This is a genomic window from Corynebacterium sp. 11A (genome assembly GCF_008930935.1).
Classification (GTDB): Bacteria; Actinomycetota; Actinomycetes; order Mycobacteriales; family Mycobacteriaceae; genus Corynebacterium; species Corynebacterium megadyptis.
In genome coordinates this window covers 1-57,299 of sequence record NZ_PQMR01000006.1, presented here as the reverse complement: position 1 = coordinate 57,299, position 57,299 = coordinate 1, and the positions used below count along the sequence as shown (strand labels likewise).

Below are 57,299 nucleotides of genomic sequence, written 5' to 3'. Positions count from 1 at the left end.
CCTCGACGTATCCGCCTCGACCGCCGGCCGCGGCACCATGCTCGACGTGGTGCGCCGCACCGCGGATCAAGTGTTCATCCCACTCACCGTTGGCGGCGGGGTGCGCAGCGTGGAGGATGTGGACCAGCTGCTGCGCGCCGGGGCGGACAAGGTGAGCGTGAATACCGCCGCGATTGCTCGGCCCGAGCTGCTCACCGAATTGGCGGAAACCTTTGGGTCCCAATGCGTGGTCCTCAGCCTCGATGCCCGCCGCGTGCCCGCCGGGGGGACGCCGCAGCCGAGCGGGTTTGAGGTCACTACGCACGGCGGCACCCGTTCCGCCGAGATCGACGCTATCGAGTGGGCCCGCGAGGCGGAGCGCCGCGGGGTGGGGGAGATCCTGCTGAACTCCATGGATGGCGATGGCACCAAAGCCGGCTTCGACACCGAGCTGATTCGCCTCGTCCGCGATGCCGTGTCCGTGCCCGTGATTGCCTCCGGTGGCGCCGGTAGCGCCGAACATTTCCCGCCCGCCATTGAGGCCGGCGCCGATGCGGTGCTCGCGGCCAGTATTTTCCATTTCCAAGAAGTCAGCATTGCCTCCTGCAAACAGGCGCTTATCGACGCCAACCTGGAGGTGCGCACCAGCCGGGACGGCGGCGTCGCCCCAGCCGTGCAGCCCGATGCAGCCGAGGGAGACGATGATGCCGAGTAGTAATCCCGCCGATTATGAGCTGGACCCCGCCGTCGCCGCGCAGGTGCGCTTTAATGCCGATGGCCTGGTTCCCGTGGTGGTGCAGGAGGAACGCGGCGAGGAAGTATTGATGATGGCGTGGATGGACGCGCACGCGCTGGCCTATACCTTGGCCTCGCGTCGTGGCACCTACTATTCCCGCTCCCGCCAGGAGTACTGGATCAAGGGGCTGACCAGCGGGCACGTGCAAAAGGTGGTCTCGTTGGCCGCGGATTGCGATGGCGATACCCTCTTGATGCGCGTGCACCAGACCGGCGCAGCCTGCCACACCGGCAGCCGCACCTGCTTCGATGACCGTGAGCTCAGCTTCGGCTGCCCGCTCGAGGATACAGAAGGAGAACAGCAGTGAGCTCGCGCAGCACAGCCCAGCGCCGCGCCAAGTACTGGATGGCCTTGGGGGCGATTGCCCTGGGCGCCGTGGTGGCGTGGGTATCCACCCGCATGGTGTGGGTGAGCGTCGATAGCTTCGACGATAAATCCGGTGCAGCCTCCTTTGAGATTCTCGGCGCCACGTGGTCGACCGAGCTGGCCGCCATCGCCCTGCTTTTTCTCGCCTCGGTGGTAGCGGCGGCGGTCTTGCGTCCCCTCGTGCGCCGCGTGATTGGCGGCGTGGTGGCTGTGGCTGGGGTAGTCGGCGGCTATGCCCCGCTCAGCGTGCTGGGAGGTGAGCCTGATCCCTCGCGGGCGCGGGCGCTGCTGCTCGCAGACTCGAACGATGCGGGCGCCTCCGCGGCCGGCACCTCCCAGCAGGTGCAGACACTCACCGAGTGGGCCAGTATCCAAGCCGTTGATAGCTCCACCCTTGGTCCTGCATTAGCCCTGGTCGCCTGCGCCAGCGCGGTGTTTGGTGGCGTCTTGTTGCTGCTGCAGCCAGGGCAGGCGCGCGCGGCGTCGAATAAATACGAAAAGCGGGCGGCGCGGCGCGAGAAACTCGGCGAGGATCTGCGGGAATCCCCCGACTCCGGGCGCGTGATGTGGGATGCCCTCGATGAAGATATTGATCCCACCGAGGCCCCGGACACCTCCGTAGACGACAATGACGCAGGCAACACATCCACCTCTTAAGCCCTCTGCATAACTCCGTTTAGAGGGGCTGTGAGCTGCGAAAACAGGGCTAATTTAGGGATAGCCCGTGGCAGGCTATAGCCTAAAAGAGTTAATTGCAGGGCGGTGGTGCGATTCTTATACAGGCCACCACAGCCGCTGGGCACACTCTAAGGACACGGCATGGTTTCGGAGATCGAGCGCATTCTCGCTGGCGTCAGCGAGGACGTGAAGGCGCGCGAGCACCGCCTGCCCTTTAAAGAGATCAAAAGGCTCTCTTTCTCGGCACCGAAGCCGCGGGATGCCCGCGCCGCGCTCTCCCAACCGGGATGCTCCATTATTGCCGAGCTCAAGCGCGCCGTGCCCAATAAGGGCGAGCTCGCCGCCATTGAGCACCCCGCACTCTTGGCCCAGCTGTTTGAGCGCGAGGGGGCGCGCATCATTTCCTGTCAGACTGAGCGCCGCCGCTTCAACGGCGATCTGCGTGATGTGCGCGCGGTGAAACAAGCAGTCGATGTGCCGGTGATGGCCAAGGACTTCATTATTGATCCCTACCAGATCCACGAGGCCCGCTACTTCGGTGCAGACGTGGTGCCGTTGATTGCTGCCATCTTGGATCAGCATCGGCTCGAGGCGCTGCTCGATCGCATCGAATCCCTAGGCATGACCGCGTTGGTGGAGGTAAACACGCGCGAAGAAGCAAGCCGGGCGGTGCAGGCCGGGGCCACGCTCATCGGGGTGAACGCCCGTTCCATGGAAACCTTCGAGCTCAACCCCACGGCCTTTTCGGAGATCGCCCCTGGACTGCCCAGTGGGGTGGTGCGCATTGCCATGTCGGGCGTCGATACCCCGCAGCAGCTGATGACTTACGCCGGTTGGGGTGCGGATGCGGTGATCATCTCTACCTCCTTGGTCACCCATGAGGACCCAGCGGGGCTGTGTCGTAAACTGGTGGCAGCCGGGCAGCATCCGGCGTGTCCCTCCACCCGCTAGCAATTCACGAAGCGAGATCCCACACGGTGCTAGACCAGTTTATTTCCGCCGGAATTCCGTCTGCGCTTTTCTCGGGCGACCTCGGCCGCTTCAGCGCGGGGCTGACCCGCGCCATCCCCTCCCCGCCGCAGGGCGTATGGCAGCTCGGCCCTATTCCCGTCCGCGCCTATGCGCTCTGCATCATCGCCGGCATCGTGGCGGCGCTGCTGCTGACCAAAAAGCGCTATCAGGATCGCGGCGGTGATGGCGAGGTCGTCTACGATGCGGCGCTCGTGGCCGTGCCCAGCGGCATCATTGGCGGCCGAGTGTATCACGTGATCACCGATCACGATAAGTACTTCTGCGAGACCTGTTCTCCCATCGACGCGGTGAAAATCACCAATGGCGGACTGGGGATTTGGGGTGCGATCGCCCTCGGCACCATTGCCGTGGCGGTGTATTTCCGCATGAAGAAGATCCCGCTCGCCCCTTTTGCCGATGCCGTCGCCCCCGGCATCATCTTGGCCCAGGCCATCGGCCGCCTCGGCAATTGGTTCAACCAGGAGCTCTATGGCTATCCCACCGATGTGCCTTGGGCGCTGGAGATCTATGAGCGCGTCGACGCCAATGGCATGCTCGCGCCGGTCACGGGCCGCTCCACCGGCGAGGTGCTGGCCACCGTGCACCCGACGTTCCTCTACGAGCTGCTGTGGAACCTCATCATCTTCACCCTGTTGCTGTGGGCAGATAAGCGCTTCTCGCTGCGCGGCGGTCAGGTGTTCGCACTCTATGTAGCCGGTTATACCGCAGGCCGCTTCGTCATCGAGCTGATGCGCTCGGATGCGGCCACCCATATCTTTGGCCTGCGGGTCAATACTGTTGTCTCCGCTGTGGTGTTCCTCGCCGCGGTACTCATCTTCATCATGATGCGGGCGCGGCAGCGCCACCGCGACGCAGCGCAGACCCAGGTCGCTTCTGGGGAGTATCCACAGAGCACACTCTGAGGCGCCAGACTAGTCGCGCCGACTGTGCCCTGGCCCTGCGGCGATCGCGCGCTGACACCGCGCCGACCGAGAGCTCAGAGACCGCACTCACCACGTGGTGAGTGCGGTTTTGTGTATCGGTTATTGCCGCGTGCGGTGGCGTCACCAACGACGCTGTCGGTGCTGGTGCGCGCCAGTGTGATCAACTTCGCCAGACAGGGTGGCTGTGGCCACATCTCGCACACATCGGGGCGAGGTGAAGCCAGATCACAATGTGGTTTTGTGCCTGTTTGACCTGCATTTGTGTGGTTTTGTGGACGTTTCCGTGGATAAAACAACAGCGCGGTATGGGGTTCTGCGGGGCTGTTAGTGCGTCTTCCAGCGCTTTCTTCACTGCGGCGCGTGTAGCCGGATTGCGCTAGGAGCACTACAGTGGGAAGCGTGAATAGGAGAACGAAAATCGTATGTACCCTCGGTCCCGCAGTTGCTAGTGAGGAGGGCATTCTTGAGCTCGTCAAATCTGGCATGGACGTGGCTCGCCTGAATTTCTCGCACGGTGATCACTCCGACCATGAACAGAACTATCGCTGGGTTCGTGAGGCCACCGATAAGACTGGTCGCGCTGTCGGCATCCTCGCTGACCTGCAGGGCCCCAAGATCCGCCTCGGCCGTTTCATCGACGGCTCCACTATGTGGGAGACCGGCGAAACCGTCCGCATCACTGTGGACGATGTGCAGGGCACCCACGACCGCGTGTCCACCACCTACAAGAACCTGGCCAATGACGCCAAGCCGGGTGACCGCCTGCTGGTCGATGACGGCAAGGTCGGCCTCGTCTGCATCGAGGTCGATGGCAACGACGTTGTCTGCGAGGTCACCGAAGGTGGCCCAGTGTCCAACAACAAGGGTGTCTCCCTGCCCGGTATGGATATCTCCGTGCCGGCCCTGTCCGAGAAGGACATCAAGGACCTGCGCTTCGCACTCAACCTGGGCGTGGACTTCATCGCCCTGTCCTTCGTGCGCTCCCCGGCCGACGTCGAGCTGGTGCATAAGGTCATGGATGAGGAAGGCCGCCGCGTCCCCGTCATCGCCAAGCTGGAAAAGCCCGAGGCCGTTGACGCTCTCGAGTCCATCGTGCTGGCCTTCGACGCCATCATGGTTGCCCGTGGTGACCTCGGCGTGGAAGTGCCGCTGGAGGAGGTGCCGCTGGTTCAGAAGCGCGCCATCCAGATCGCACGCGAGAACGCTAAGCCGGTGATCGTGGCCACCCAGATGCTGGATTCCATGATCGAAAACTCCCGCCCGACCCGCGCCGAGGCCTCCGACGTGGCCAACGCCGTGCTGGATGGTGCGGATGCCGTGATGCTCTCCGGTGAAACCTCCGTTGGTGTGGATCCGCACAACGTGGTGCGCACCATGTCCCGCATCGTGCGGGTAGCGGAAAAGGACGGCGACGTGCCGCAGTTGACTCACGTTCCACGCACCAAGCGTGGCGTGATCACCTACTCGGCCCGCGATATTGCCCAGCGCCTAAACGCCAAGGCTCTGGTGGCCTTCACCACCTCTGGCGATACCGCGAAGCGCCTGGCTCGCCTGCGCTGCCCGCTGCCGCTGTTGGTATTCACCCCCGATCCGGCCGTGCGTTCGCAGCTGGCACTGTCTTGGGGTGCGGAGACCTTCCTGACCGAAACCGTCCACGACACCGATGAGATGATGGTGGCCGTCGACGAGGCTCTGCTGGCCATGAGCGAGTATGAACGCGATGACGTGATGGTGGTTGTTGCCGGTACTCCTCCCGGAATCCCCGGTAACACCAACATGATCCAGGTGCACCTGCTCGGTGATAACACCCGCTCCACTAAGCGTGAGAGCGAGAGCGACGCCACCCTGGTAGCGGAGACCCCCTCCACCGCCAGCAGCACCGGCACGACGAGCTCGACCTCGAAGTAGTCGGCGCCTGCCGTAAGTGTCCGCCTCGGCTGGCACTACGGCTGATGGCTGCGGATGATACCGCACTACATAACACAGACCACCGATCCTCTCCCATGACAGGAGTGGGGATCGGTGGTCTGTGGCGTCTGTGGCCCCGTCTCAGCAGGGACGGTGGCCGATGGTTTTACTTCCGCAGCTCGTGGGCGCGGTGTGCCGCCTCGGCGTCGGGGAGGTTCGCGGATTCCACCACGGCCTCCGAGCGCACCTCAGTGGGGTCGGAGGGAAGATTCTTCGGCAGATTCGCCTCGTCCGGGCGCTGGATGGTGGCCTCGGACTTATCGTCTACCAAGTAGGTGAGCACGGCGCACAGTGCGGCCTTGGTGGAGGCATCCACAGAAGGCTCATAATCCGGGAGGAAGTCGCCGGCGTGGTTGACCGGGATGTCCTCGATGTTGTCCTCGGCGAGAGCCTTATCCCACTGCTCGCGGGGAGTGATACCCACCAGCCAGAAGAAGTAGGGGGCGCCGAAGGCGCGGGGGATATTGGTGAAGTCCTCCGAGGCGGTCCAGCGTTTGGCGTCCACGCTCTCCTCGCCGAACACCTCGTCGAAGGTATAGCGCACGTGCGAATACACCACGGGGTCATTCTCGGTGAGTTCGCCGTGATTGGAGAAGCGGAACTCAGGGGCGCGCTCGCACCCAGATGCCTGGCACTCGCCGTGCACCACGCGCTTAATGGCCTGGTAGGTCTTGCGCTTGACCTCGTTGTCGTAGAAGCGGCAGTTGAGCACCAAGGTGGCTTCGCCGGGCACGGTGTTATTGGTGTGACCCGAAATCAAGGAGCCGACGGTGATCACAGCGAAGTCATTGGGGTTGATCTCGCGTCCGACGATGCCCTGGAGTCGCACCACGATCATCGCCGCCAAGTAGGTGGGGTCGATGGAGTTGTGCGGCATGGAACCGTGCGCGGACTTGCCGTAGAGCTTGATGGTGATGGTGTCGCATGCAGCAAGTGCCGCTCCGGGGCGGGACAGGATGCGGCCGGCGGGGCCGGCGATCACATGCTGGCCAAAGCACACATCTGGCTTCGGGATGATATCGGCGAGGCCATCATTGACCATCGCTGCCGCGCCCACCGAGATCTCCTCGGCTGGCTGGAAGAGTGCCACGAAGGTGCCGGACCAGCTATCGCGGGTGGAGTCCATGACGGCGCAGGCGCCGAGCAGGGCGGTGGTGTGCATGTCGTGCCCGCAGGCGTGCATGATCGGGGTTTCCACCCCAGACTCGCGCACCCGCGTGCGGGTGGAGGCGTAAATGGCGCCGGAGGTTTCCTTGACCGGCAGTGCATCGAAGTCTGCGCGGAACAGCGCGGTGGGGCCATCGCCATTGCGGAAAATAGCGACGATGCCGTGGCCACCGATGCCGGTGTGTACCTCGCAGTCGAAGTTGCGCAGGTGCGCGGCGATTTTCCGGGCGGTTTCCACCTCAAATCCGGAGAGCTCCGGATTGGCGTGCATGTCCTGGTAGAAGGCTTTCTGCCAGTCGAGTTTCACCCCGTGATTATCAATAATGTTCTTGATAGTCCGGCTCTTATCGCGCGCATGCGCCGAGGCGGCTGTGGTGTCATTCACGGGGGTACTAGGTTCCTTTCGCAGGTTGCGTGCACTGGGTGGTTTCGCCTCCTTTTCCTGAGCTCGCCGCCCGCCGCGGGAGGCGGTGCGGCAAGCAAAAAGCCCCTAGGGGGCAACTATAGGAAAAGAAGGTATAGTGCCATCAACCCTAGAGGCGCAGGCAGCGCGGCACAAGGGGGGTTATGCACCCCCTATGGCTTCTACACAGGCGATAGGGGGTGGGGTGGGAGCTGCGTGCGGGCGGAGAATGTGCCTGTTAGCTACGCTTCGCGCGGGCGAACCACAGTGCGGTTCCCGCTGCCCCCAGCACGCCGAGAGCGCCCAGCGCCCAGGCCGCGGCCGAGAGGCTGACCAGGCTGCCGATGAAGCCTGCGGCCGGGTAGGTAAGCAGGTAGCAGGCGTGGGACGCGCTGAATTGGGTGGCGAATACGGCGGTGCGGTTATCGACGGTGCTGTGGCGGCGCAGCAGCCGTGAACTCGGGGTGGCAATGAGCGCGGCGCTCGCGCCGAGCAGAGCCCAGAGCAGACACATCAGCCACCACGCGGCTGCACCGTGCAGAGCGAGTGCTACCGCAGCGAGGAGTAACGGGGCACTGATGGCGCCGAGAACCATGACTGTGGTGTCTACTGCGTAGTGCAGCAGCCGCGGCAGCACGATGGCAATGAACATCGAGCCGGCGCCAAAGAAAGCGAGCAAAATGCCCAGATCTGAATCCGGCCGCTGCAGCTTATCGCGCACCACCACCACGGTATTGATGATGACCATCGCCCCGACCGCAGCCACGGTGAGGTTCGACCATGCCACTCCGCGCAGTTCTGGGGTGCGCCGGAAGATGCGGGCTCCGGCGAGAGGGCGACGGACGATGGATTCGGTGTGGTCGATCTCGAGAGTGCGGCGGTACACCCCGATGTGGGTGCTGAGAATGAGCGCTGCGGAGCAGGCAAAGCCGACGATTGTGCCGAGGAAGAGAAGGTGATAGTTCATCACGGCTAGCAGCGCGGCGGCGAGAAGCGGCGAGAGCACCGATTCCAGATCGTAGGCCAGCCGAGACAGGGACAGTGCCTGCGTGTAGTCCTCTTCATCGGGCAGCACATCGGGGATGAGGGCCTGGAAGGTCGGAGTGAAGGTGGCCGAGGCGGCCTGCAGGATAAAGATGAGGATATAGATTTGCCACGTCTCGGTGACAAAGGGCAGGCCGCAGGCAATGAGGCCGCGTACCACATCCGCCGATACCAGCACCACCTTGGGATTCCATCCCGCGAGCAGCGTGGTGGCCACGGGGGAGAGCAGCACATAGGCAATAATCTTGATGCTCAGCGCGGTGCCCAGCACGCTGCCGGCCTGGCTGCCGGCGATATCGAAGGCGAGTAGGCCCAAGGCAACGGTGAGTAATCCCGTGCCCACGAGAGCAATAACTTGGGCCCCGAAAAGCTGAGCGTAACGGTGATTGCGAAGAACAGAAAGCATGCCGGTGCCTTTAAGTGTCGTGGGTATGGGTGTGGGAGAGCGCCTCGGCGCTCACGGCGTGCTCAGCCTGGTTCATGGCCTCGCTGATTAGCTGGATGGCGTGCTCATCGGTCAGCGAGTAGTAGACGCTGGTGCCTTGGTGGCGGGTGGTGACCATCCGCGCGAGGCGCATTTTGGCGAGATGCTGGGAGACGGTAGCGGGACGCTTGGCGACGGTGGCCGAAATCTCGTTCACGCTCATCTCTTCGGCTTTACCCAGGGTGAGGATGATGCGAATGCGCGTGGGGTCCGCGAGCAGTTTGAGCACTTCAGCGGCGGCAAGTTCCAAAGAGCCGCTCTCGGTGATGGCAGGTACGTGCACGTGATCACTCGGGGCGCGTTTAGGTGAACCATTCCTTAGCTTCTTATCTTCGTGCATATGAAGATAATAGGGTTGCCGCCGGTGGGTGGTCAAGAGTGTCGGGCGTACGCGTCTAGAGTGGTAGCTATGACTACTCTCACACTTCAGGCGCTACGCGCCGCTGGTATTGACATCACGAGTTATTCGGCCCCGCAGGATCGTTCCGCTTTTGTCCTCGTGGACGGGCAAAATGACTTCGTCGAAGGGGGCGCCCTCGGCGTGGAGGGCGGCGCCCACGCTCTGACGGCGACGGCGGAGTTCTGCGCCGCCCATGCCCGCAACTATGCGGTGTGCGCGGTCACGCGCGATTGGCACATCGATCCCGGAGCCCACTTTGCAGATGAGCCCGATTATGTCGAGAGCTGGCCGCGGCACTGCGTGGCCGGCACTACTGGAGCGGAGTTACATCCCCAGGCGCTGCGGGCGCTCGATAATGCTGCCGCGGCCGCCCCCGAGCAGATACGCATTGACGTCAGCAAAGGCGAATACACTGCGGCGTATTCAGGATTCGAAGGAGCCACCCCGCATGGCACCAGCCTCGCCGAGGCGCTGCGGGAACACGGGGTGACAACCCTCGATGTTGCCGGCATCGCCACGGACTATTGCGTGCGAGCCACTTGTCTCGATGGCCTTGCAGAGGGCTTCACCGTGCGGCTTCTCGTGCCTTTGACTGCTGGGGTGGCGGAGCAGAGCTCGCTGGAGGCGTTGCGTGAAATCCGCGCCCAGGGTGGCCAGCTACTGCTGGTCTAACCCCACCCAGACGAGCGGTTGGAGTCGAGGAGACTTAGTGCGCGGCGGCGAAGGCGCGCAGGATCTCCTTGTTGAAGGCGGGCAGGTCGGCGGGGGTGCGCGAGGAGATAAGTGCGCCATCGACACAGACCTCGCGATCAACCCAGGTGGCCCCCGCGTTGATGAGGTCGGTCTTCATCGAGTGATAGGAGGTGATGGTCCGGCCGCGCAGCACATCGGCGTCGCTGAGAATCCACCCACCGTGGCAGATCACGCCCACTGGTTTGCCGGCCTCCACTAGGTTCTTCACGAGTGCGACGGCGTGGGCATCGGTGCGGATGGTATCGGCGTTTTTGGTTCCGCCAGGCAAGAGCAGACAATCAAAATCAGCGGCATCCGCCATGTCGGTGGTGACATCCACCGATACGGTGGAGCCCTTCTTGCTCTCGATCTCACCGGCCTCGGTGGAGACCACGAGCGCCCGCCCACCGGCCTCGGTGATGGCGGCGATGGGGCTGGAGAGCTCATCATCATCAAAACCATGAGTGGCCACAACGGCGACGGTCACAGACTCTAGATCAGGCACGACGTACACGTCCTTTCACATTATTTTTCGGCTTTTTAGTGTGCGGCCCAGAATAGGGCGGGCCGTGCCGTTTGTGCCACCGTCGTCGCCGGGCGCGTGTCTTGAGGCACGCAGCGGCCAGCAGTGCAGCGCCTTGGGGGATAACGCAGTCAACCCGCGCGCAACGTCGAGAAGCACGCGGGTTGATGGGCCTGAGCACGAGGTCGGTGCTGGCTTATTTCTTTTCTAGCTTCAGCAGGATGTCATCGTCTGCCTTGGGATCAGCGCCGAGGAAGCCGGAGGTTTCATCGGGGTGCTTCATCAGCTGCACGCTGAAGTACACCAGCCCGCCCCAGATGACGAGGATGAACAGGGCCATCATGATGATTGCAGTACCGGTCATGATTAGTGCGCCTCCTTGGTGTCGGTGGTCTTGTGGAGGGTGGCCTCGGGGCCATCGTCGACGATGCCGCGGAAGCCGAGGGAATGATCGACATCCACACCGAAGTCCGAACCGGGCGGGCCATCGAGGGTCTGGTTGCCGCGCCACGGCAGGATGGTCAGCGCCATCGAACCGATGAAGATCACGCCGATCACGCCCCAGCCGTAGATCCCCAGCTGGGCGGGGGAGTAGCCCTCATAGGGCTCGGCAATCAGGGAGGTGATCTCCTGGAAGAGGATGATCGCCAGCACCACGGGGGTGATATTGGCGACGAAGATGCGCCAGGTGTTGCCCACGCGGAAGGAAGAGACGGCATTGAGGTGCAGTGCCAGCTCATCGGTGCGGTGCAGAATCCAGTCCACCACGATGATCGCGGCGATAGCGACGGCGACAATACCGATGTTGTTGGTGAACTTATCCACGATGTCAAGGGTGACCAGACCAGAGGTGGTGGGGAAGAAGATCATGGCGATCACAGCCATGGAGCCGCCCACCAGCAGCACAGCCTGCACGCGGGGAAGGTCGAACTTGTCCTGGAAGGCGCCGATGACCACCTCGAGCAGGGACTGCAGGGAGGTAATACCGGCGATCACGAGACAGGCGAAGAATACAACGCCGAAGACCGAGCCCCAGAGCCCGCCCATTTCCGAGATAACGGTGGGGAAGGCCACGAAGGCCAGGCCCGGGCCGGAGGAGGTGACCTCGTCCACGCCCACGCCCGCTTGGGTCGCCATGAATCCCAAGGTGGCGAATACGCCGATACCGGCCAGCACCTCGAAGGAGGAGTTAGCGAAGGCGGCCACCAGGCCGGTGCCGGTAAGGTTGGAGCGCGGCTTCAGGTAGGAGGAGTAGGTGAGCATGATGCCGAAGGCCACCGAGAGCGAGAAGAAGATCTGGCCATAGGCGGAGATCCACACCGTCGGGTTGCTCAGTGCCGACCAATCGGGTGTAAAGAAGGCGTTCAAGCCGGCGGCGGCGCCGGGCAGGGTGAGCGCGTAGATCACCATGCCGATGAACATCGCGGCCAGCACCGGGATCGCCCAGGTGGACAGGCGGCCAATGCCCTTATCCACGCCCAAAGCCAGCACGGCGAGGACCAGTACCCATACGACGGCGAGGACGATGGCGATCGGCCACACGAAGTTCAGGCTGTTGATGGAAGTGGCGTCAATCTGCAGGAAGTCGTTGAAGAAGTATTCCTCCGCATTATCGCCCCAGGACTTGCCGATGGAGCTAAACGCGTAGATGGCGGCCCACGCAATAATCACCGAGTAGTAGATGGTGATGAAGAAGGACACACCTACTTGGAACCAACCGACCGGCTCGGTCCAGGACTTCAGACGACGAAATGCCTTCGGTGCCGAGCCGCGGAAGCGGTGGCCAACGGCGAAGTCGAAGAACAGCAGCGGGATGCCCGCGGTAATCAAGGCGACGATATAGGGGATGAGGAAGGCGCCACCGCCGGACTGATAGGCAACATAGGGGAAGCGCCAGATGTTTCCTAGGCCCACAGCGGAGCCGATGGCAGCGAAGAGGAACGCCTGCCGCGAGGAGAATGTTTCGCGGCTCTGAGCGACCTCGGCGCTACCTGCGGTGCTCGTGGAGGTAGACATGTCTCGGTCTCTTTTCTACTGATTCCGATGCGCCGCAGTGTGCCGCGCACCTCACTCTCAAAGAAAGTTTCACATGGTGAGAAACTTGGTCTCACAATAACAGAGTCGGTACGGATATAAGAACAGCCTCTATAGAATTTCAGGGAAATCTAAGAAAAGCAGAGTGTCCCAGCTAGGAGGGCTGCCGAGGGGGTGTGGCTACACCCATCTGGGGGCGGTGGGCTTGCGAGGGATGTTGCTGCGCGCCGCGAATCTCGGGTCGCGGGAGCGAAGAGCAGAAAAATAGGGGCCGTATATAGTAATGCCCATCAATAAAGGCGTCGCAGTGGAGATTCACTCCAGTGCGGCGCCTGCGGAGATATACCCCGCCCAAGCTTTAGTGGTTGCGCTTCAGCGGCGAGAAGTGCACGGCCGTGGCCAGAATGCTGCCGATGATCGCACCGACCGCGAGCGAGTAGCCGGTATTAATCAACCAGCCGAGGAAGCTGTAGTGGCCGTGGGAGAGGGAATGCATTAGGTCCTCGGGGCCACGCCATCCCAGCTCGGCGACACCGTGGACGATAATATGCCCGCCGACCCAGAGCATGGCGAAGGTACCGATCACGCTAATCGCGGCCAGCACCTTCGGCATGGCGGCGACCAGTCCGCGGCCGAAGGCGGCGGCACCGGAGTTATCGGAGGAGGCGAGCTTAAGCCCCACATCATCCATCTTGACCAGGAGCGCCACCGCGCCATAGACCAGCGCGGTCAGGCCCATGGCCACCACCACGAGCACCGCGGTGCGCACCCCGAAGGTCAGGTGGGCCACCTGGTCGAGGGAGATCACCATGATCTCCGCGCTCAAAATGAGATCGGTGGCGATGGCGCTTTTCACCAGCTGGTCCTCATCCACGGACTTATTGGCGGAGGCGGGGGTTTGTTTGCCCTCCTCGCCGGTGGCTATCTCGACTACCTTTTCCATGCCTTCGAAGCAGAGAAAGGCACCGCCGACCATCAGGATCGGGTTGAGCAGCCAAGGCACCAGCCAGCTCAACAGCAGCGCCAGCGGCAAGATCACAATGAGCTTGTTAAAGAGCGATCCTCGGGCGATACGGAAAATCATGGGCAGCTCGCGCGAGGGGGAGACTCCGGCGACGAACTTCGGGGTCACAGCCGCATCATCGACCACCACGCCGGCGGCCTTGGTAGAAGTCTTGGCCGCGTGGACAGCCACATCGTCAATGTTTGCGGCGGCAGCCCGAGCGAGAAGGGAGACGTCGTCGAGAAGCGCTGCAAGCCCACCGGCCATGAGGAGGTCCTAACTAGATAGGGGGAAACGAGCGGTTGCTTAGGGTGCACTAGCCCCGCTAGTGTTGCAAGAGCCGTGTACCGGCGCCCGAACTCCGCACATTGTGCATGCACCAGCTTTGGCCTGTGCGTTTATCTTTGTGGGAGTCGCGCCGTTGCCTAAGCATACTAAATACTGACATTACCGCGGGTGCCCGCGCGCCATAGGCCGCGCTGGGGCTGAGAACACACCGTGTGAACCTGATCCGGGTAATTCCGGCGAGAGGGAGGGTACTTTTTCATGACATCATCAACCCAGCGCACCGCCTCGCGGTGGCGCGTCGTCGACATCGTGGTGGCCGCCGTATTGGGTGTGGCGACCGGTCTGATTTTCTGGATCTGGAATTCGGTGGGCTACGCCTGGTACACCGCCGCGGACGCGCTCACCCCTGGTTTGGGCGGTATCGCCGTGGGCGTGTGGCTGCTCGGCGGCGTTCTTGGCGGGCTTGTGATTCGCAAGCCCGGCGCCGCGATTTTCGTGGAGCTGCTCGCCGCCGCCGTCTCTGCCACCTTGGGTAGCCAGTGGGGGCCAGAAACCCTGTACTCCGGTCTGGCGCAGGGAATCGGCGCGGAGCTGATCTTCCTCATTTTTGCTTATCGACGCTTCACTCCCGTTGTGGCCATGCTGGCCGGTGCCGGCGCCGCAGTCGGGGCATTCCTGCTGGAGCTGGTGCTCAGCGCCAACTACGCCAAGTCGCTGCTTTTTAATATCACCTACCTTTCCACCCTGATCGTCTCCGGTCTCTTCCTCGCAGGTCTGCTCGGCTATGTGCTGGTGCGGGCGCTCGCAGCGGCTGGCGCCTTGGATCGTTTCGCGGTAGGCCGCGAACACCGCGCTGAAGTCTAAGCTGCCCGAACCGCATCCGCCGCAGTGCGTGGGTGCGTCGCCGCCCACGGCGAGTATCTCAAGGAAAGTGGCCCATGGTGAAGCACCCACACGGTCTGTCGCAGTTCAGCGACGCCGCTGCCCCTGTGCATGTGCGGGACTATTCCTGGCGGCACGGAGGACGAAAAAATCCCACGCTGCGCTCCATTAATCTGCAGATCGAGCAGGGTGAGCGGGTGCTCGTTTTAGGGCAGTCCGGAGCGGGCAAGTCCACGCTGCTGCACGCCATCGCCGGCGTGCTGGGCGGCGAGGATGAGGGCGATGAGCACGGCAGCATCACTGTTGCGGGGCGCTCGCCCGAGCAGGCCCGTGGCCTCGTGGGAATGGTGCTCCAAGACCCCGACTCGCAGGTCATTAGCTCGCGCGTGGGCGATGATGTTGCCTTTGGCTGCGAGAACCTCGGCGTGGAGCGCGCGGAGATCTGGCGGCGAGTACCCGAGGCACTCGAGCTGGTGGGTCTGCATCTGTCGCTGGATCATCCCACCGCGGAGCTTTCTGGCGGGCAGAAGCAGCGCCTCGCCTTGGCCGGGGTGATCGCGATGGGCGCGCGGGTGATTGTGCTCGACGAGCCCACCGCCAACCTCGATCCCACTGGGGTGCGCGAGGTCCGCGATGCGGTTATCGCCGTTGCCGAGCGCACCGGGGCGACACTCATCGTGGTGGAACACCGGGTAGACATCTGGCAGCAGTACCTCGATCGCACAGTGGTCGTGGGTGCTGCGGGCGATATCGCCGCCGATGGCCCCATCGACACTGTCATCGCCGAGCATGGTGCCGAACTGGCAGAGCAGGGAGTGTGGGTTCCCGGGGTGGAGCTTGATCTGCCCGCCGCCCACATCGTGCCGGTGAGCGCCGATGCGGCACTATCCGCCACGGATCTTATGGTGGGGTGGCAGAAGAACCAGCCGGTGGCGGGGCCGCTGAGTCTCAGCATTCCCGCCGGGCATTCCACCGTGATCACCGGCGATAATGGCGCCGGTAAATCGACGCTGGCGCTCAGCCTCGCCGGCCTGCTCCGGCCCGTGCGCGGGAGTGTGCGGGTGCACACACCGCAGCGCAGCGTCGATCCGCATCGCTTGCGCTCTGTCGCGTTGGCCCAAACCTTGGGCTATGTGTTTCAGGACCCCGAGCATCAATTTGTCGCCCGCACCGTGCGCGAGGAGTTGCTCGTGGGCCCGCGTGTGATTAGCGGCAATAAGCATCTGAAGGAGCATCCCCGAGTGGATGAGCTTTTAGAGCGGCTGCGGCTAGCCCACCTCGCCGAGGCCAATCCTTTTACTCTGTCCGGCGGACAAAAACGCCGCTTGTCTGTGGCGACGGCGCTGGTTGCCGCGCCGCAGGTCTTGCTGCTGGATGAGCCCACCTTTGGCCAAGACCGGCGCACCTTCACTGAATTGGTGTATCTGATCCGCGAGCTGGCCGATGAGGGCGTGGCGATCGCTTCCATCACGCACGATCAGCTCTTTATCGACGCGCTGGGGGATCACCGCATCCACCTGGATAAGCACGCGCCCGCACCCCACGCGGGGGAAGGGGCATCATGAGCGCGCGCGTGAACGTGCTCCGTGGCACCAATCCCGTCACCCGGCTGCTGGGGGTGCTCTTTCTTACGACACCACTGCTCATCAGCGTGGACTGGGTATCGGCCGGGGTGGCGCTGCTCTGCACCCTCGCGGTGACGCCGCTGTGCGGGATGTCCTGGCTTCAGCTGGCTCGCCGCGGCTGGCCGATTCTGGCTGTCACGCCCATTTCGGGTATCTCCATGGCCCTCTATGGCCGGCCTGAAGGTACCGAATATGCCAGTTTCCTCTTCGCCCACATCACGGACAACTCCCTCGAGCTGGCGCTGGCGATCATGCTGCGCGTGCTCGCCATCGGTCTGCCCGTGGTGCTCGTCTCTTACAAAGTCGATCCCACCGATTTCGGTGATGGGCTGGCCCAAGTGCTGAAACTGCCTGCCCGCTTCGTCATCGGTTCGGTGGCCGGCGTGCGTTTGATGAGTCTTTTCCAACGCGACTGGCGGGCCCTAGAGCGGGCGCGCCGCTCGCGCGGGCTCGGCGATCGCGGCCGCGTCACCCGCTTCTTCGGCCAGATCTTCGCCCTGCTCGTCCTAGCTCTGCGCCGCGGTTCCAAGCTCGCCACCGCCATGGAAGCCCGCGGTTTCGGCAGCGAGCACGAGCGCACCTGGGCGCGGGAATCGACCATGTCCGGCCGCGACTACGCAATCTTGCTCGCCTGTCTGGCCATTTCCTTTGTGGCGCTCGGGGTGTCCATCGCCAGCGGCGCTTTCCGTTTCCTCGGGGCTTAAGATGCCACGCACTGTGCTTATCGACGGCCGCTCTGGGGCGGGCAAAACCACCCTGTCGCGATGGTTGGCCGACTGTGGCGGCGCCCAGCTGGTGCACCTCGATGATCTCTACCCGGGCTGGAATGGGCTGGCCGCCGCCGGTGCGATCGTTGCCACCGATGTGTTGGCACCCATCGCGCCGGGGTACCACCGCTGGGACTGGGAGCAGGGGCGGGCAGGGCAGTGGCGGAGCCTTAAGGCCACCGCGCCACTGATTGTGGAAGGCTGCGGTGCCATCACCCCCGCCACTGTTGCGGCCGCCCGAGCGCGCGGTCCGGTGGCCACGATCTTCCTCGATCTCGACGCTGCCGAGCGCAAGCGGCGGGCGCTCGAGCGCGATCCGGGCTATGCGGCCTATTGGGATATGTGGGCGGCACAGGAGGATCGGCATATTCATTCCGTGCTGCCGTGGCAGGATGTGGACTTTTCCCGCGCACCCTAGCTAATTACCCCCGTGTGAGGGCGGTTTCTGGGGACCTATAGAAATATTTTCCGGCCCCCTACAAGGGGTGGAGGTTAAGGTAGCTAAGTTGTAACACACAGTTTGCTAAGAACTTTTCGTGTTTAGCTCTCAGGCAAACTAAGATGTGACGTGCCGCAAAGGCGATCGTCATAACCGATGACGTCACCATATGCATGACCTACCTCGAATGGGAGAACTAACGCCATGACGCTAAAGAAGTCGCTGGCCATCCTTGGCGCCGCGTCGCTCACACTGGGCCTCGCTGCGTGCTCGGATGATAATGGCTCTGGCGGGGGAAGCGGAGCTGATTACATCCGCGCCAACGGATCCGAGCCACAGAACCCACTGATTCCGGCTGACACCAATGAGACCGGTGGTGGCCGCATTATTGACCTCATTAACACCGGTCTCGTCTACTACGACACCGAGGGTGAAGTTCATAACGATCTCGCCGACTCCATCGAGTTGGAGGGCGATAAGACCTATCGCGTGAAGCTCAAGGAGGGCAAGAAGTTCTCCGACGGCACCGAGATCAAGGCCGAGAACTTTGTGAAGGCCTGGAACTACGCCATGGAGAACGAGCAGCTCTCCGCCTACTTCTTCGAGCCCATCATGGGCTATGAAGACGGCGCCTCCGAGATGGAGGGGCTGAAGGTAGAGGACGACTACACCTTCACCATTGAGCTGCAGCAGCCCGAGTCTGACTTCCCGCTGCGCCTTGGCTATTCCGCCTTCTTCCCGCTTCCCGACGTCGCCTTCGAGGACATGGACGCCTTCGGCGAGTCCCCAGTGGGTTCCGGTCCCTACAAGCTCGAAGAGTGGAACCACCAGCAGGACGCCCTCATCGTCCCGAACGAGTACTACGACGGTGAGCGTGCCGCGAAGAACGACGGCGTGCGCTTCACCTTCTACCCGCAGCAGGACGCCGCGTACGCCGATCTTCTCTCCGGCAACCTCGATGTCCTAGATGCCGTGCCGGATTCCGCCTTCTCCACCTATGAGGAAGAGCTCGGCGACCGCGCGGTGAATCAGCCCGCCGCCGTGTTCCAGTCCTTCACCATCCCGGAGAGCCTAGAGCACTTCAGCGGTGAGGAGGGAAAGCTGCGTCGTGAAGCCATCTCGATGGCGGTGAACCGCGATGAGATCACCGACAAGATCTTCCTCGGCACCCGCACCCCGGCGAAGGACTTCACCTCTCCGGTGATCGACGGCTATGACCCCGATCTCCAGGGCGAAGAGGTGCTGAACTTCAACCCAGACCGCGCCAAGGAGCTGTGGGCTGAGGCCGATGAGATCGCTCCCTTCGAGGGCACCTTCGAGATCGCCTATAACGCCGATGGTGGCCACCAGGCATGGGTGGATGCTACGGCCAACTCCCTGAAGAACGTGCTCGGCATCAACGCCCAGGGCAAGCCCTACCCGGACTTCAAGTCCCTGCGCGATGAGGTGACCAACCGCGAGATCACTGCTGCCTTCCGTACTGGCTGGCAGGCTGATTACCCGGGCCTGGGTAACTTCTTGGGGCCGTTGTACGCCACTGGCGCCAGCTCCAACGATGGTGACTACTCCAACAAGGACTTCGACGCCAAGCTCGATGAGGCTGCCGGCGCCGGATCTGTGGAAGAAGCCACCCCGCTCTACAACGAGGCCCAGGAGATCCTGCTTAAGGATCTGCCCGCGATCCCGCTGTGGTACTCCAACGTCACCGGCGGCAGCGCCGACACCGTGGAGAACGTGGTCTTCAACTGGAAGTCCGTCCCCGTCTACGAGCAGATCACCAAGAAGTAGTCTGTTCTCGCCTGCGCCTGCGGCGGTGCAGCCCAGCTTGTGTACCCACGGGCGGGGCGGCACTACCGGGCGCAGCACTCGCTTTTAATCCCCAGCACCCCTGGTGCCCTTGGGATGAGTCTCCGAAAGGACGTTGCGCTCTGAATAGTCACAGTTCTCAACGCTCATACGGTGTCATCCGCAGCGGCCAGGGGTGCTGGTGTGTGAAGCTTTGGTAATTTAAAGCGATAGTCTCGCCTGTCTCACTGCACCCCCGAGCTCCCCGTGCATCACAGGACAATCGGATCGGCCAGCGGTGATGGCTTGCGGGAGGATCGACGCGTCAACCGCGCTACCTAACCTAGAAAGTCCTCGCCTATGCTGCGCTATGTGGGGCGCCGCGTTCTGCAGATGATTCCGGTGTTTATCGGAGCGACTCTGCTGATCTATGCGCTCGTATTCCTCATGCCGGGTGATCCTGTGCAAGCCCTAGGTGGTGACCGTGGACTATCCGAATCCGCGGCTCAACGCATCAGGGAAGAGTACAACCTGGATAAACCCTTCCTCGTCCAATACCTGCTCTACATCAAGGGCATCTTTACTCTTGACTTTGGCACCACCTTCTCTGGCCAGCCTGTGTCCTCGGTGATGGCCAATGCCTTCCCCGTGACCATCAAGCTCGCCTTCATGGCTCTGGCCTTCGAGACCATCTTCGGCATTCTCTTCGGCGTGGTCGCTGGTATCCGCCGCGGTGGTTTTTTCGACTCCACCGTGCTGGTGCTGTCGCTGCTCGTGATTGCCGTTCCCACCTTCGTGATCGGCTTCGTGCTGCAATTCATGGTGGGCGTGAAGTGGGGGCTATTGCCCACCACGGTTGGCCCCAATGAGTCCTTCGAGGCGCTGCTTATGCCCGCGATCGTGCTGGGCGCGGTGTCCTTCGCCTATGTGTTGCGCCTGACGCGGCAGTCCGTGAGCGAGAATCTCACCGCCGACTATGTGCGTACCGCCCGCGCCAAGGGCCTGAAGGACAGCACGGTGATGAGCCGCCACGTGTTGCGTAATTCCTTGATTCCCGTCGCCACCTTCCTCGGCGCGGATCTCGGTGCCCTCATGGGTGGCGCCATCGTGACCGAGGGCATCTTCGGTATCAACGGTGTCGGCGGTTCCATTTACCAAGCCATCCTCAAGGGCGAACCCGCCACCGTGGTGTCCTTCACCACCGTGCTGGTGCTCGTCTACATTGTGGCCAACCTGCTCGTGGATTTGATCTACGCCGTGCTCGATCCGAGGATTCGCTATGCCTAAACCATCTCCCGCACACCTCAACCCCGAGAAGAACCTCCAAGGCCCCGCCTTTGAGACGAAGAAGGGCCAAGAACACTTCGTTGACGCCGTGGATGAAACCGGCCTCGGTGCTGTCGACGCGGTGGCCGATGAGTCCGCACCGACCTCCCTGTGGGGCGAGGCGTGGCAAAACCTGCGTCGCCGTCCTCTGTTCTGGACCTCGGCCGTACTCATGCTCGCCGCCATCGTGCTCGCTTTGGTCCCGCAGTTGTTTACCAGCGTAGATCCGCAGACCTGCGAGCTCGCCAACTCCCTCCAGGGGCCCACGGATGGTCACCCCTTTGGTTTCGACCGCCAGGGCTGTGACATTTTCGCCCGCACCATCTACGGGGCGCGCGCCTCGGTGCTCGTCGGCGTGCTCACCACGATGTTCGTCGTGGTGCTCGGCGTGCTCATCGGTGCTACCGCCGGCTATCTCGGCGGCATCGTGGACTCCATCTTCTCCCGTATCACCGACGTTTTCTTCGCGCTGCCGCTGGTGCTGGCTGCCATCGTGGTGATGCAGATGTTTAAGGATCATCGCACGGTATTCACCGTGATCGTGGTACTCGGCCTCTTCGGCTGGACCTCGATCGCCCGCATCACTCGCGGTGCCGTGATGAGCGTGAAGAATGAAGAGTTCGTTACCGCCGCCCGCGCCTTGGGCGCATCGCGCACCAAGATCCTGTTTAGCCACATCCTGCCCAATGCGGCGGCGCCGATCATCGTCTACGCCACCGTGGCTCTGGGTACCTTCATCGTGGCGGAAGCCACGCTGTCCTTCCTGGGTATCGGTTTGCCCTCGACGGTGGTCTCCTGGGGTGGCGACATCTCGCGCGCTCAGGCCTCGCTGCGCACCCAGCCGATGGTGCTCTTCTACCCGGCTGTGGCGCTGGCGACGACCGTGCTCAGCTTCATCATGATGGGTGACGTTGTGCGCGACGCCCTCGATCCGAAGGCAAGGAAGCGATAATTATGACGAATACTACGCCCCCTGCCGGCACCGATAGCTCCGCCGAGGTGGATCGTTCCGTGCCGCTATTGACCTTCGAAGATCTCAAGATTTCCTTCGAGTCCACCACCGGCACCGTGGACGCCGTGCGCGGCATTAACCTCGCCATCTATCCTGGGCAGTCCGTGGCGATCGTGGGCGAGTCCGGCTCCGGTAAGTCCACCGCCGCCATGTCCATCCTCGGGCTCTTGCCTGGCACCGGAAAGATCACCGGCGGTTCCATTACCTTCGACGGCCAGGACATCACCGATGTCTCCGAGAAGGAGCGCCAAGAATACCGGGGCAAGATGATCGGCCTGGTGCCGCAGGACCCGATGAGTAACCTCAACCCCGTGTGGCGCATCGGCACCCAGATCAAGGAATCCTTGCGCGCCAATAACGTGGTGGATCCGAAGGAGTACGACGCGCGAGTCGCTGAGCTGCTCGAGGAGGCGGGTCTGCCGGACGCGGAGCGCCGCGCCAAGCAGTATCCCCACGAGTTCTCCGGCGGTATGCGCCAGCGCGCCCTGATCGCCATGGGCCTGGCCGCGCATCCCAAGCTGCTCATCGCCGACGAGCCCACCTCGGCTCTCGACGTGACGGTGCAAAAGCGCATCCTGGACCACTTGGGAACCCTCACCGAGGAACTCGGCACTGCCGTGCTGTTTATCACCCACGATCTGGGTCTTGCCGCCGAGCGCGCCGAGCACCTCGTGGTGATGCACCGCGGCCGCATCGTGGAGTCGGGTCCCTCGCTGAAGATTCTGCGCAACCCGCAGCACCCCTATACCCGTCGCCTTGTCGACGCCGCCCCCTCGCTGGCCTCCGCCCGCATTCAGCAGGCACAGCAGCAGGGTGTGGAGTCCACGGACAAGCTCAGCAGCGATCACTCGCAGGTAGAGGACGAGGTGATCCGCGTGGAGAACCTCACCAAGATCTTTGATGTTCGCGGCGCGCGCGGCGCTAAGAAAGAACTGCGGGCTGTTGATGATGTCAGCTTCGGGCTGCGCACCGGCACCACCTTGGCGCTGGTGGGCGAGTCCGGCTCGGGTAAGTCCACGGTGGCGAACATGGTGCTGAACCTGCTCGACCCCACCGAGGGAAAGGTGTATTACAAGGGCACCGATCTGTCTACCTTGGGCCGCAAGGAGCTTTTCGATATGCGCCGCAAGCTCCAGGTGGTGTTCCAGAACCCCTATGGTTCGCTCAACCCGATGTATTCGATCTACCGCTGTATCGAGGAGCCGCTGAAGGTACACAAGGTGGGCAACCGCGAGCAGCGGGAGAAGCGCGTCGCCGAGCTGCTGGATGTGGTGCAACTGCCGCGCTCGACCATGCGCCGCTACCCTAATGAGCTTTCAGGCGGTCAGCGCCAGCGCATCGCTATTGCCCGCGCCTTGGCGCTGCAGCCGGAAGTGATCGTGTTGGACGAGGCCGTCTCCGCCCTGGACGTGCTGGTGCAAAACCAGATTCTGCAGCTGCTGACGCAGCTTCAGGATGAGTTCAATCTCTCCTATCTGTTCATCACTCACGATCTCGCCGTGGTGCGCCAGACTGCCGATGACATCGTGGTCATGCAAAACGGCAAGGTAGTCGAGCAGGGCAGCGCGGACGATATCTTCGATCACGCCCAGCAGGACTACACTCGGAATCTCATCGATTCAGTGCCTGGGCTCGGCATCGAGCTCGGAGCAGGGGAGTAAGCCCCGCACCCACAACGCCACAAGGGCCGCCGCAGTACGTGCTGCGGCGGCCCTTGTGGCGCTATCTAGGGGAGAATCAGGCGGGGTCGATGATCTCCTCGAGTTTCTCTGTGGGGCGAGCAATAACCACCCCGGAGGCACTACGCACAAAGGGTCGTTCGATCAGCGTCGGGTGGGCGAGCATGGCCGCGATAAGTTCATCCTCCGGCGTCTCGGGGCTCAGCCCTAGCTCGGCATACTCGGATTCGCCGGTGCGGATAGCCTCATGCGGGCGCAGGCCAGCATCCGCGAGCAGGCTGCGGAGCGTCTGTTCGTCGGGGGTGTCCTCGAGATAGCGCACGATGGTCGGCTCGATGCCGTGATCGCGCAGATACTGCAGCGCAGCGCGGGACTTGGAACAGCGGGGATTGTGATAGATCACGGTCATGCCGCCAAGGCTACCGGTGTGGAGCGTGGCGTCGTCAAGCGAATGAGCAGCCCGCAGGAGTGAGGGTGACGTTGTCCGCCCACTCGAGGGTGATACCGCGCGAGCGCAGCCACTGGTGGACGTCATCGCCGTAGCGGGTGATGCCTTCCACGGCGGTGAGCGTGCGATCGATGGCGCGCTCAGCCTCGGAGGCGGTGATGAGCCCAGCGGAGGTGGCGGCGGCGAGCTCGTCGATGTCGAGCACGTCGATGGGGGTGCCCGTGGTGGCCACGAGATCCACGTAGAGATCCCGTGTGGTCCAAGTGGAGCCCTCGCGGTTGATGTCTGCGATGTCGATATAGAGCTCTTGGTCTACATCCACCCCGGGACGGAAGTGAAAGATGTTGGCGCGCAGGCCGAGATCGGGCAACAGCCACGATTCGAGATAGCCGAAGCGGGGATGATCCGCCCCGCGCGCCATGTACAGCCCGAAGTCGGTTTCGGTGTAGGTATCCACCGCGCGCAGGTAGCCCTTGGGGTCCGTGTTGGTCAGCGCGGAGACGTCAAAGGTCTCCTGCTTCACGGGATGGAGATCCACAGTGGAGCCTCCATCCTGCGCATCGGGCTGGGAGGTGGACATGAGATACCTGCGCAGTTGCTCTTAGACCGTGAAGATCGCGGCGGTGGGGGCGAAGTGGCAGGCAGTCTCGGAGGTATTCACGGTGCCCTCGAGAACGGCGATGATGGTGCCCTTGCCGGTGGCTGCCGTGCCGTTGAGGGTGGCGGGGCCGTCGGGGTTGAGGCCGCCATTGCCCAGGCGGGAGGTGCCGAACTGCAGGGTGTCGATATTCATCCAGTGCACGTTGAGTGCGTCCTGCTGCTCTGCAGCCAGGCCCGGGGTGCCAAGTGCGGTGAACACGAAGCCGGCCTCGTCGGCGGGAACACCCGGCAGCGGCAGATCGGCCGGCCCGGGAACAGCGATGGCGGTGCCCACGGCGGTGTGCTCGCCGCCGATGCAGGAGCCAGCGATGGTGGGCCAGTAGAACTGGGTGAACTCGGGGGTGTTCTCCGGCTTCAGCAGCGGCGCACCCGCGGGGGAGTGGCCACCCTCGTAGAACTCCACGGCGGCGATCACGGCGTTGCGCAGCTGCTCGGGGATGAAGGGCTGGTTGGCGAAAGCGCGGGCCTGAGCCAGCACCTCAGGGGCGGGGCGGCTGAGATCGTCGATCAGCTGCGGATTGGTAATGACGGGAATCGTCATATCGGAGCTGGTCTGCGCGGTGGCCAGCGGGGCGGAAAGCGTGGCGCCAACGGTCAGGGCGGCAGCGCAGGCGACGGCGATCGGGGTACGGAGTTTCACGGGGTTTCAGTGTCCTTTCTTGGAAGCTGTACATGCGACGGGCACAAAGCTCTAGTCCACAGACTTCACTTAAACCACATTAGTCACAACAGTCACAATACTAATACATTTCTCAGAGTGAGGCTAGGCCTGTGTTCACTATCATCGTCGCAGCTGCGGGCGGAGCAGGCCTGGGCCTGCGGGGTATCCGCACCGGGGCGGCGTCGTCACGCGCAACGGCCGCAGTAGCTACCGCACTCTGTGAAGCCATAAGAGGATGTGTCACTGTCGGAATAGATAGGTTTTTGTTGCCATTTCGTTACAATCTACTCTAAAAGATGTGGTATCGCCGGAAAAGGGGGTACACTCGGCTAGTCGTTGCCCACGTATGACGCGTGGGCGACAGGCGCGCGTGCTTCTTCATCGTCTGCGCGCCGCGATCACCATCTATATTGCAGGAGTACACACAAGCCCGTGAGCGAAAACAACACTACCGCGCGCACCGAATTCCGAAACGTCGCCATTGTCGCACACGTTGACCACGGCAAAACCACCCTCGTCAACGCCATGCTCGAACAATCCGGCGCCTTCGGTGACCACGGCGAGATCGCCGATCGGGTGATGGACTCCGGTGACCTGGAGAAGGAAAAAGGCATCACCATTCTGGCCAAGAACACCTCCATTCGGCGTGTGGGCCAGGGCAAGAATGGCGAAGATCTCATTATTAATGTCATCGACACCCCCGGCCACGCCGACTTCGGCGGTGAGGTGGAGCGTGCGCTGTCCATGGTCGATGGCGTGGTGCTGCTCGTCGACGCCTCCGAGGGCCCGCTGCCCCAAACCCGCTTCGTGCTGGGCAAGGCCTTGGCGGCGAAGATGCCGGTGATTATCTGCGTGAACAAGACCGACCGCCCCGATGCCCGCATCGACGAGGTGGTCGAAGAATCCCAGGACCTGCTGCTCGAGCTGGCCTCCACCCTCGAGGATGAGGAAGCCCAGCAGGCCGCCGAGACGTTGTTGGATCTGCCGGTGCTCTACGCCTCCGGCCGCGCCGGCACCGCCTCCACCGAGAACCCCGGTGATGGCAATGTGCCGGATGCGAAGGATCTGCAGGAGCTCTTCAACGTGCTCTACGATGTGCTGCCCGAGCCCTCGGCCGATATCAACGCCCCGCTGCAGGCCCATGTGACCAACCTGGACTCCTCTTCTTTCTTGGGCCGTATCGGCCTAGTGCGCGTGCACGCCGGCGTGTTGAAGAAGGGCCAGCAGGTGGCATGGATTCACTACGACGATGAGGGCAATCAGCACACCAAGACCGTCAAAATTGCCGAGCTTCTTTCCACAGAGGGCATGCAGCGCGTGCCCGCCAAGGAGGTTATCGCCGGCGATATCGCGGCTATCTCCGGTATCGATCAGGTGATGATCGGCGACACCCTCGCCGATGTGGAGAATCCGACCCCGCTGCCGCGCATCACCGTGGATGAGCCGGCGATCTCCATGACCATCGGCGTTAATACCTCGCCGATGGCCGGTCGCGGCGGTGGCGATAAGCTCACCGCCCGCGTGGTAAAGGCCCGCCTCGAGCAGGAGCTCATCGGTAACGTCTCCCTGCGCGTGCTGCCCACCGAGCGTCCCGACGCCTGGGAGGTGCAGGGCCGCGGCGAGATGGCGCTGTCCGTGCTGGTGGAAACCATGCGCCGTGAAGGTTTCGAGCTCACCGTGGGTAAGCCCCAGGTGGTGCCCAAGACCATCGACGGCAAGATCCACGAGCCCTTCGAGCACATGGTCATCGACGTGCCCGCCGAATTCCAGGGTGCCGTGACCCAGCTGCTAGCCGGCCGCAAGGGAATCATGATGTCCATGGACACCACCGGAAGCGACTGGGTACGCATGGAATTCGAGGTGCCCGCCCGCGGTTTGATCGGCTTCCGTACCGTGTTCATGACCGATACCAAGGGCACCGGCATCGCCAATCACTACTCGGATGGCTACCGCCCCTGGGCCGGCGAGATCAAGGATCGCGCCTCCGGTTCCTTGGTGGCCGATCGCTCCGGTCAGGTCACCACCTATGCGCTGATGCAGCTGGCTGATCGTGGCCAGTTCTTCGTGGAGCCCGGCATGGAGGCCTACGAGGGCATGGTTGTGGGGCAGAACAACCGTGATGAGGACATGGACGTCAACATCACCAAGGAGAAGAAGCTCACCAATATGCGCTCCGCGACGGCGGATGCCACCTTTACCCTGGCTAAGGCGCATGTGCTCTCCCTCGATGAGGCCATGGAGTTCTGTGGCCAAGACGAGTGCGTGGAGGTGACCCCAGAGCGCATTCGCGTGCGCAAGGTGATTCTCTCTGCCACCGACCGTGGCCGCGCCCGTGCCCGAGAGAAGGCCCGCAACAAGTAGCGCGACTTCTCGGCCGCGGGGCCCTAGCCGCTAGACTCATGAGGGTGATCAATGTGCTTCGCCGTGCCTCGCTTTGCTGCACCAGCGTGGTCGTCGCTCTCAGTATTGCCAGCTGTGCAGCCAATCCGGGCCCACCGCCGGTGGAGGAAGTGGAGCGGACGATCAGTACCACGTCCTCCTCCACGCCGCCGGAGCGCCCCGAGGACATCGATCCCGCTGAGCGGAACAAGATCATCGTGGGCATGGATCCCTTGCTCAACGGTTTTAACCCGCACCTGATCGCCGATTCCACGCCTTTTGTGGAATCAATGGCAGCGCTGGTGTTGCCCAGTGCCTTCGTCGGCGGTGAGCTCAATTCCTCTTTGCTCACCAGCGCCGAGGAGATTGAACCGGTCGGCGACGCGGTGCAGACGGTGCGCTATCAGATCAGCACCGCGGCCCAATGGTCTGATGGCACCCCTATCACCGGCTCCGATTTTCAATACCTGTGGGAATCCATCGTCTCCACCCCGGGCACGACTGACACCGCTGGCTATCGCCAGATCTCCAGCATTCGTGTCAGCAATGGCGGCAAGTCCGTGGCCGTGGACTTTGGTCACCGCGTGGAGCAGTGGCAGAGGTTGTTCACGCACCTACTGCCGAGCCATATTTTCCTCACCGGTACCGATGGATTCGACCGCGTTCTGGCCAATACCATGCCGGTCTCCGGTGGGCGTTATCAAGTCTCCTCCGTTGACAGACAGCGCGGCGAGGTAGTGCTGTCGCGGAATGATCGCTACTGGGGACTGCAGCCCGCGAAGATCGAAAGGCTCATTTTCCGCGAGATTCGCTCGGCCGGTAGCGCCGCCGAGATGATGCGCCGCGGCCAAATGGATCTGGCCGATCTCTCGCTGGAGGAGACCACCGAACCCGCCCTGAAGCTCGTACCCAGGGTGGAAACCGCCACCCGCGTCTATCATCGCCGACTCGACGTGGTGTTCAACACCACGGCCCCCACTCTGGACACCCCGGCGAAGCGGGCCGGTTTCATCAGGCTTATCGACGCCCCCCTCGTGGCCAAGCTCGCCACCGGCCGCAGTACGCATCTCGGGCTGGCGGATCCCAGCGAGTTCCCGCAGCCAGAGATAGAACCGGAGGCGCTGCCCAGCGGCCGCTCCGTAATCTTGGGCGTGGATGCCGCCGATGACGAGGCCGTGACGGCGGCGCGGTCCATCAGCGATCTCGCCGCGCAGCAGGGAATCGATGTGAACGTGATTCTCTCCACCACCGCCGAGCTCTTTAGCACCCTCATGCCCGAGGGGCATATCGACGGTATCGTCACCCACTCCCGCACAGAGCAAACTCCCATCGGGCTCGCGACCCGCTATCTGTGTGGGGTGGCCGTGACGCAGCTGTGCGATAGCGATCTCGATGCCACGCTGCGCGAGTATCTCGCCGGCGCGGTGGATGACACCGCCGCCACCGAGGCGGTGCGGGCGGTGGAAAATCGCGATATCCTGACCTATCCGCTGTCCTATACCATCCGCCTTGATGCGGCAGGGGCGCGTATTATCGGCCCCGCCTCCACTTTCGCTGAGTGGCCCGTTGATCCTTATGCTGGGCGACTCGCCGGCGCCGCCAGCTGGAGCGTGCGCCAAGGCCTAGACCCCAGTCGTATCGGCACCCCTGAGGAGAACACCGAAACCCCATGATCACCACTGTGCAGTCCGAGACGCCCTTAAGTGACGTCACCGTTCTTGCTGTCCACGCCCATCCTGATGATGAGGCCATCTGGACCGGCGGGCTCCTCGCCCATCTGGCGCGCCGCGGCGCAAATGTCATCGTGGTCACCTGCACCTTGGGTGAACAGGGAGAGGTGATTGGTGATCCCTACCAGAACTTAGTCGCCGAGCACTCCGATCAGCTGGGCGGTTTCCGTATTCGCGAGCTCCAGGAATCGCTGGCGGCCCTCGGGGTGCGCGGGATTCACCTCGGCGCCCCAGGGCAGTGGCGAGACTCCGGTATGGCCGGCGATCCTTCCGCGGCGCACCCGCGGGCCTTGGTGAATAACCTAGATCAGGCCACCGAGCAGCTGCGGGAACTCATTGCCGAGTACCGCCCTGAGCTGTTGATCACTTATGGCCCGGATGGCGGCTATGGCCACCCGGACCACATTGCGGCGCACACCATCACCCACCGGGCCGCCCCGGAGCACACCCGCATCCTCTGGGCGGTGACGCTGGAGGAGGACCTCGAGGCCGGCTTCGCGGGAATCCGCTCCATTCCGCAGACGTGGCGCCGCGCCGATGCGGAGATCGCGCGGGTCGAGCACGCCGATATTCGCTTGGCCCTGACCCCTGCGGAGCAGGCCCAGAAGGTGGCGGCGATGAAGGCCCACGCTACCCAGATCTGGATCGCCGACGGCTCCGTGAGCGCCACCAACCCGGTGCCCGCGCATGCTGCGGCAGATACTCCTGTGTTTGCGCTATCGAATCTCATTGCCCAGCCGGTGACGGCGAGCGAGAGCTATCAGATTGGTGCGGGGCCACAGCTGCCGAGTGACGTCACGGATGTACTCGATGGGGTGAGTGAGGTCTATCGGCTCGGCGAGGATGCACTGGCACACCTTCCGTACTGTGGGAAGGAGGACTAAGCGATGAAGCTCAGCCATCCACAGCGATACACCTACGCCGAGCACAGCACCGGTGAAATCGCCGGTGGCCTCCTGTGGTTATCGGTGGGGTCGCTGGTGTCGGTGCTGTTGGAGGTGGTCTATTTGGGCACATGGATCACACTGCCGGGCGGGAACTCGATTCCTTTTCCCTACACCATCGTGATCGCCTTCTTCTTCACGGCGGTGCTGACCCGCACGGCGCGGCTGTGGACAGAGAACATGCTCGCGGCGGCACTACCGGCGATCGTGTGGGTGTCAGGTTATATGATCCTAACTTTTTCGGTGTCGGTGACTGGGGATATGCTTGTCGGGTCTAGTTTGCGCTCGGTGTTGTTACTTGCCGCTGGAATCGCGGGCGGTCTCATGCCGTTGTGGCAGAAAAGCCCGCGGCCCCCGCGCCCCGATGCGCACACCACACAACCATAGTTGTCACACATTTTCAGGAGTTAGCTCACATGACGTACACCATCGCTCAGCCTTGCGTCGACGTGATGGACCGGGCGTGCGTGGAAGAATGCCCGGTGGACTGCATCTACGAGGGCAAGCGTTCGCTCTACATCCACCCGGATGAGTGCGTGGACTGCGGCGCCTGCGAGCCGGTGTGTCCCGTGGAGGCTATTTTCTACGAGGACGATGTGCCGGATGAGTGGATTGACTACAACGACGCCAATGCCGCCTTCTTCGATGACCTCGGCTCGCCCGGCGGCGCTGCCAAGCTCGGCGCCCAGGACTTCGATCCGCCATTGGTCTCCGAGCTACCTCCCCAGGCTTAAAGGTTCAGGGAGGCTCTCATCGTGACCGCGCGTTCCCGCCAGCCCTTGGCCCGCCGCCTTCCCGCCTTCCCGTGGGATAGCCTCGGGCCCATTAGCGAGCGCGCCCACGCCCACCCCGAGGGAGCCATCGACCTGACAGTGGGCTCGCCGGTCGATCCCGTGGCCGAACCCATCGCCGAGTCCCTGCGCGCCCACGCCACCCATCCCGGCTATCCGCCGACTCTGGGCACTCCGGCGCTTATCGACGCCATCTCGCAGTCACTGCACCGCCGTTATGGGATACAGCCCGTTCCCGCGGCCGCGATTGTGCCCGTGGTTGGCACCAAAGAACTCATCGCCCAGCTACCGTGGCTGCTGGGCCTCGGATCCGACCACCGCATCGCCGTACCGGCGATCGCCTATCCCACCTACGATATCGCCGCCCGGCTGTGTGGGGCGCGCGTCGAGGTGGCCGAAGAAGTCGCGGATATCATCGCCTCCGATGCGGACTTCGTCTATATCAACTCGCCATCTAACCCCACCGGCCGTGTCCGTAGCGCCGCCGAACTCACGGAACTGGTGGCGTGGGCGCGCGAGACTGGGACGATTATTGCCTCCGACGAGTGCTATCTCGGCTTGGACTATTCTGGGCGGGCCCGCTCCATCGCCCACCCCGAGGTGTGCGGGGAGAGCCTCGAGAACCTCATCGTGATTCATTCGCTGTCGAAGACTTCGAATATGGCCTCCTATCGAGCAGGTTTCATCTTCGGCGACAGCGGCCTGCTGGGCGAGGTGGCCGAGGTGCGCAAGCACTGTGGCCTATCGCTGCCTTGGGCGGTGCAACACGCCATGGTGTGCGCGCTGAGCAGCGAGGAGCATGAGCAGCAGCAGTACGAGGTCTATCGCCGCCGCCGCGAGACGCTGCGCGCCGCCCTCGACGCCGCGGGGCTGCAGGTGGACTATTCCGATGCTGGGTTGTACTTCTGGGTCACTCAAGGGCGCAGCGCCCAAGAGACCGTGGAGGCCTTCGCGGATCTGGGAATTATCACCGCGCCGGGCACCTTCTATGGCGATAACGAGCAATGCCGCAGCCATGTGCGCTTATCTATCACTGCCAGCGATAGTGCGATCGAGGCGGCTGCACGGCGCCTCGCGGGAGGCTTCGGCCGAGCGCCGGCCTAGGCCATAACCCGCGCCCAGGCGCCACTCAGGGTTCCTATTCTGCGGCATGCAGCGGGTAAACTCTGGATGAACACCAGCGGGTGGATACCCGCCTTAGCCGCATTCAACATGGCATTCGCTAGGGGAGAGAGTAGTGACTAACCACCAGGTAGCCCAGCCGCGCAGCGGTTCGGGGGCCTCACGCTATCGCCGCAATTTCCGGCAATTCCTCAAGTTTGGCATTGTCGGCGCCTCCGGCGTTGTGGTGAACTTCCTCACCGTGGTGGTAGTGAAGAAAATCCTCGACGGCGGCTTCGGTATTCACGAAGAAGACGCCGCCATGAACCTGCTAGACACCCAGTTCCACATCCGCTGGTTCCACATCATCTTGACCATCGCCTTCCTGGTGGCCAATATGTCGAACTTCCAGCTCAACCGGATGTGGACCTTCCGCAGCTCGCACCGGCCTCCCTGGCTGAAGCAGTTCATCCCCTTCCTCGTCGCCGGGCTCGGGGCGCTGGTAGTCACCCAGGTAGTGTCCACCTTGCTCATCAACCCGGAATCGCCCGTGGCTCTGCCCTCGGATATCTTCGATGGCTCCACAGGGCTGCGCACCAAGCTCTACTGGGCGGCCCTAGCCGGTACGGCGGTGGCCATGCCGGTGAATTTCGTGGTGAATAAGCTGTGGACCTTCAGAAAAACACGGGTCGTACTGGAGCAGGCCCCGGTCTAGCTGGGTCGCCGCATCTCCGCGAACTCAAGCAGATAGACCACACCCCGAGCAGCCTGCATATCAGGCGTCTCGGGGTGTGGTGCGTGTGGAGGCCAGCCTAGGGCTTGTGTCCCCACACTCTGCTGCGTAGTTACTTCTTTCGCGCCGAACGCTTCGTGAGGAAGGACAGGGCGACAAGCGCCAGGGTCAGTACCGTCACGGAGCTGACTTGGGGGCGGGAGGAGGCGTCGAAAAGCATGAGAATGGTCAGCCCTGCCAGCATGGCGAGGGTGACCCAGCCGAGCCACGGATAGCCCCACATGCGGACCGAGATTTCCTTATTGCGCTCCATCTCCGGGTGCAGCTTGAGATAGCTGGCGACGATGAATCCCCAGATGACGATGAGGCAGCCGCCGACAGCGTTGAAGAGGAACTCCAAGAGCCCGGCAGGGTTCCACCACTGCAGGGCCACGGAACCGAAAGCGAAGATCACCGAGAGGATCACCGCGAGCGTGGGAACCTGGTTAGTGCCGCTGAGCGAGCGGAAGACCTGAGGCGCGTAGCCGCGCTGCGCCAAAGAGTAGACGAAGCGCGAGGTGGCGTAGATCTGGGCGTTGAATGCCGACAGCAGTGCGAGCACAATCACCGCCTCCATGAAGCCCACCGTGCCGGGGATATTCGCCATGCCCAAAATAATGGTGAAGGGAGAATCCGCCGCGGAATCGGCGCCGCCGATACGGGAGTAGGGCAGCAGGAAGGTGATCACCAGTACCGCGCCCAGGTAGAACACGGAGATACGCCAGATCACCGAGCGCACCGCCACGCGAATGGACTCGCGAGGCTTTTCGGACTCTGCTGCGGCGATGGTGACGATCTCAATACCGCCGAAGGCGAATGCCACAGCCAACAGCCCGGCGGCGATACCGGAGATGCCATTAGGGGCGAAGCCGGCGTCGATGAAATTGGTCAAGCCCACCGCCTCGTGGCCGGGCAGCCAGCCCATAATCATGAGCACGCCGACGATAAGGAAGAAGATGATCACGGCGACCTTGATGAAGGCGAACCAGAACTCGAACTCGCCGAAACCGCGCACAGCGGCCAGATTCACGATAGCGAAGAATACTACGCAGACGAGCGCCGGGATCCAGGGAGCCACCCCGAACCACGAGCCCATGATGGCGGCCGCACCGGTCATCTCCGCGCCCATCACCATGGTGAGCATGAACCAATACATCCAGCCGAGCGTGAAGCCTGCCCAGTGCCCGAAGGCCATTTCCGCATATTCGGAGAAGGAGCCGGAGCGCGGGCGGGCAGCAGATAGCTCGCCCAGCATCTGCATCACAAATACCACGATAATGCCGGCCACGATATAGGCCAAGAGCACCGCCGGGCCGGCAGCCTTGATGCCCACGCCGGTGCCAAGGAAGAGTCCCGCACCAATGGCGGAGCCGAGCCCCATCATGGTCAGGTGGCGGGTTTTTAAGCCTGAGCCGAGTGTATTCTCAGCTGTGTCCACGGTAGTCATGGTTAGCTAGCGTATTACACTCTGTACCGCTCGGTACATTTTCTGCCAGCCGCCCCATCACATAAGGGGTAGCACGCTGGCGCGATGCTGCCCCTTCGGCGACCAATACACCCCTTAGCTAAAGCTGTTATAGCCCGGTGTCGCCTGCTGCGGCGCCTGGGAGGCGACGATGGTGCCGGCGCTCGCCGCGCAGCGCACCGTCCAGTTGTGCTCACCGGCCATGTCCGCGGCAGTGCCCCACCGGCCGTGTTCCATGGACGCGCCGGGCTGGGGGAGGGCACCGTCGAAGAAGAGCACGGGGGTGTGTGGCTCCAGCACTACGTTATTGCCGATGCTGCAGTGATCTCCCAGATCGAGCCCGATGACGCCGGCGCTGACTCCGAGTATGCAGTCCTCGCCGATGGTGGTGGGCACCCGCGGATTGGTTTCGCTGCGCCCAGCCATCACGGTGGCGGCTAAGCCGACCCGGGTGTTTTCCCCGATCACCGTGCCGGAGGACATGCGCCCCTCGATTTTGGTCGGCCCCAGCGAGCCGGAGTTGAAGGAGACGAAGCCCTCGCGCAGCACGGAGGTGCCGGGGGCGAGATAGGCGCCGAGGCGGACGCGCTCGGCCTCAGCGATGCGCACCCCAGAGGGCACCACGTAGTCGACCATGCGGGGCAGACGATCGACGCCATAGACGTGGATGAGGCCACGGGAACGCAGGGAGGTGCGCACGAACTCGAAATTATCGGGCAGGCAGGGCCCCTTATTGGTCCACACCACAGTGGAGAGGAGATCGAGCACGCGATCCATGTTGATTTCATGGGGGCGGACAATGCGGTGCGAGAGCAGATGCAGACGCAGGAACACATCGTGGGCATCGAGAGGCGGCTGGGAGAGATCGCGGATGGTGGTGGACACCGCCACCTGCTCTACCATGCGGTCTTCGTCGATACGCACCAGCGACAGCATTTTTGGGGTCAGTCGATGCGCGCCGAGGCGATTAGTTCCGGAACTCGAGGGCATCGTGTGCGAGTCCGCGTCCATAATCAGCTCGGGGTGGGGATACCAGGTGTCGAGAACAGTCCCATCCATCGCGATATTTGCAATTCCCACTGCAGTGGCACCATGTGTGAGCATGAATCTCATCCTACCTTCAGCTTGGCGCGGCTTAAGTATGGGCAGGGTTCGGCCCACGGCGTTACTGAGGACGCCATCGCCACTGTGTAATGAAAGCAGAATGCCGCGTCCTGCGCACAGCGGTGGTGCGGGGTAGCCTTGGCAGCGCATTGCGTGTGCCCGTGGTGGACTCCCACGCTGTGGCCGCGCGAAACGCTAGTGTGAACAGCTAAAAACAGACGTCTCAAGCGAAGAATGGATGAGCATATGACCAGCGACACCACCCCTGACTCGCCCCGCCGTGGCCTCCGCGGCCCGGTATTGATGCGGCAGCAGTCTCCGCAGGAGTCCACTACCGATCAACGGCTATTGGATCACTCTGCCGCCGCCGACTGGCTGCACACCGATCCTTGGCGGGTGTTGCGCATCCAGTCCGAGTTCGTCGAGGGCTTCGGCGCGTTGGCGGAGTTGCCGCCGGCGGTGACGGTATTCGGCTCCGCCCGCACCGCGCCCGATCACCCCTATTACGCACTGGGCCGGCAGCTCGGCGCGACGCTCGCCGAGGCCGGTTATGCCGTGATCACCGGCGGCGGTCCGGGCCTGATGGAGGCCACGAACCGCGGCTGCAGCGATGCCGACGGGCTGAGCGTGGGTTTGGGCATTGAGCTGCCGCATGAGCAGCACCTCAACGAGTGGGTGGATCTGGGCCTGAACTTCCGCTACTTCTTCGTGCGCAAGACCATGCTGTTCAAATACACCCAGGCGTTTGTGTGCCTGCCCGGTGGCTTCGGCACCTTGGATGAGCTCTTCGAGGCGCTCGTGCTCACCCAGACGGGCAAGATCACCAACTATCCCATAGTGCTCATCGGCACCGAATTCTGGGCCCCGCTGAAACAGTGGATGTTGGATCGGGTGATCGAAGAGGGCTTTATTGACGAGGACGATGTCGATCGCTTCATCATCACCGACGATATAGACGAGGCCGTGCAGCACATCATCCGCGTGCACAGCGAGTTTGGCTTGACCGAGCCGCCCGCGGCGCCGCAGGCCTAGCCCTGGGGTAGTCCCAAGCACCTACGAGAGAGATCCTCATGCCCGCTTTGTCTTCCGCGTTTCGGCCCGGCCCGCTGCCGGCGGTGATGGCGATCATCAATCGCACCCCTGACTCCTTCTATGACAAAGGGGCCACGTTTAGTGACGCCGCCGCCCTCGCCCGTATCGACCGCGTTGTGCGCGAAGGAGCCACGATTCTCGATATCGGTGGGGTGAAGGCGGGGCCCGGCGAGTTCGTGTCTGCTGCGGAAGAGGTGGACCGGGTGGTGCCGATCATTGCCACCGCCCATGAGCGCCACCCCGAGATAGCGATTTCGGTGGACACCTGGCGCACCGAGGTGGCGCGTGCCGCCGTGGAGGCAGGCGCGAGTCTGATTAATGACACGTGGGCGGGGGTGGATTCGGAGCTGGTCGAGCTCGCTGGGGAGAAGCAGGTGGGCTATGTGTGCTCCCATACGGGCGGGCAGCAGCCGCGTACCCGCCCGCACCGGGTGCGCTATGACGACGTGGTGGCCGCCGTGATTGCCGAGACCAGTGCCCTCGCCGAAAGGGCCGTGGCGTGCGGAGTGCCGGAGAATAAGGTGCTGATTGATCCCACCCACGATTTCGGCAAGAACACCTATCACGGACTTGAGCTTTTGCGCCGCATCGATGAGGTCGTGGCTACCGGCTGGCCGGTGCTCATGGCGCTGTCGAATAAGGACTTTGTGGGCGAGACCACTGGCCGTGCCGTGGAGCAGCGGGTGGCTGGCACCCTCGCGGCCACAGCGCATGCCGCAGCGCACGGGGTGGCGGCGTTTCGGGTCCACCAAGTCAGCGATACCGTGGATGTCTGCCGCATGGTCGCCGCGATTTCCGGCGATATGGCGCCGGTGTGGGCGCAACGAGGGTTGATCTAGGCGGCGCGCCCCGCGCTAAATAGATGCGCGCGAATCGATGCTGCTGCCTCGCTCCTGATATAACGAGACATATGACTCCGTCTGCGCCGCCCCTTACGTGTTCCGAGCACCTCGGCGGCGCCAGCGTATCGGTGGTGATTCCTGCCCTCAACGAGGAATCCACCGTGGCCCAGGTTATCGCGGTCGTACAGCAGGATGATCCAACAGAGATCATCGTCATCGACTCCGACTCCCAAGACCGCACCGCTGCCCGTGCCGCCGCCGCGGGAGCACGGGTGCTCAACTGGCGCGAGATCCATCCCGCTATCGAGCTCCGCCCCGGCAAGGGCGAGGCCCTCTGGCGCGGCCTCGCCGCCGCCCGCGGCGACTATGTGGTGTTTGTGGACGCCGATTTACAGAATCCGCCACCGCATCTCGTCCAGCGCTTGGTAGCGCCCCTGACCGATCCCTCGGTCCACCTCGTCAAGGCCGCCTATCGGCGACCATTCGGCGAGGATCCACACGGCGGTGGCCGCGTCACGGAGCTCACCGCCAAACCGATGTTGCGGATTCTGCACCCCGAGCTTGGCCACATCTCCCAGCCCTTGGCGGGGGAGTATGCTTTGCGTCGCTCCAGTGCCCGCGCCTGCTCCTTCATCATTGACTTCGGCGTGGAAATGGGGATCGTGCTCGATATCGCAGCTCGCTTCGGCCCCGCCGCCATCGCCGAGGCGAACCTAGGGGTTAAACGCCACAAGCACCGTCCGCTGCAGGAGCTGGCCCATACCGCCGATAGCGTGGCCCGAGTCCTGCTCGATCGTGACTCCTGTGTCAGCCGGCCGCCACTGGAATCGCTCGGCGTCGATGTCGCCGTCGCCGCTACTGCCACCACCCCCAGCACACCGTAAGCTGGCCCACTGTGGGCCAGTGAAGGCCGAGTACACCGGACAAAAGCAACGCATGGTCTCGTTTCACGGCGTAGGATGTATGGGTAGTTGTAACTATTTTTTGTCATAGTGGAAGGCTTATCGTGGCTGCTCAAAAACCGCGCACGGGGAATGGACCATTGGAAGCTGTCGAAGAAAACCGGAAAATCGTGGTGCGGATTCCCGCTGACGGTGGCGGCCGCTTGGTGGTGGAGATGAGCAAGGATGAAGCAGCCGAGCTTGGCCACCATCTTCTTGATGTCGCGGAGGCCTAGCCTCCTGCTTCCCTCGTCGCCCTAGCGCTTGTGCTCGGCACGGCCACGGGTGAAGTTTGGGTGCTCTTCCTCCTGGTTGTACCATGGGCAAAAATGTTGTGTGCCCAGTGCAGCGAGGAGGATTCCTTGTCTGCACTCTTATACTGCGGAAACCATCATGCGCGGCGACAATGCCGCGTGGCGCATGAACCGAACAAAGATCTAGATAGGCGGTAGCTGTGCTCGATGATGTAAGTGACCTCCTCGCCGACCCTGTGGACGGCACCCCGCTGGTGTCCCACGATGGCTACCGCAGCCTCGTGTCGGCGACAGGGCGAAGCTATGAGGTCTCTGCCGAGGGTTTTGTCACCCTCGCGGCGAATGGCCGGCTAGCCCATGATGGCGATGACGCCCAGATGGTGGCAGATCGCGAAACCTTTTTGTCGCAGGGGCACTACGCACCATTCGTGGAAGCCGTGACCCAAGGCGTGCACGAGGCCCTCGAAGACGCGGGAGTGGGCAACGATATCGCCCCCGCCTTGTGCGAGATCGGCGCCGGCACGGGCTACTATTTGTCGCACACGCTGGATGCGGTGGATGATTCCCGTGGCGTGGGTATCGACGTCTCTATTCCCGCCGCGGAAAAGCTCACCCACGCCCACTCGCGCGTCGGCGCCGTGGTCGCTGATGCTTTGGAGCGCCTGCCGTTGCTCGATCGCTCCATCCACGCCCTCACCCTGATCTTCGCCCCGCACAATGCCGCGGAATGTGCCCGTGTGCTCGCACCCGGCGGGAACGTAGTGATGCTCAACGCAGAACCTGGACACCTGAGTGAGCTGCGGGAGCCGCTCGGCATTCTCGATGTAGAGCAGGGCAGTACCGAGCGCCTGATCGAGGAGATGTCGGAGTATCTCGTCCCGGTGCAGCCGCCGCAGTTGGTGGAGTTCCGGATGAGCCTCGATCAGCCCTCTATCGCCGCCCAGATCGGCATGAGCCCCTCGGCACGCCACATCGAACCGGATGTACTCAACGAGCGCGTGGCTGGGCTGCCCAAACGCATGGAGATCACCGCCCGCGCCAGCATCACCCGCTTCGCTCGCGTCGGCGACTAGCCGGTACAGCCCAAAAACAGCAACGGGCCCGCACCCCTTTGTGTATGCAGGGGGTGCGGGCCCTTAAGCGATGAGCAGCGAGCCGCGGCGGCGAGCCGGGTTTAGAGCGGCTCGATCTCCATGGTCGATTCCACCCGTGCGCCGTGGCGGGCGGTGTAGGTGATGGACTGGCAGCCGCCATCGAAATACACTCGCGAGGCCATGGCGATCAAGCCGCCGTCGGCAAAGACTTCCACGGTGGAGCCATCCACGATGAGGGAGAGCGCCTCGGTTTCTTCACTGCTGCGCTCCGCCACGGCGGGGGCACTGCCCTCGTGGTGCGGGTTCATGCTGCGATCCAGTGAGATCTCATCGGAAGAATAAGACACACGCGCCCCGACGGCGCCTGTGGCATCGCGAAGCTCGATATCTACCACGGCATCCTCGCTCGGCTGGGCATCCAGCCGGGCAATGAAGGCGCGGGCGTGCTCGGAGGCGCGGATGGCGTCGGGAAGCCCAGCGCGCGGCGTTTGGTAGAGGATGCCGCCCTGCAGGGTTACTCGGCGCGGCAGGGTGAGGCAATTGGCCCAGTTTTCTTGCTGCAGGCTCAGATGGGTGGTGGGATCGTCACCGCGACCCACCCCGTTCATCAGGCCGAACATGGTGCTGGACGCGTAGCGCGCCGCGGGATCCGTGTTGAAGCCGGTCACCACATTGGTGTTGCGGGGTCGCGAGAAGTCATGGCCGCGGTCGAGGCGGGTGAAGGGGGTGATCACGCTGAACTCGGAGTCGGTGAGAGTGCCCACCAGATAGCCGGAGATATCGCGGCCGTCGGTTTCAACGGTCAACAGCAAAACATCATAAATCTTTTCGTCTACCTCATCCTGCAAACGAATCAGGCGGGGAGACACGATGCGCTTATAGTGGCTGACGCCGCTGGGCGTGCCGACGCAGCGCAGCGGGCCAACGAAGTTCCAGTCGCGGCGATCGGCGGATTCGAACACCACAATGTCGGGGTTGTCGGAAGAACCGGCCACGGCGAGCATGATCCAGCCGTGGTGATCATCGCGTTGCGTGGAGCGCCAATCAGGAACCACGCAGGGAGAGCGGAAGTGGGAGTAGCCGTGGCAGTCCGAGACCACGGTGTGCACATTGGCCACATGCCTATCGAGGTGCGAGATGTCATCGGCCACTGTTTCGGTGGTGGCGTCCGCGTCGGCGATCTCGGCCACCTTGATGGTGGTGGCGTCTGCGGAGACGGCCGTAAAGAAGATGTCGATGCCCTTACCCACGGGGATCACCGAGCCGGCGCGCAGCTCGACCTCGTCGCCGTGGGTGGCGAGCACATCATCGCATACCTCCCAGTCATAGGGCAGGGCGCGGGAGGCCTGGTGTCCCCAGCGGGAGCTGGCCGAGGCGCTCGGCTTGTACTGGTTGAAAACGTGCCACACGTCGTCGTGCAGCAGCACCCCAGCGGGGGCCGCAAGAATGCCTTCTTCGGCGGTGACGTGTAACTCGGGGCGGTGGCTCATAACGTACCTAGTGTTTCTTTCGACAACTTTGTTCGGGCACCGATTGGCTGCGGCGCACACCCAGTTCACAATGCGTAGAGCGTTGCGGCGTCGATAGTACTTAACTTTTTACTTCCGTGGTGTGGATCTGCTCATCGAGGTTCTCCGGCGCGAGGTCGGCGCGGGAGAAATCCGAGGAGAGCGGCAGCCGCAGGTTCAGCTCCGTTGCGGGGCAGAGCTCGATAATCGCGTCCTTGACGCGGAAATCCAGCACATGCCCGCCGTGGCTGCGCGCATCATCAATGAAGTGCACGTGGCAGCCGGGAACGGAAATACCTTTTTCGTAGACGGGGGTGCGAAACCCGCCGATCACACCGGAGACATCCGTAAAATGCATCTCGGTATCGTCTGCCGTTGCCTCCACCATAGGTCGATAGGGCTTTTCTTGTCGGGTGACCGTGCGCACGGACACGTCGTGGAACTGGCCGCTAATCCGCACGGCATACATGTAGTTTTCGCTCGGCTGGAGCGAATCGATGTAGGTGCCGAGGTCGCTGCGCGACATGTCATTCGGTGCGTGGGCGCTAATGCGCGGCACAAAGTTGGTCACCACTGTGAACGGCGAGCACTGGTCGAGGCGCGCCGGGCGGGCCGTGCCGTCGCCACGCACCTGATAGCACTGGCCATCGACGATGATCATCTCCCCATCGAGGGCGTCGAAGGTGCCAATTCCAAAATTGCCCTGCCCCAGCAGCTCACTCACTGTCATGTCGCCGTCGTAAATGCCATCGAGCAGTGCGGTCATCAGCGAGTTTTGAAAAATCGTGTGTCGTTCCACCGGCGCGAGCTGGGTGCTGTGTGTGGGGTAGTGGGTCATGGCCCCAGCCTAGTCGCGACTCCCGTGCTGCCGCCGCTCGCTTATCGACGCCACCCCGCCTGCCCTGAAAAACACCTCACCCGCCCACAGCGGCGTGCTGGGGCGGGAGGAGGGGGGCGGGTGCGAGCAGTTACATCAAAGAACGGTAGACATCAATGGTCTGCTCGGCGATGGTGGCCCAGGAGAACTGCTCGACGGCGCGCTGGCGGCCCTTCTCGCCGATGTCCTTGGCGCGAGTGCGATCAGCCACCATCTCATTGACCGCGGCGGCCAGGTCGCGCTCGAAGGCCTCGGTGTCCTCGGCATCGTAGTGCACGAGGCTGCCGGTGACGCCGTCATTGACCACCTCGGGGATACCTCCCACATCGGAGGCGACCACGGCGCTGCCGCAGGCCATGGCCTCGAGATTGACAATGCCCAGCGGCTCGTAGATGGAGGGGCAGACGAAGGTATCCGAGGCGGTGAGGATTTCCTGAATCTTCGGCTTCGGCAAAAATTCCTGCACCCAGAACACGCCGTCGCGCTGCTGTTGCAGCTCCCGCACCAAGGTGGCGGTGCGCTCGCCGATCTCGGGAGTATCCGGCGCGCCGGCGCAGAGCACCAGCTGCACGCCCTCGTCGAAGTGGGAGGCGGCCTTCACCAGGTGCTCGACCCCCTTTTGGCGGGTGATACGGCCCACGAAGGAGACGATGGGCTTGTTCGGGTCCACGCCGAGCTCGCGGAGCACGGAGTCCTCGTTGTCATCGAAGGTGGGGCGGGGATGCCACAGCTCGGGGTCGATGCCGTTGAGAACCACGTGGATACGGTTCTCGTCGATGCGCGGATAGGCCTCCATGATGGCGTTTTTCATCTGCGCCGACACAGCGATCACCGCATCGGCGTATTCCATGGTGTTCTTCTCCGACCAGGAGGACACTTCGTAGCCGCCGCCGAGCTGCTCGCGCTTCCACGGCCGGTGCGGCTCGAGGGAGTGCGCGGTGGCGATATGGGGGATGTCGTAAAGACGCGCCGCCAGGTGTCCGCCCAGGCCCGAGTACCAGGTGTGGGAGTGCACCACATCCACATTGTTCGCGGCAGTGGCCATGCGCAGCCCCGTGGAGAGGGTCTTGATCGCGGGGTTGGCATCCTCCAGCGCGGGATCCACTCCGTGGACATACACATTCTTCTCGTCGCGGGGCGCACCCATACAGTGAACATCGACGTCCACCAAGGTGCGCATGAAGCGGGTCAGCTCCGCCACATGCACGCCTGCGCCGCCGTAAATCTCCGGTGGGTACTCCTTGGTCATCATTCCAACTCGCATAATCCCCACAGTAGTGTGACCTCGCGAGTGAGGGGGCGGAAGTGTGTATGGGGTAACCCACTTTTCCGGCGCGTCTACATAAAAGGGGATAGATTGGAAGGCGTGAAACGCCAACCACATGTTCTAGCAATTGTCCTTGCTGGCGGCGAAGGTAAGCGCCTGTATCCCTTCACCGCTGACCGCGCCAAGCCAGCCGTTCCCTTTGGCGGCACCTATCGCCTCATCGATTTTGTGCTGTCCAATCTTGTCAACGCGGGATTCATGCAGATTTGCGTGCTCACCCAATACAAGTCGCACTCCTTGGACCGCCATATCTCTCAGTCGTGGCAGCTCTCTGGTCTCGCTGAGCAGTACATCACCCCAGTGCCCGCGCAGCAGCGCCTCGGTAAGCGCTGGTTTACGGGTTCCGCCGACGCCATTTTGCAGTCGCTGAACCTGATCTATGACGAAGAACCGGATTACGTTATCGTCTTCGGCGCCGATCACGTCTATCGCATGGACCCCTCCCAGATGGTGGAGGAGCACATCAAGTCTGGTAAGTCCGTCTCGGTGGCCGGTATTCGCGTGCCCCGCTCCGAGGCCACCGCCTTCGGCTGCATCCAGTCCGATGAAGACGGCAATATCACCGAGTTCCTCGAGAAGCCCGAGAACCCGCCGGCTACCCCGGACGATCCGGACGTCACCTATGCCTCCATGGGTAATTACGTGTTCACCACCAAGGCCCTCATCAAGGCCCTGCTGGATGATGAAGACAATGACGACTCCGAGCACGATATGGGCGGAGACATCATCCCCTATTTTGTGGAGCGCGGCGACGCTCACGTCTATGACTTCATGGCCAATGCGGTGCCCGGTTCCACCGAGCGCGATCATGGCTACTGGCGCGATGTCGGTACCGTGGACGCCTTTTACGAGGCCCACATGGATCTCATTAGCGTCCACCCGGTGTTTAACCTGTACAACAAGCACTGGCCCATCCACACCTCCGAGATCGGCAACCTGCCGCCGGCCAAGTTCGTGCAAGGCGGCATAGCGCAGTCCTCGATGGTTTCTTCCGGCTGCATCATCTCCGGCGGTACGGTGCGCAACTCGGTGCTGTCGAACAATGTCATCGTGGAAGACGGCGCCACTGTTGAAGGCGCAGTGCTGATGCCTGGCGTCCGCATTGGCAAGGGCGCGGTGGTGCGCCACGCCATTCTGGACAAGAACGTCAAGGTGAGCGAGGGCGAGTTCATCGGCGTCGATCACGAGCGCGATAAGTCCCGCTTCAAGGTCAGCCCCGGCGGCGTGGTCTGCGTAGGTAAAAACGAGATCGTCTAGCTAGATCCACACGTTTCAGCGCCTGAGCTTTTCCCATAAGGAAGAGCCCAGGCGCTGACGTCTATGGTGTGGCCTTGCGAGTATGCGTGTCGACGCTGTCCTCGCTGCCTAGGGGCGCTTGCTGATAATGCTGAGACCGCCGGCCAATGGGAGGCGGGTGACGAGGGCATCGTGATAGTCGCGCAGTTGTTCGTCGAGGGCGCGGGCCGCGGCGGTGTCTCGGTCTGTGCGGGACTCATCCGCCACGGTGCCATCGAGCAGGCTCGCTGCCACGATGATCATGCCGGAGGGGCGGATCAGCGGCCACGCGGAGTCCACAAAGGCCTGCATGTCCTGCGGGGCCACATCGCCGTAGACGATGTCATAGGAGTTCGTGGCCAGCCGGCCCATCACCTCGAGGGGGCGCGAGGGCAGGAAACGGAAGCGCGAGGCTGCGATACCAGCCTCGGTGAAGCTCCGGCGCGCCAGTTTCTGGTGCTCGAGCTCTGGGTCGATACAGGTGAGATGGCCTGCCGGTCCCATGCCCTCGAAGAGGTGCAGGCCCACCACTGCGGCGGCGGGGGTGACAGCAATTGCGCTTGGTTCGGCGCCACGGGCAGCTTGAGAGCCCAGCAGAGTTAATACGGATCCGCTGATCGCGTCGAGGGTGGGAACGCCGAATTCCGCTGCGCCCTCCGTTGCGGCCTGCAGGCTCTCGCTAGTGACGGCGGTAGAGCGAATGTAGTCAGTCAAAGCACGGTATGCAGTCTCAGTCACGCGCCTTATTTTAAGGTGGTGCTACGCAGGGCGGGGGAACAACGCACCACCAGCAGCAAAGCTGTGACAGGTGTGGCTTAAGTGCCATAAAAGGGGGCAGTAGCTGTGCTGACAGCTCATCCCCAGCTGAGCGTTACGGGATCGTTGTGTGGAACTCAGTTATTTCTTATCTCCATGCGGCACAATGACTGACATGACTGATCGTCCTGCCCTCGCTTCGCCCGCCGCTGCAGATTCACTTACAGCTGCAGCGTCTGAGGAACCGCTGCACGGCACTGCCGCCTTCGATGCAGGACAAGGATCGATGCCCACGTGGGCCGAGCTCGTCGAGGAACACGCAGACAGCGTGTATCGCCTCGCCTTCCGTTTGTCCGGTAATCAGCACGACGCCGAGGATCTCACCCAAGAGACCTTCATGCGGGTGTTTCGCTCGCTGAAAAACTACCAACCGGGCACCTTCGAGGGGTGGCTCCACCGCATCACCACTAATTTGTTTCTCGATATGGTGCGCCACCGCAGCAAGATCCGGATGGAATCGCTCCCCGAGGATTATGAGCGTGTTCCCGGCACTGCCTTGACCCCTGAGCAGGCCTATCACGTGGCCAATCTGGATCCCAGCTTGCAGGAGGCCCTCGATAGTTTGTCGCCTGATTTTCGTGTGGCGATCGTGCTCTGTGACGTACTTGGCATGTCCTACGATGAAATTGCAGATACCCTCGGGGTAAAAATGGGAACTGTGCGCAGCAGGATTCACCGCGGCCGGACCCAGCTCCGAGCCTCGTTGGAACGGGCCGCCGCAGCGGATGATGAAAACGCGAAGCTGTTGGTGCCGCACCACAGCTAGCATCGGAACTACTGCGGCAGCTGCTGCAGCACAGCACACAGGAACACACGAGCACAGAGATGGTGAGGTGAACGACGGAGATGATCAGCGACTACCGCAACGAAGCCGATAGCTTCGACTCAGTCGAGCACCTAGGACCCGAGGCCATTGCCGCCTACGTGGATAACGAGCTCAGCCCTGTCGCCGCCGACCGCGCTCGGGTGCATTTGGTGCACTGCCCTTTGTGCCGCCATGAGGTTCATCGCCAGCGTCAAGCCGCTGAGTCAGTGCGGCAAAGGGTCAATGATGGGCTGCGGGCGCCGCGTTCGCTCATCGCCAAGCTTGCCCAGATTGAAATGTCCTGTCCGGAAGGGCCAGGCGCAGACGAGGTAAGTCGCGGTAGTGCACCCAGCTTGATGGATCGCGTCGAGGTGTTCTACCGCGCTGTTCGTCACGTGCAGGGGCGCTAGAGCCCCTGTCTTTTTCCTGCGGGTGTGCCTGCTGCTCCTGCTGCATACCGCGCCGGCGTGGCGCGCTAGAATCTGAAACAAGTAGTGTCCTGCTGTAGCGAGATGGTGCGAAGAAGAAAGAGGGACTGGTGTTTTCTAGCGTTGGCTGGAGCGAGATTTTCGTCGTCTGCGTAGTGGTGCTCATCGTGGTCGGCCCCGACCGGCTGCCTGGAGTCATCCAAGACGTCCGTGCCGCGTTCATCGCCGCCCGCGATGCCATCAACCGCACCAAACAGACTCTTAATGAGGAGATTGGACCCGAGTTCGAAGAGGTGGCTCGGCCCGTACAAGAGCTGTCGAAATTCACCGCCATGGGCCCCAAAGCGGCCCTGACCAAGGCGCTATTCGACGGCGATGGCTCCTATCTGGACTCCTTTGATCCGAAGAAGATCATGGCCAGCGACACTCAAGGCGAGGCCTACCGGGACCGCAACTCGGTACCACCCGCCTCAGGAAGCACGGTGGTGCCAAATACTCATGGCCAAGACGCCAATTCCGCCACCCAGCCTCCGGTACAGCAGATGCCGCCCAGCGGGCCGCAGAACCGCAACTTCAGCTGGGATGACATCACCTAGACCGCGCTGCTCTTGAAGAAACACCACACCCCGCCTCGTGAGAGAATAGATCCTCCACGCAGGCGGGGTGGTGTTTGTGCGCGCGTCACGCAGCTGCTAGCGCCTCGGGTTTACTCCCAGCTGCACGCCCGTGAGTGAGCTCTCGCGGCGCACCAGCTGCTCGGCAATTGCGGTCACCGCCGCGCCGGAAGGGCTGCTGGGATCATGCACGGCGATCGGGGTGCCCGTATCGCCCTGTTCCCGCAGCGCGGGGTCAAGAGGCACCGATCCCAATAGCGGCACCTGGGTTCCGAGAAGCTCGGTGAGGCGAGCGGCCACGGTTGCGCCGCCACCGGAGCCGAAAATGTCCATAGTGCTGCCGTCGGGAAGGATCATGGCCCCCATGTTTTCAATAACCCCGCGCACCCGCTGCCGCGTCTGTTGAGCAATGGTGCCGGCGCGTTCCGCCACCTCGGCGGCGGCGGCCTGCGGGGTGGTGACGATCAACAACTCGGCGGTGGGCAGCAGCTGGGAAATCGAGATCGCCACATCGCCGGTACCGGGCGGAAGATCCACCAAGAGCACGTCGATATCGCCCCAAAACACATCGGTGAGGAATTGGGTGATCGCGCGGTGCAGCATTGGCCCGCGCCACACCACCGGAGCATTGCCCTCGGTGAAGTGGGCGATGGAGATGTGTTTAATGCCGTGCGCCTGGGGTGGCATGATCATGTCTTCGACCATGTTGGGCGCCTCAGTGCTGCCGAGCATGTGCGGGATGGAATGGCCGTAGATGTCGGCGTCGAGAATGCCCACACTGAGCCCACGCGCTGCGAGGGCGGCGGCGAGATTCACCGTCATCGACGATTTGCCCACGCCGCCCTTGCCGGAGGCCACGGCGAATACGCGGGTAGTGGAGTCGGGTTGTGAGAAGGGGATAACCGGATCATCTTGGCTCCCGCGCAGCCGCAGGCGCAGATTGCGGCGCTGCTCATCGCTCATCACATCCGTGCTGACCGAGACCTCGCCCACGCCGTCGAGCTCCTCGATAGCGGCGCGCACATTCTCGGTGATGGTGGACTTCATGGGGCAGCCAGCGATCGTCAGATAGATCACCACTGCCACATCGTTGCCGGTGACCTCCACCGACTTCACCATGTCGAGCTCCGTGATGGGACGACCAATTTCGGGATCTTCGACGCGAGAAAGGGCCTGGCGGACGAGGGATTCTTCAATATGAGACATCGGGGTGTGCGATTTTCCTGACTGTAGGCTTTTAGCTATGGGGGCGGCGGTTGGTGTCTACCACATCGCCTTGAGTGGGCTCATGGAACTCGGAGGACTGGTGATCGCCGTGTTCACGGGCGATGCGTGCCGCGGACTCATCATCCAGCTTCGCCTCGATGCGCTCAAGCAAACCGGACAGATCTTCCATCTCGCGGCGCAGATAATCACGAGTAACGCTATCACCCAGCGCGAGGCGTACCGACGCCAGCTCGCGGGCGAGGAACTCCGTATCGGCCTTAGTTTGGGCGGCGCGGCGACGATCCTCGCTCAAGGAGACGCGGTCGCGGTCCTCCTGCCGGTTTTGGGCCAACAGAATCAGCGGCGCCGCGTAGGCGGCCTGCGTGGAGAATGCCAGGTTCAACAGGATGAAGGGGTAGGGGTCCCACTGCCACTTCCACGCGCCGAGGTTCAACGCGATCCACGTGATCACGAAGATGGTCTGCCAGAACAAATACTCGCCAGTTCCGAAGAAACGGGCAACCCTTTCCGCCATGGCGCCAACAGCGTCCGCATTGATGCGGAGGCCACGGCGCCGCGTGGCCATGGGAGTATCGAGGCTATTGCGGTAATCGCTCATCAGCTAGGCCTCCTGTAGGGGCGTGGTGGTATCGGACTGGGCGGGGCGGATACCGGTCTCGCGCCAGTCCTCGGGCAGCATGTGGTCGAGCAAGTCATCGACGGCGACGGCGCCGAGGAGGTGGCCGTCATCGTCCAACACAGGACCACACACCAAGTTATAGGTGGCGAAATACCGGGCCGCAGTTTCCTGCAGGTCATCAGCGTAGAGCGGCGGGAGATCTGGGTCGAGCAAGCCGCCGATGAGCTCAGAAGGAGGTTCGCGCAGCAGCTTTTGCAAGTGCAAACATCCTAGGTAGGTGCCGGTAGGGGTCGCTGTGGGAGGGCGCACCACGAACACCATAGAGGACAGCGAGGTCGGCAGATCTGGGTTGCGAGCCATCGCGAGCGCCTCGGCGACAGTGCGCTGCGGGGTCATCACCAACGGATCCGAGGTCATGAGCGCACCGACGGTATCAGGCAGGAAGCTCATGAGGCGGCGCACAGGTGCAGAGTCTTCTGGATCCATCAGTTCCAGCAGCACGTCGGCGGTGGCGTCGGGAAGCTCTTCCAACAAGTCGGCGGCGTCATCTGGGTCCATCTCCTCGAGCACGTCCGCGGCGCGTTCGATGGCCAGCTCCTCGATCAGCTCGGCCTGGCGTTCCTCCGAGAGCTCCTGGAGAATATCGGCCAATTGCTCATCGTTGAGGCCGCTGGTGACGGCACGACGCTGGGAGGCGCTGAGGTTGTAGAACAGCGGTGCCGCGTCGGCCGGGCGCATCTCCTCGAATTGGGAGCGCAGCTTGGCGGTTTCCTGCTCGTGGCTGGTGGAGGTTTCTCCCAGACCATGCACATACTTCCACGGGGTGACATAGAGAGTAGGGCGCCGGCCAAAGGTGGATTTATTGGCGCTCACCGCGATCTTGGAGATCACCCAGTCGCGGGTGCGGGTGCGGGTCAGTTCCACATCGGCGACCTCCACGGCTTTGCCATGGATATTCTCCAGCTCAGGATCATCCACGTGCACCTTGGCACCGATAATGTCCTGGGAGATAGTCGTCTCGCCCTCGCGCGGCTGATAGGAGCGCATCGACACCTGCCCTGAGGCAAGGACGATCTCTTGGGGCTCGATGGTGGCTACGCGCAGCATCGGCAAGAAGATGCGGCGCTTGGAGGGAAGCGCCACGATCAGGCCGAGTACGCGAGAGTCACGTTCGAGCCCGTGCATCATCACGACAACGTCGCGGACACGACCAATGGGTTCGGCGTCGGGGCTACGCACCACCATTCCGGCCAGTCGGCCGGCATACACTCTCGTCACTGCATTCATAACTAGATATTGTAACGGTCAGCTGCACAGATCCTGCTACTGCTGCTGGGGCTCGCACAAGCTGGGTGTTCACCTGCGGCACGAGGGGAGGTGGCGCGAGGTGGGCGTCGATAAGCGTACTACGCATGGGAAACCTCACGGACGAGGTAGTGGAACGTATTGTTCGGGAACCTTCCGCAGGCTTCGGGCGTTAGGGCTAGTGAAGGCCCGAAAATGAGCCAGCCCTCGTGGTGCGGCTTAAGCGAGCTCTGAATGATTCCTAGGCGGCGCTGCGCTGCCCGTAGATGCAAAGAAGTTGGTAGATACTGCTATGACATCCCCCGCGAACAACGTGAAGGCGATGGCGATGAAGAAGCGCCCGGAAGGGTGGCCGGTTGCAAGTTTCGAGAGCTATGAACAGGCGCAGGCCGCCGTAGATATGCTCTCTGATCAGGAGTTTCCGGTAAAGGACCTCACCATCGTGGGTGTTGATCTTATGGAAGTCGAACGCGTTCAAGGTCGCTTAACCTGGGGCAAGGTGCTCTTAGGCGGGGCAGTATCCGGCGCGTGGGCGGGCCTGTTTTTTGGGCTGCTCTTCGGGCTGTTTTATGAGAATTGGCTGGTGCCGCTGCTGACGGGCGCGATTCTCGGTGTGATTTTCGGGCTCGTGTCCGTGAGCGTGCCCTATGCCGCTTCGAAGGGGAAACGCGATTTCGCGTCGAGCACCCAGATTGTGGCCGGGCGCTATGACATTCTGTGCGAGCCGCACACCGCTCGCCAAGCCCGTGACTCGATTGCCCGCGGCCAGATCGTTCAACCGCGCACTAACGATCGCGGGGCTTGGAACCAGCAGCTTGTGCAGCAACAGCCTGCGCCGCAGAACCCGCAACAGCCGCAACAACCCCAGGGCGGCTGGTCCGCACCCCGTGAGGAGCAGCAGCCGCAGCAACCGGCGCAGCCGCAACCGCAGCGGGAACAGTCGTGGGACGAGCCGTCGGATAACTCGGAGTTTCCGCGAAGCTAAAGCCGTGCATGAAACACGATGAGAGCCACTGGCTCTAGCCTGCGCCCCAAGGCGCTGAGGTTAGAGCCAGTGGTTTTTCTTTAGCACCCACCACATGAGAACCACCGCGGCAATCATGACGCCGAGCACCACGTAGTAGCCGTATTCGTAGTGCAGTTCCGGCATGTGATCGAAGTTCATGCCGTACACGCCGGCGATCATGGTGGGCAGTGCGGCCATGCCGACGAGCGCGGAAATCTTACGCATATCCGAGTTTTGCTGCATGGTCACCTTCGCCACGGCAGCATCGATCAAGGCGGTCAGTCGCTCATCGAGAGAGGCGATGGAGTCGGCTGCAATGAGCTGGTTATCCAGCACGTCACGGAAGTAGGAGCGCAGTGGCTTAGTCAGCACATCTTTGTGGTTCTGAGTGAGAATACGCAGCGCGGTGCTGAGCGGATCGACCGAGTGCCTCATCTCTAAAATCTCACGCTTGAGCATGTAGATCTGGGAAATATCGATGGGGGAGTTCGGGGTGAAGACTTCTTCCTCGATCTCGTCCACATCCGTAGTGAGCTCGCCGGCGATGCGCACATATTCGTTCACCACGAGGTCAGAGAGCCGCCACGCTAATGCCACAGGGCCCAGCTCGAGCTGCTCGGACCACTCGTTCAGCTCGCGGCGCCAGCGCTTCAGCCCAGTGAGCACTCCGTGCCGGATAGCGATGATGAAGTTCGGGCCCAGAATCATCTGGAGTTCACCGGTTTGGATGATCTCCTTGGCGTCACGCACGCGCTCATGCTCCTGATACACCACGGTACGCAGCACAAAGAAGAGCTGATCATCGTAGCGCTCCACCTTGGGCCGCTGATGGGCGGTCACGGTGTCTTCCACGATCAGCTCATCCACCCCGTAGATCGCGGCAATGTGCTCCATCTGCTGCTCATCAGGTTCTGAGAGCTCCAGAAGGACGTAGCAGTCTTCGTGCTCAGTGGCGTAGTGCAGAGCATTCTCGTAGGAGAATTCTTGGTTCAGCTCGCGTCCTTGGTAGATCACGCGACAACGATCCACGGCCCGTTCCACGGGCACGCGCAGCCGAGAGCCCACAGGGTGCTCCTGGGCGTCAGTGTGTTCGCCACGCTTACGCGGCAAACGAAGTGGATCAACCATGCGAGAACCTCCTTGACGTACACGCCCAGCACTGTGGTGTGGACCGCAGGCAAGTGTACCGTCGCTCGAGGCGATATCAGCAATTCCGTGGCGGCACGGGCTCTATGGGTAGCTGCGCTAGAATCAGCGGTGGTGTGGCCGCGCGTGTGCGCTGCATGCGACGTGATCCACGCTTGGCCCACCGTCAGTCCTATTTGCCTAGCTAGATTGGCCTGCTTGCACCATGACCACCACGATGTCTCGGCAGTTCCACCCCAGCGCCCCAGCGACCGTGCGCACTGTATGCGCCCTCGGTGTGGTGGGGGCGGTGAGCAGTGGTTGCGTCGCCGAGCCCTACCGCCAGGTCAATGAGGTAGAGGTGTCGCCCGTGCAGGTGATGGTGGATTCTTCCGATCAAGAACAAGTGATCATGGGTGAGCTGTACTCGCGGGCGCTTGCCTCTCGTGGCCGGCAAACCTTCGTGGACTTCGAGTATGACATCGGCACGGCCGAGCGGATCCAAGCCGTGGAAACCAACCACGCCGATATCGTGGTGGTGTGCCTTGGAACGGCCCTCGAAGCACTTAATCCCGCCCGCGCCAAGGAACTATCACAGGACTACACCGCAAAGATTGATGCCGGTGAGATCACGCCGACCGATATTGATTTCTCCGAGACGGTGCTCGATAGCCTCTTGGGTTCGCTGCCGCGCACCGTGCACAACTCGAACTTTTCGCCGACTCATGGCTGCGCAGAGAGTGAAGATCTGAAACTTCCGCAGAACTTTATCGTGCTCTACCAGCGCCCGCTGCTCAACCGTAAGGAATGGGACAAGCTCAACGTGGTCAATGGCGCGATCTCCGAGGCCTCCTTGAAGGAGATCGCTGAGGAGCTCAATAGCGGCGAGGATCAAGATGAGGTCTACTCCACCTTCTTGTCCTCCAACCGAGTCCTTTCCAATGGCGCGGACTAAAAGCTACGCCGCAGCAGCAACAACGCAGAGAACGCATCAGCCCCAGGAACCGAGTGATCTCGGTCTTGGGGCTGATGCGTAGTAGCACTGTGCTGAGCCCGCTCGTTATGTGGGCTCAGCCTGCAGGCGTCTAGTCGGCGAAGGCCTCGTTAATAAGCTGCTTCTGCTCGAACTGGTGCACCTTGGCCATACCGGTGGAGGTAGAGGCCTGGGCGCGGCGAGATACGCGGCGCAGCTTCGGCATATCCGGCAGCAGGTCCGGCAGGTGCAGGGCCAGGAAGGGCCAGGGGCCCTGGTTGGCCGGCTCGTCCTGCACGAAGCGCACCTCTTCGGCGTTCGGGTAGCACTCGAAGGCATCGTTGAGGCGGTTGTGCGGGATCGGGTGCAGCATCTCCAAGCGGACGATAGCCACATCGTCGCGGCCGTCGTCGGCGCGGCGCTTCTCCAAGTCGTAGTAGACCTTGCCGGAGCACAGCAGGATCGTCTTGACCTTCTCGGGATCGCCCAGCTGCTCGCCGTTGCGATCGAATTGGTTCGGGTCATTGATCACCGACTGGAACTTGCTCACCTCGGTGAAGTCCTCCACGGCAGACACGGCGGCCTTGTTGCGCAGCATGGACTTCGGGGTGAAGACCACGAGCGGGCGGTGCAGGTCGCTCAGGGCGTGGCGGCGGATGAGGTGGAAGTGGTTTGCCGGGGTGGTCGGCTGGGCCACGGTCATGGTGCCTTCGGCGCACAGCTGCAAGAAGCGCTCGATGCGGGCGGAGGAGTGGTCTGGGCCCTGGCCCTCGTAGCCGTGGGGCAGCAGCAGGATCAGCTTGGACAGCTGGCCCCACTTCGCCTCACCCGAGGAGAGGTACTGGTCGATGATGGTCTGGGCGCCATTGGCGAAGTCACCGAACTGTGCTTCCCATGCCACCACGGCATCCAAGTTGCCCACGGAGTAGCCGTACTCGAAGCCCATGCCGGCGAACTCGGTCAGAGCCGAGTTGTACACCATGAACTTGCCCTCGCCGCCTTCGCGAGCGATGTGATCGATCGGGTTGTACTCCATGGCGGTGTTCGGATCGAACATCACGGCGTGGCGCTGGGTGAAGGTACCGCGGCGGGAATCCTCGCCGGCGAGACGCACGGTGCGTTCCGCACCGATGGCCAAGGAGCCGAAGGCGAGCAGCTCGCCCCAACCCCAGTCGATGCCGCCTTCCTTGACGGACTGGGCACGCTTCTTGGCCACCGGCTTGACGCGCTTGTGGATCTCGAAGCCCTCGGGAACATTGACATAGGCCTGGCCCATCTCCACGAGCTCCTCGCGGGTAATGGAGGTGTCCAAACCATGCGGCAGCTCCTGGGAGGAGGTGATGCCCTCCTGGCCGGAGGCGTCGCGCTTCTTGGCTTCCTTGACCTCGTTGAACACCGACTCCATCTGATCGTGGAAGTCGCGGGCGGCAGCCTCGGCGTCATCCTTGTTCAGATCGCCACGACCAATCAGGTCCTGGGTGTAGCGGGCGCGGACGGTCTCGCGGCCGTCAATCAGGTCGTACATCTTCGGCTGGGTCATCGAGGGATCATCGGCCTCGTTGTGGCCGCGACGGCGGTAGCAGATGAGGTCGATGAAGACATCCTTGCCGTAGCGACGGCGGTACTCGGTGGCCAGCTGGCCGACCCAGTACACAGCCTCCGGGTCGTCGCCATTGACGTGGAAGATCGGGCAGCCATAGGCCTTGGCCAGATCGGTGGCGTAGTGGCTGGAACGGCCGGAATCCGGGGTGGTGGTGAAGCCGATCTGATTATTCACCACGATGTGGACGGTGCCGCCCACGGTGTAGCCGCGCAGCTGGGCCAGGTTCAGGGTCTCCTGCACCACCCCCAAGCCTGCGAAGGAGGCGTCGCCGTGCAGCAGCAGCGGCATGACGGAGAAGCCGGCTTCGCCCTTGTCCAAGATGTCCTGCTTCGCGCGGGCGATGCCCTCCATGACTGGGTTAACGGCCTCGAGGTGTGAGGGGTTAGCGGTGAGCGTCACCTTGATCTCGCCGTCGCCAAACATCTGGATGTGCTTGCCCTCGGCGCCGAGGTGGTACTTCACGTCGCCGGAACCACCGGCAGCTGCCGGGTCAGCGTTGCCCTCGAACTCCTTGAAGAGCTGGCTCAGCGGCTTGCCGACGATATTGGCTAGCACATTCAAACGGCCGCGGTGAGGCATGCCGATAACGACCTCGTCCAGGCCCTGGCCGGCGGCAGTATCGATGGCGGCATCCATCAACGGGATGAGGGACTCGGCGCCCTCGAGGGAGAAGCGCTTTTGGCCCACGTACTTGGTTTGCAGGAAGTTCTCGAAAGCCTCGGCGGCGTTAAGCTTTTGCAGAATGTACTTTTGCTGGGCGACGGTGGGCTTGGGCATGCCCGCCTCGAGGCGGTCCTGCAGCCAGGTGCGCTCGTCATTATCCAAGATGTGGTTGTACTCGGAGCCCACCTTCAGGGTGTAGGCGGCGCGCAGCTTGGTGACGACCTCGCGCAGGGTCATGGTTTCGCGCTGGTCGAAGCCACCCACGTGGAAGGTGCGGTCCAGATCCCACAGGGTCAATCCGTGGGTCTCCAGCTGCAGATCGGAGTGATCCGGAATCGGCATGCCGGGCTGATGCCAGTTGAGCGGATTCACATCGGCGATGAGGTGGCCGCGGGAGCGGTAGGCCTCGATCAGCTGCATCACGCGGGTGTTCTTGTCCATGCCGGTGTTGGGCTGATCCTGGCGCCAACGAATCGGCGCATAGGGCACGGACATGCAGGTGAAGATCTCATCCCAGAAGGTGTCATCCACCAGCAGCTGGGACATGGTGCGCAGGAACTCGCCGGACTCGGCGCCCTGGATCACGCGGTGATCATAGGTGGAAGTAATGGTCACGAGCTTGCCCACACCCAGCTCGGCGAGGCGATCCTCGGAGGCGCCAGCGAACTCGGCGGGGTAGTCCATGGAACCCACGCCTACGATGAGGCCTTGGCCCTTGGTGAGGCGGGGCACAGAGTGGCGGGTACCGATGCCACCCGGGTTGGTAAGCGAGCAGGTGATGCCTTGGAAGTCCGGCATCTTCAACTTGCCGGTGCGGCCGCGCTCGACCACATCTTCGTAGGCCTCGACGAACTGCTTGAAGTCGAGGGTTTCACATTCGGCGATCTTGGCGACCACGAGGGAACGCTCGCCGCCCTTGCCCACCATATCGATGGCGAGACCGAGGTTAATGTGCTCCGGCACCACCAAGTTCGGCTTGCCGTCAATGACCTCGTAGGAGTTATTCATATCGGGGTGCGCCATGATTGCCTTCACCATGGCGTAGCCGATGATGTGGGTGAAGGAGATCTTGCCGCCCACAGTACGCTTGAGGTGATTGTTAATAACCGAGCGGTTTTCGAACATCAACCGAGCCGGCATATCGCGCACCGAGGTGGCGGTCGGCAGCTCGAGAGAGATGTCCATGTTCTTTGCCACGGCCTTGGCAGCACCCTTCATGGGGAAGTTGCCGGCCTCGGGGCTGTCCTGAATCTTGGTCAGAGGCGATTGAGCTGCCTGACGCTTCTTCTCCTTGTCGGCCTCGCGAGCCTGCGCAATCTTGGTATTGGGATCGGTGGCTGTTTTACGGGCCTTCTCAGCGATGGGCTGTGGCTCGCTGTGTTGGGCCTTATTCTTCGGGCCTGCGGTGTTCTTCGGCGCTGCAGGGGCCTTAGGGCCGGAGCCCTTGGTGTCCTTGGGGGCGGCCTTCTTGGAGCTCTTGGACGAGGATGCGGGGGTGTTCGCGGGGGTGGGCTC

53 protein-coding genes, 1 pseudogene and 1 riboswitch (1 of these 55 running past the window's edge) are annotated in these 57,299 nt (G+C 62.7%); of the genes and pseudogenes, 33 read left to right on the top strand and 21 right to left on the bottom strand.

What is annotated here, in order from left to right:
* The 6 genes from hisF to pyk all read left to right on the top strand — a co-directional run.
* A protein-coding gene (gene hisF / locus GBB18_RS06100; RefSeq protein WP_151641078.1) for an imidazole glycerol phosphate synthase subunit HisF crosses the window boundary here: on the top strand, window positions 1–694 show its 3' portion. Its footprint begins 149 nt before the window's first position; only the last 694 of its 843 coding nucleotides appear in the window; its start codon lies beyond the left edge, outside the window; its stop codon occupies window positions 692–694.
* Window positions 684–1,082, top strand: coding sequence for a phosphoribosyl-AMP cyclohydrolase (gene hisI, locus GBB18_RS06095; RefSeq protein ID WP_151641123.1), 399 nt, complete (start codon window positions 684–686; stop codon window positions 1,080–1,082). Before hisF ends, hisI begins: the two co-directional genes overlap by 11 nt.
* Window positions 1,079–1,798 (top strand): TIGR02234 family membrane protein, encoded by a 720-nt coding sequence (locus GBB18_RS06090; protein ID WP_225990253.1) that lies wholly within the window; start codon window positions 1,079–1,081, stop codon window positions 1,796–1,798. The genes hisI and GBB18_RS06090 overlap by 4 nt, the downstream gene beginning before the upstream one ends.
* 162 nt (window positions 1,799–1,960) lie before the next feature.
* Window positions 1,961–2,770 (top strand): indole-3-glycerol phosphate synthase TrpC, encoded by an 810-nt coding sequence (gene trpC, locus GBB18_RS06085; RefSeq protein ID WP_151550456.1) that lies wholly within the window; start codon window positions 1,961–1,963, stop codon window positions 2,768–2,770.
* A 101-nt stretch (window positions 2,771–2,871) separates the two neighbouring features.
* The gene (gene lgt, locus GBB18_RS06080) at window positions 2,872–3,753 is read left to right on the top strand and encodes a prolipoprotein diacylglyceryl transferase (RefSeq protein WP_151641121.1); all 882 of its coding nucleotides are present in this window, start codon (window positions 2,872–2,874) and stop codon (window positions 3,751–3,753) included.
* Between the two features lie 420 nt (window positions 3,754–4,173).
* The gene (pyk, locus tag GBB18_RS06075; protein WP_192795946.1) at window positions 4,174–5,682 is read left to right on the top strand and encodes a pyruvate kinase; all 1,509 of its coding nucleotides are present in this window, start codon (window positions 4,174–4,176) and stop codon (window positions 5,680–5,682) included.
* A 166-nt stretch (window positions 5,683–5,848) separates the two neighbouring features.
* On the opposite strand, the gene GBB18_RS06070 is transcribed toward pyk, so the two are convergent.
* The 3 genes from GBB18_RS06070 to GBB18_RS06060 all read right to left on the bottom strand — a co-directional run bounded on the left by GBB18_RS06070 (window position 5,849) and on the right by GBB18_RS06060 (window position 9,180).
* Window positions 5,849–7,294 carry an amidohydrolase gene (locus GBB18_RS06070; protein WP_151549137.1) on the bottom strand — a complete coding sequence of 482 codons (1,446 nt, stop codon included), beginning with the start codon at window positions 7,292–7,294 and terminating at the stop codon, window positions 5,849–5,851.
* Between the two features lie 256 nt (window positions 7,295–7,550).
* The gene (locus tag GBB18_RS06065) at window positions 7,551–8,762 is read right to left on the bottom strand and encodes an MFS transporter (protein WP_151641077.1); all 1,212 of its coding nucleotides are present in this window, start codon (window positions 8,760–8,762) and stop codon (window positions 7,551–7,553) included.
* Between the two features lie 10 nt (window positions 8,763–8,772).
* Window positions 8,773–9,180 (bottom strand): metalloregulator ArsR/SmtB family transcription factor, encoded by a 408-nt coding sequence (locus GBB18_RS06060; RefSeq protein WP_151549135.1) that lies wholly within the window; start codon window positions 9,178–9,180, stop codon window positions 8,773–8,775.
* A 69-nt stretch (window positions 9,181–9,249) separates the two neighbouring features.
* On the opposite strand from GBB18_RS06060, the gene GBB18_RS06055 reads away from it, so the two are divergent.
* On the top strand, window positions 9,250–9,912 hold the full coding sequence (locus tag GBB18_RS06055) for an isochorismatase family protein (RefSeq protein ID WP_151641076.1): 663 nt from the start codon (window positions 9,250–9,252) through the stop codon (window positions 9,910–9,912).
* 34 nt (window positions 9,913–9,946) lie between these two features.
* On the opposite strand, the gene GBB18_RS06050 is transcribed toward GBB18_RS06055, so the two are convergent.
* The 4 genes from GBB18_RS06050 to GBB18_RS06035 all read right to left on the bottom strand — a co-directional run bounded on the left by GBB18_RS06050 (window position 9,947) and on the right by GBB18_RS06035 (window position 13,799).
* Window positions 9,947–10,477, bottom strand: coding sequence for a type 1 glutamine amidotransferase domain-containing protein (locus tag GBB18_RS06050; protein WP_151641075.1), 531 nt, complete (start codon window positions 10,475–10,477; stop codon window positions 9,947–9,949).
* Window positions 10,478–10,691: 214 nt separating this feature from the next.
* Window positions 10,692–10,859: a methionine/alanine import NSS transporter subunit MetS gene (metS, locus tag GBB18_RS06045; protein WP_151529880.1), complete on the bottom strand. Its 168-nt coding sequence runs from the start codon at window positions 10,857–10,859 to the stop codon at window positions 10,692–10,694.
* Window positions 10,860–10,861: 2 nt separating this feature from the next.
* Window positions 10,862–12,511 (bottom strand): sodium-dependent transporter, encoded by a 1,650-nt coding sequence (locus GBB18_RS06040; RefSeq protein WP_151641074.1) that lies wholly within the window; start codon window positions 12,509–12,511, stop codon window positions 10,862–10,864.
* Window positions 12,512–12,887: 376 nt separating this feature from the next.
* Window positions 12,888–13,799 carry a DUF808 domain-containing protein gene (locus tag GBB18_RS06035; RefSeq protein WP_151641073.1) on the bottom strand — a complete coding sequence of 304 codons (912 nt, stop codon included), beginning with the start codon at window positions 13,797–13,799 and terminating at the stop codon, window positions 12,888–12,890.
* Between the two features lie 175 nt (window positions 13,800–13,974).
* A riboswitch (TPP riboswitch) is annotated at window positions 13,975–14,084 on the top strand.
* Between GBB18_RS06035 and GBB18_RS06030 the strand changes: the two genes are divergently transcribed.
* The 8 genes from GBB18_RS06030 to GBB18_RS05995 all read left to right on the top strand — a co-directional run bounded on the left by GBB18_RS06030 (window position 14,079) and on the right by GBB18_RS05995 (window position 23,317).
* On the top strand, window positions 14,079–14,684 hold the full coding sequence (locus GBB18_RS06030; RefSeq protein WP_151549130.1) for an ECF transporter S component: 606 nt from the start codon (window positions 14,079–14,081) through the stop codon (window positions 14,682–14,684). (Overlaps the previous riboswitch by 6 nt.)
* Before the next feature lie 74 nt (window positions 14,685–14,758).
* Window positions 14,759–16,267 carry an ABC transporter ATP-binding protein gene (locus GBB18_RS06025; RefSeq protein WP_151641072.1) on the top strand — a complete coding sequence of 503 codons (1,509 nt, stop codon included), beginning with the start codon at window positions 14,759–14,761 and terminating at the stop codon, window positions 16,265–16,267.
* An 8-nt stretch (window positions 16,268–16,275) separates the two neighbouring features.
* Window positions 16,276–17,031, top strand: coding sequence for an energy-coupling factor transporter transmembrane protein EcfT (locus GBB18_RS06020; RefSeq protein ID WP_192795952.1), 756 nt, complete (start codon window positions 16,276–16,278; stop codon window positions 17,029–17,031).
* Window position 17,032: 1 nt separating this feature from the next.
* The gene (locus GBB18_RS06015; protein ID WP_151641070.1) at window positions 17,033–17,512 is read left to right on the top strand and encodes a hypothetical protein; all 480 of its coding nucleotides are present in this window, start codon (window positions 17,033–17,035) and stop codon (window positions 17,510–17,512) included.
* A 225-nt stretch (window positions 17,513–17,737) separates the two neighbouring features.
* Entirely contained in the window at window positions 17,738–19,321 is a 1,584-nt protein-coding gene (locus GBB18_RS06010) for an ABC transporter substrate-binding protein (protein ID WP_151641069.1), read from the top strand.
* A 357-nt stretch (window positions 19,322–19,678) separates the two neighbouring features.
* Window positions 19,679–20,605: an ABC transporter permease gene (locus tag GBB18_RS06005; RefSeq protein ID WP_151641068.1), complete on the top strand. Its 927-nt coding sequence runs from the start codon at window positions 19,679–19,681 to the stop codon at window positions 20,603–20,605.
* Window positions 20,598–21,596, top strand: coding sequence for an ABC transporter permease (locus GBB18_RS06000; RefSeq protein ID WP_151549124.1), 999 nt, complete (start codon window positions 20,598–20,600; stop codon window positions 21,594–21,596). The genes GBB18_RS06005 and GBB18_RS06000 overlap by 8 nt, the downstream gene beginning before the upstream one ends.
* A gap of 2 nt (window positions 21,597–21,598) precedes the next feature.
* Entirely contained in the window at window positions 21,599–23,317 is a 1,719-nt protein-coding gene (locus tag GBB18_RS05995; RefSeq protein ID WP_151549123.1) for an ABC transporter ATP-binding protein, read from the top strand.
* A 76-nt stretch (window positions 23,318–23,393) separates the two neighbouring features.
* On the opposite strand, the gene arsC is transcribed toward GBB18_RS05995, so the two are convergent.
* The 3 genes from arsC to GBB18_RS05980 are packed head-to-tail and all read right to left on the bottom strand — an operon-like array spanning window position 23,394 to window position 25,083.
* The gene (gene arsC, locus GBB18_RS05990) at window positions 23,394–23,744 is read right to left on the bottom strand and encodes an arsenate reductase (glutaredoxin) (RefSeq protein ID WP_151549122.1); all 351 of its coding nucleotides are present in this window, start codon (window positions 23,742–23,744) and stop codon (window positions 23,394–23,396) included.
* 34 nt (window positions 23,745–23,778) lie between these two features.
* Window positions 23,779–24,363, bottom strand: a complete 585-nt coding sequence (locus tag GBB18_RS05985) for a DUF402 domain-containing protein (RefSeq protein ID WP_151549121.1) — start codon at window positions 24,361–24,363, stop codon at window positions 23,779–23,781.
* 21 nt (window positions 24,364–24,384) lie between these two features.
* Window positions 24,385–25,083 (bottom strand): hypothetical protein, encoded by a 699-nt coding sequence (locus tag GBB18_RS05980; protein ID WP_151549120.1) that lies wholly within the window; start codon window positions 25,081–25,083, stop codon window positions 24,385–24,387.
* A 453-nt stretch (window positions 25,084–25,536) separates the two neighbouring features.
* Here GBB18_RS05980 and typA point away from each other — a divergent pair, with 453 nt between their 5' ends.
* The 7 genes from typA (at window position 25,537) to GBB18_RS05945 (ending at window position 32,764) form a co-directional block, all read left to right on the top strand.
* On the top strand, window positions 25,537–27,465 hold the full coding sequence (gene typA, locus GBB18_RS05975) for a translational GTPase TypA (protein WP_151641067.1): 1,929 nt from the start codon (window positions 25,537–25,539) through the stop codon (window positions 27,463–27,465).
* Window positions 27,466–27,509: 44 nt separating this feature from the next.
* Window positions 27,510–29,156, top strand: a complete 1,647-nt coding sequence (locus GBB18_RS05970; RefSeq protein ID WP_192795945.1) for an ABC transporter family substrate-binding protein — start codon at window positions 27,510–27,512, stop codon at window positions 29,154–29,156.
* Window positions 29,153–30,097 (top strand): N-acetyl-1-D-myo-inositol-2-amino-2-deoxy-alpha-D-glucopyranoside deacetylase, encoded by a 945-nt coding sequence (mshB, locus tag GBB18_RS05965; protein ID WP_151641065.1) that lies wholly within the window; start codon window positions 29,153–29,155, stop codon window positions 30,095–30,097. Before GBB18_RS05970 ends, mshB begins: the two co-directional genes overlap by 4 nt.
* Before the next feature lie 3 nt (window positions 30,098–30,100).
* A complete protein-coding gene (locus tag GBB18_RS05960; protein WP_151641064.1) occupies window positions 30,101–30,544 on the top strand; it encodes a hypothetical protein in 444 nt (147 codons plus the stop codon).
* Window positions 30,545–30,573: 29 nt separating this feature from the next.
* The gene (gene fdxA / locus GBB18_RS05955) at window positions 30,574–30,891 is read left to right on the top strand and encodes a ferredoxin (protein WP_151549115.1); all 318 of its coding nucleotides are present in this window, start codon (window positions 30,574–30,576) and stop codon (window positions 30,889–30,891) included.
* 21 nt (window positions 30,892–30,912) lie between these two features.
* Entirely contained in the window at window positions 30,913–32,052 is a 1,140-nt protein-coding gene (dapC, locus tag GBB18_RS05950; RefSeq protein WP_192795944.1) for a succinyldiaminopimelate transaminase, read from the top strand.
* A 133-nt stretch (window positions 32,053–32,185) separates the two neighbouring features.
* Window positions 32,186–32,764 (top strand): GtrA family protein, encoded by a 579-nt coding sequence (locus GBB18_RS05945; RefSeq protein WP_151549114.1) that lies wholly within the window; start codon window positions 32,186–32,188, stop codon window positions 32,762–32,764.
* Window positions 32,765–32,894: 130 nt separating this feature from the next.
* On the opposite strand, the gene GBB18_RS05940 is transcribed toward GBB18_RS05945, so the two are convergent.
* Both GBB18_RS05940 and GBB18_RS05935 read right to left on the bottom strand, forming a co-directional pair.
* Complete coding sequence (locus GBB18_RS05940) at window positions 32,895–34,268, bottom strand: amino acid permease (RefSeq protein ID WP_151549113.1); 1,374 nt, start codon at window positions 34,266–34,268, stop codon at window positions 32,895–32,897.
* A gap of 114 nt (window positions 34,269–34,382) precedes the next feature.
* The gene (locus tag GBB18_RS05935; protein ID WP_151549112.1) at window positions 34,383–35,390 is read right to left on the bottom strand and encodes a DapH/DapD/GlmU-related protein; all 1,008 of its coding nucleotides are present in this window, start codon (window positions 35,388–35,390) and stop codon (window positions 34,383–34,385) included.
* A gap of 246 nt (window positions 35,391–35,636) precedes the next feature.
* Here GBB18_RS05935 and GBB18_RS05930 point away from each other — a divergent pair, with 246 nt between their 5' ends.
* The 5 genes from GBB18_RS05930 to GBB18_RS05910 all read left to right on the top strand — a co-directional run bounded on the left by GBB18_RS05930 (window position 35,637) and on the right by GBB18_RS05910 (window position 39,592).
* Window positions 35,637–36,422 carry a TIGR00730 family Rossman fold protein gene (locus tag GBB18_RS05930; protein WP_151549111.1) on the top strand — a complete coding sequence of 262 codons (786 nt, stop codon included), beginning with the start codon at window positions 35,637–35,639 and terminating at the stop codon, window positions 36,420–36,422.
* A 38-nt stretch (window positions 36,423–36,460) separates the two neighbouring features.
* Window positions 36,461–37,321 (top strand): dihydropteroate synthase, encoded by an 861-nt coding sequence (folP, locus tag GBB18_RS05925; protein ID WP_192795943.1) that lies wholly within the window; start codon window positions 36,461–36,463, stop codon window positions 37,319–37,321.
* Window positions 37,322–37,392: 71 nt separating this feature from the next.
* Window positions 37,393–38,208: a glucosyl-3-phosphoglycerate synthase gene (locus GBB18_RS05920; protein WP_151641063.1), complete on the top strand. Its 816-nt coding sequence runs from the start codon at window positions 37,393–37,395 to the stop codon at window positions 38,206–38,208.
* Between the two features lie 122 nt (window positions 38,209–38,330).
* Window positions 38,331–38,501, top strand: a complete 171-nt coding sequence (locus GBB18_RS05915) for a DUF3117 domain-containing protein (RefSeq protein WP_083878338.1) — start codon at window positions 38,331–38,333, stop codon at window positions 38,499–38,501.
* Window positions 38,502–38,719: 218 nt separating this feature from the next.
* Window positions 38,720–39,592, top strand: coding sequence for a methyltransferase domain-containing protein (locus GBB18_RS05910; protein ID WP_151641062.1), 873 nt, complete (start codon window positions 38,720–38,722; stop codon window positions 39,590–39,592).
* A 101-nt stretch (window positions 39,593–39,693) separates the two neighbouring features.
* Here the strand turns inward: GBB18_RS05910 and GBB18_RS05905 are convergent, their stop codons facing one another.
* The 3 genes from GBB18_RS05905 to glgA form a co-directional block, all read right to left on the bottom strand.
* Window positions 39,694–41,103 (bottom strand): GH32 C-terminal domain-containing protein, encoded by a 1,410-nt coding sequence (locus tag GBB18_RS05905; protein WP_151641061.1) that lies wholly within the window; start codon window positions 41,101–41,103, stop codon window positions 39,694–39,696.
* 100 nt (window positions 41,104–41,203) lie between these two features.
* Window positions 41,204–41,959 carry an acetolactate decarboxylase gene (gene budA, locus GBB18_RS05900; protein WP_151641060.1) on the bottom strand — a complete coding sequence of 252 codons (756 nt, stop codon included), beginning with the start codon at window positions 41,957–41,959 and terminating at the stop codon, window positions 41,204–41,206.
* A 130-nt stretch (window positions 41,960–42,089) separates the two neighbouring features.
* A complete protein-coding gene (gene glgA / locus GBB18_RS05895; protein ID WP_151641059.1) occupies window positions 42,090–43,262 on the bottom strand; it encodes a glycogen synthase in 1,173 nt (390 codons plus the stop codon).
* 102 nt (window positions 43,263–43,364) lie between these two features.
* Here glgA and glgC point away from each other — a divergent pair, with 102 nt between their 5' ends.
* Window positions 43,365–44,582: a glucose-1-phosphate adenylyltransferase gene (glgC, locus tag GBB18_RS05890; protein WP_192795942.1), complete on the top strand. Its 1,218-nt coding sequence runs from the start codon at window positions 43,365–43,367 to the stop codon at window positions 44,580–44,582.
* A gap of 108 nt (window positions 44,583–44,690) precedes the next feature.
* Here glgC and GBB18_RS05885 read toward each other — a convergent pair whose 3' ends face one another.
* Window positions 44,691–45,338, bottom strand: a complete 648-nt coding sequence (locus GBB18_RS05885; protein ID WP_151641058.1) for an O-methyltransferase — start codon at window positions 45,336–45,338, stop codon at window positions 44,691–44,693.
* Window positions 45,339–45,531: 193 nt separating this feature from the next.
* Here GBB18_RS05885 and sigE point away from each other — a divergent pair, with 193 nt between their 5' ends.
* From sigE to tatB, 3 genes are all read left to right on the top strand, one after another.
* Window positions 45,532–46,182, top strand: a complete 651-nt coding sequence (gene sigE / locus GBB18_RS05880; protein WP_151549103.1) for an RNA polymerase sigma factor SigE — start codon at window positions 45,532–45,534, stop codon at window positions 46,180–46,182.
* 80 nt (window positions 46,183–46,262) lie between these two features.
* Window positions 46,263–46,631 (top strand): anti-sigma factor, encoded by a 369-nt coding sequence (locus GBB18_RS05875; RefSeq protein WP_151549102.1) that lies wholly within the window; start codon window positions 46,263–46,265, stop codon window positions 46,629–46,631.
* A gap of 128 nt (window positions 46,632–46,759) precedes the next feature.
* Complete coding sequence (gene tatB / locus GBB18_RS05870; RefSeq protein ID WP_151641057.1) at window positions 46,760–47,245, top strand: Sec-independent protein translocase protein TatB; 486 nt, start codon at window positions 46,760–46,762, stop codon at window positions 47,243–47,245.
* Window positions 47,246–47,341: 96 nt separating this feature from the next.
* On the opposite strand, the gene GBB18_RS05865 is transcribed toward tatB, so the two are convergent.
* From GBB18_RS05865 to GBB18_RS05855, 3 genes are read right to left on the bottom strand one after another with little or no spacing between them, the layout of a single operon-like run.
* Complete coding sequence (locus GBB18_RS05865; protein WP_151641056.1) at window positions 47,342–48,469, bottom strand: Mrp/NBP35 family ATP-binding protein; 1,128 nt, start codon at window positions 48,467–48,469, stop codon at window positions 47,342–47,344.
* Between the two features lie 31 nt (window positions 48,470–48,500).
* Window positions 48,501–49,088, bottom strand: coding sequence for a DUF1003 domain-containing protein (locus GBB18_RS05860; RefSeq protein WP_151529915.1), 588 nt, complete (start codon window positions 49,086–49,088; stop codon window positions 48,501–48,503).
* 3 nt (window positions 49,089–49,091) lie between these two features.
* Window positions 49,092–50,396 (bottom strand): magnesium transporter MgtE N-terminal domain-containing protein, encoded by a 1,305-nt coding sequence (locus GBB18_RS05855; protein WP_151641055.1) that lies wholly within the window; start codon window positions 50,394–50,396, stop codon window positions 49,092–49,094.
* 310 nt (window positions 50,397–50,706) lie between these two features.
* Here GBB18_RS05855 and GBB18_RS05850 point away from each other — a divergent pair.
* A pseudogene (locus GBB18_RS05850) lies at window positions 50,707–51,174 on the top strand (general stress protein); the annotation flags it as partial.
* A gap of 285 nt (window positions 51,175–51,459) precedes the next feature.
* On the opposite strand, the gene GBB18_RS05845 reads toward GBB18_RS05850, so the two are convergent.
* Window positions 51,460–52,548, bottom strand: a complete 1,089-nt coding sequence (locus GBB18_RS05845; protein WP_151641054.1) for a magnesium and cobalt transport protein CorA — start codon at window positions 52,546–52,548, stop codon at window positions 51,460–51,462.
* A 223-nt stretch (window positions 52,549–52,771) separates the two neighbouring features.
* Here GBB18_RS05845 and GBB18_RS05840 point away from each other — a divergent pair, with 223 nt between their 5' ends.
* Complete coding sequence (locus GBB18_RS05840) at window positions 52,772–53,500, top strand: hypothetical protein (RefSeq protein ID WP_151641053.1); 729 nt, start codon at window positions 52,772–52,774, stop codon at window positions 53,498–53,500.
* A 130-nt stretch (window positions 53,501–53,630) separates the two neighbouring features.
* On the opposite strand, the gene GBB18_RS05835 is transcribed toward GBB18_RS05840, so the two are convergent.
* A partial coding sequence (locus GBB18_RS05835) for a multifunctional oxoglutarate decarboxylase/oxoglutarate dehydrogenase thiamine pyrophosphate-binding subunit/dihydrolipoyllysine-residue succinyltransferase subunit (RefSeq protein ID WP_225990252.1) occupies window positions 53,631–57,299 on the bottom strand: 3,669 nt, incomplete at its 5' end.

Bases quoted from the DNA above. Each gene is read 5' to 3' on its own strand.
- hisI (WP_151641123.1), top strand. From the start codon at position 684: ATGCCGAGTAGTAATCCCGCCGATTATGAGCTGGACCCCGCCGTCGCC.
- trpC (WP_151550456.1), top strand. From the start codon at position 1,961: ATGGTTTCGGAGATCGAGCGCATTCTCGCTGGCGTCAGCGAGGACGTG.
- GBB18_RS06065 (WP_151641077.1), bottom strand. From the start codon at position 8,762: ATGCTTTCTGTTCTTCGCAATCACCGTTACGCTCAGCTTTTCGGGGCC.
- GBB18_RS06060 (WP_151549135.1), bottom strand. From the start codon at position 9,180: ATGCACGAAGATAAGAAGCTAAGGAATGGTTCACCTAAACGCGCCCCG.
- GBB18_RS06055 (WP_151641076.1), top strand. From the start codon at position 9,250: ATGACTACTCTCACACTTCAGGCGCTACGCGCCGCTGGTATTGACATC.
- metS (WP_151529880.1), bottom strand. From the start codon at position 10,859: ATGACCGGTACTGCAATCATCATGATGGCCCTGTTCATCCTCGTCATC.
- GBB18_RS06040 (WP_151641074.1), bottom strand. From the start codon at position 12,511: ATGTCTACCTCCACGAGCACCGCAGGTAGCGCCGAGGTCGCTCAGAGC.
- GBB18_RS06035 (WP_151641073.1), bottom strand. From the start codon at position 13,799: ATGGCCGGTGGGCTTGCAGCGCTTCTCGACGACGTCTCCCTTCTCGCT.
- GBB18_RS06030 (WP_151549130.1), top strand. From the start codon at position 14,079: ATGACATCATCAACCCAGCGCACCGCCTCGCGGTGGCGCGTCGTCGAC.
- GBB18_RS06025 (WP_151641072.1), top strand. From the start codon at position 14,759: ATGGTGAAGCACCCACACGGTCTGTCGCAGTTCAGCGACGCCGCTGCC.
- GBB18_RS06015 (WP_151641070.1), top strand. From the start codon at position 17,033: ATGCCACGCACTGTGCTTATCGACGGCCGCTCTGGGGCGGGCAAAACC.
- GBB18_RS06010 (WP_151641069.1), top strand. From the start codon at position 17,738: ATGACGCTAAAGAAGTCGCTGGCCATCCTTGGCGCCGCGTCGCTCACA.
- GBB18_RS06005 (WP_151641068.1), top strand. From the start codon at position 19,679: ATGCTGCGCTATGTGGGGCGCCGCGTTCTGCAGATGATTCCGGTGTTT.
- GBB18_RS06000 (WP_151549124.1), top strand. From the start codon at position 20,598: ATGCCTAAACCATCTCCCGCACACCTCAACCCCGAGAAGAACCTCCAA.
- GBB18_RS05995 (WP_151549123.1), top strand. From the start codon at position 21,599: ATGACGAATACTACGCCCCCTGCCGGCACCGATAGCTCCGCCGAGGTG.
- arsC (WP_151549122.1), bottom strand. From the start codon at position 23,744: ATGACCGTGATCTATCACAATCCCCGCTGTTCCAAGTCCCGCGCTGCG.
- GBB18_RS05985 (WP_151549121.1), bottom strand. From the start codon at position 24,363: ATGTCCACCTCCCAGCCCGATGCGCAGGATGGAGGCTCCACTGTGGAT.
- mshB (WP_151641065.1), top strand. From the start codon at position 29,153: ATGATCACCACTGTGCAGTCCGAGACGCCCTTAAGTGACGTCACCGTT.
- GBB18_RS05960 (WP_151641064.1), top strand. From the start codon at position 30,101: ATGAAGCTCAGCCATCCACAGCGATACACCTACGCCGAGCACAGCACC.
- fdxA (WP_151549115.1), top strand. From the start codon at position 30,574: ATGACGTACACCATCGCTCAGCCTTGCGTCGACGTGATGGACCGGGCG.
- GBB18_RS05940 (WP_151549113.1), bottom strand. From the start codon at position 34,268: ATGACTACCGTGGACACAGCTGAGAATACACTCGGCTCAGGCTTAAAA.
- GBB18_RS05935 (WP_151549112.1), bottom strand. From the start codon at position 35,390: ATGCTCACACATGGTGCCACTGCAGTGGGAATTGCAAATATCGCGATG.
- GBB18_RS05930 (WP_151549111.1), top strand. From the start codon at position 35,637: ATGACCAGCGACACCACCCCTGACTCGCCCCGCCGTGGCCTCCGCGGC.
- folP (WP_192795943.1), top strand. From the start codon at position 36,461: ATGCCCGCTTTGTCTTCCGCGTTTCGGCCCGGCCCGCTGCCGGCGGTG.
- GBB18_RS05920 (WP_151641063.1), top strand. From the start codon at position 37,393: ATGACTCCGTCTGCGCCGCCCCTTACGTGTTCCGAGCACCTCGGCGGC.
- GBB18_RS05905 (WP_151641061.1), bottom strand. From the start codon at position 41,103: ATGAGCCACCGCCCCGAGTTACACGTCACCGCCGAAGAAGGCATTCTT.
- budA (WP_151641060.1), bottom strand. From the start codon at position 41,959: ATGACCCACTACCCCACACACAGCACCCAGCTCGCGCCGGTGGAACGA.
- glgA (WP_151641059.1), bottom strand. From the start codon at position 43,262: ATGCGAGTTGGAATGATGACCAAGGAGTACCCACCGGAGATTTACGGC.
- sigE (WP_151549103.1), top strand. From the start codon at position 45,532: ATGACTGATCGTCCTGCCCTCGCTTCGCCCGCCGCTGCAGATTCACTT.
- GBB18_RS05875 (WP_151549102.1), top strand. From the start codon at position 46,263: ATGATCAGCGACTACCGCAACGAAGCCGATAGCTTCGACTCAGTCGAG.
- GBB18_RS05865 (WP_151641056.1), bottom strand. From the start codon at position 48,469: ATGTCTCATATTGAAGAATCCCTCGTCCGCCAGGCCCTTTCTCGCGTC.
- GBB18_RS05860 (WP_151529915.1), bottom strand. From the start codon at position 49,088: ATGAGCGATTACCGCAATAGCCTCGATACTCCCATGGCCACGCGGCGC.
- GBB18_RS05855 (WP_151641055.1), bottom strand. From the start codon at position 50,396: ATGAATGCAGTGACGAGAGTGTATGCCGGCCGACTGGCCGGAATGGTG.
- GBB18_RS05845 (WP_151641054.1), bottom strand. From the start codon at position 52,548: ATGGTTGATCCACTTCGTTTGCCGCGTAAGCGTGGCGAACACACTGAC.
- GBB18_RS05840 (WP_151641053.1), top strand. From the start codon at position 52,772: ATGACCACCACGATGTCTCGGCAGTTCCACCCCAGCGCCCCAGCGACC.